The sequence below is a fragment of the Carnobacterium pleistocenium FTR1 genome (assembly GCF_000744285.1).
Lineage (GTDB): Bacteria > Bacillota > Bacilli > Lactobacillales > Carnobacteriaceae > Carnobacterium_B > Carnobacterium_B pleistocenium.
Genome location: NZ_JQLQ01000002.1, coordinates 1,211,101 through 1,268,771, shown reverse-complemented (window position 1 = coordinate 1,268,771; position 57,671 = coordinate 1,211,101). Strand labels below are relative to the sequence as shown.

57 protein-coding genes and 1 tRNA gene (2 of these 58 only partly in view) are annotated in these 57,671 nt (G+C 35.0%); 6 read left to right on the top strand and 52 right to left on the bottom strand.

Going from position 1 to position 57,671, the window contains the following annotated elements:
• The 28 genes from clpX to BP17_RS06035 form a co-directional block, all read right to left on the bottom strand.
• Positions 1 to 358 carry the start of an ATP-dependent protease ATP-binding subunit ClpX gene (gene clpX / locus BP17_RS06170; protein ID WP_035052628.1) on the bottom strand. It extends 890 nt beyond the left edge of the window, so 358 of the gene's 1,248 nt are visible here — the first part of the coding sequence; its start codon is at positions 356 to 358; its stop codon lies beyond the left edge, outside the window.
• A gap of 224 nt (positions 359 to 582) precedes the next feature.
• Positions 583 to 1,863 carry a trigger factor gene (gene tig, locus BP17_RS06165; protein WP_035052627.1) on the bottom strand — a complete coding sequence of 427 codons (1,281 nt, stop codon included), beginning with the start codon at positions 1,861 to 1,863 and terminating at the stop codon, positions 583 to 585.
• A gap of 162 nt (positions 1,864 to 2,025) precedes the next feature.
• Positions 2,026 to 2,985, bottom strand: coding sequence for a hypothetical protein (locus tag BP17_RS06160; protein ID WP_035052626.1), 960 nt, complete (start codon positions 2,983 to 2,985; stop codon positions 2,026 to 2,028).
• A 556-nt stretch (positions 2,986 to 3,541) separates the two neighbouring features.
• The gene (locus tag BP17_RS06155) at positions 3,542 to 4,312 is read right to left on the bottom strand and encodes an acetyl-CoA carboxylase carboxyl transferase subunit alpha (RefSeq protein ID WP_035055191.1); all 771 of its coding nucleotides are present in this window, start codon (positions 4,310 to 4,312) and stop codon (positions 3,542 to 3,544) included.
• A 51-nt stretch (positions 4,313 to 4,363) separates the two neighbouring features.
• Positions 4,364 to 5,212 carry an acetyl-CoA carboxylase, carboxyltransferase subunit beta gene (gene accD / locus BP17_RS06150; RefSeq protein ID WP_035052625.1) on the bottom strand — a complete coding sequence of 283 codons (849 nt, stop codon included), beginning with the start codon at positions 5,210 to 5,212 and terminating at the stop codon, positions 4,364 to 4,366.
• Between the two features lie 62 nt (positions 5,213 to 5,274).
• The gene (locus tag BP17_RS06145) at positions 5,275 to 6,642 is read right to left on the bottom strand and encodes an acetyl-CoA carboxylase biotin carboxylase subunit (RefSeq protein ID WP_035052624.1); all 1,368 of its coding nucleotides are present in this window, start codon (positions 6,640 to 6,642) and stop codon (positions 5,275 to 5,277) included.
• A gap of 4 nt (positions 6,643 to 6,646) precedes the next feature.
• On the bottom strand, positions 6,647 to 7,078 hold the full coding sequence (fabZ, locus tag BP17_RS06140; protein WP_035052623.1) for a 3-hydroxyacyl-ACP dehydratase FabZ: 432 nt from the start codon (positions 7,076 to 7,078) through the stop codon (positions 6,647 to 6,649).
• A gap of 13 nt (positions 7,079 to 7,091) precedes the next feature.
• Positions 7,092 to 7,580: an acetyl-CoA carboxylase biotin carboxyl carrier protein gene (accB, locus tag BP17_RS06135; RefSeq protein WP_035052622.1), complete on the bottom strand. Its 489-nt coding sequence runs from the start codon at positions 7,578 to 7,580 to the stop codon at positions 7,092 to 7,094.
• A 2-nt stretch (positions 7,581 to 7,582) separates the two neighbouring features.
• The gene (fabF, locus tag BP17_RS06130) at positions 7,583 to 8,824 is read right to left on the bottom strand and encodes a beta-ketoacyl-ACP synthase II (RefSeq protein WP_035052620.1); all 1,242 of its coding nucleotides are present in this window, start codon (positions 8,822 to 8,824) and stop codon (positions 7,583 to 7,585) included.
• A gap of 18 nt (positions 8,825 to 8,842) precedes the next feature.
• Positions 8,843 to 9,580 (bottom strand): 3-oxoacyl-[acyl-carrier-protein] reductase, encoded by a 738-nt coding sequence (fabG, locus tag BP17_RS06125; RefSeq protein WP_035052619.1) that lies wholly within the window; start codon positions 9,578 to 9,580, stop codon positions 8,843 to 8,845.
• Between the two features lie 21 nt (positions 9,581 to 9,601).
• Positions 9,602 to 10,546: an ACP S-malonyltransferase gene (fabD, locus tag BP17_RS06120; protein WP_035052617.1), complete on the bottom strand. Its 945-nt coding sequence runs from the start codon at positions 10,544 to 10,546 to the stop codon at positions 9,602 to 9,604.
• Positions 10,547 to 10,698: 152 nt separating this feature from the next.
• Positions 10,699 to 11,658: an enoyl-[acyl-carrier-protein] reductase FabK gene (gene fabK, locus BP17_RS06115; RefSeq protein ID WP_035052615.1), complete on the bottom strand. Its 960-nt coding sequence runs from the start codon at positions 11,656 to 11,658 to the stop codon at positions 10,699 to 10,701.
• A gap of 26 nt (positions 11,659 to 11,684) precedes the next feature.
• Positions 11,685 to 11,915: an acyl carrier protein gene (locus BP17_RS06110; protein ID WP_035052613.1), complete on the bottom strand. Its 231-nt coding sequence runs from the start codon at positions 11,913 to 11,915 to the stop codon at positions 11,685 to 11,687.
• A gap of 84 nt (positions 11,916 to 11,999) precedes the next feature.
• The gene (locus BP17_RS06105; RefSeq protein ID WP_035052611.1) at positions 12,000 to 12,974 is read right to left on the bottom strand and encodes a beta-ketoacyl-ACP synthase III; all 975 of its coding nucleotides are present in this window, start codon (positions 12,972 to 12,974) and stop codon (positions 12,000 to 12,002) included.
• Between the two features lie 17 nt (positions 12,975 to 12,991).
• Positions 12,992 to 13,441, bottom strand: a complete 450-nt coding sequence (gene fabT / locus BP17_RS06100; protein WP_035052609.1) for a fatty acid biosynthesis transcriptional regulator FabT — start codon at positions 13,439 to 13,441, stop codon at positions 12,992 to 12,994.
• Positions 13,442 to 14,045: 604 nt separating this feature from the next.
• On the bottom strand, positions 14,046 to 14,390 hold the full coding sequence (locus BP17_RS06095) for a DUF2187 domain-containing protein (protein WP_035052607.1): 345 nt from the start codon (positions 14,388 to 14,390) through the stop codon (positions 14,046 to 14,048).
• 177 nt (positions 14,391 to 14,567) lie between these two features.
• Positions 14,568 to 15,005, bottom strand: a complete 438-nt coding sequence (locus BP17_RS06090; RefSeq protein ID WP_035052606.1) for a MarR family winged helix-turn-helix transcriptional regulator — start codon at positions 15,003 to 15,005, stop codon at positions 14,568 to 14,570.
• A gap of 1,044 nt (positions 15,006 to 16,049) precedes the next feature.
• A complete protein-coding gene (locus BP17_RS13370) occupies positions 16,050 to 16,187 on the bottom strand; it encodes a hypothetical protein (RefSeq protein WP_156956006.1) in 138 nt (45 codons plus the stop codon).
• A gap of 722 nt (positions 16,188 to 16,909) precedes the next feature.
• Positions 16,910 to 17,476: an NADPH-dependent FMN reductase gene (locus BP17_RS06080; RefSeq protein ID WP_035052602.1), complete on the bottom strand. Its 567-nt coding sequence runs from the start codon at positions 17,474 to 17,476 to the stop codon at positions 16,910 to 16,912.
• A 195-nt stretch (positions 17,477 to 17,671) separates the two neighbouring features.
• A complete protein-coding gene (locus BP17_RS06075) occupies positions 17,672 to 18,349 on the bottom strand; it encodes a CBS domain-containing protein (RefSeq protein ID WP_035052600.1) in 678 nt (225 codons plus the stop codon).
• A 27-nt stretch (positions 18,350 to 18,376) separates the two neighbouring features.
• Positions 18,377 to 18,931, bottom strand: coding sequence for a CDP-alcohol phosphatidyltransferase family protein (locus BP17_RS06070; RefSeq protein ID WP_035052598.1), 555 nt, complete (start codon positions 18,929 to 18,931; stop codon positions 18,377 to 18,379).
• 176 nt (positions 18,932 to 19,107) lie between these two features.
• On the bottom strand, positions 19,108 to 19,776 hold the full coding sequence (locus BP17_RS06065) for a lipoprotein (RefSeq protein ID WP_035052596.1): 669 nt from the start codon (positions 19,774 to 19,776) through the stop codon (positions 19,108 to 19,110).
• A gap of 669 nt (positions 19,777 to 20,445) precedes the next feature.
• Entirely contained in the window at positions 20,446 to 21,348 is a 903-nt protein-coding gene (locus BP17_RS06060) for a DUF975 family protein (RefSeq protein ID WP_035052593.1), read from the bottom strand.
• Between the two features lie 242 nt (positions 21,349 to 21,590).
• The gene (nrdF, locus tag BP17_RS06055; protein WP_035052592.1) at positions 21,591 to 22,553 is read right to left on the bottom strand and encodes a class 1b ribonucleoside-diphosphate reductase subunit beta; all 963 of its coding nucleotides are present in this window, start codon (positions 22,551 to 22,553) and stop codon (positions 21,591 to 21,593) included.
• 15 nt (positions 22,554 to 22,568) lie between these two features.
• The gene (gene nrdE / locus BP17_RS06050) at positions 22,569 to 24,746 is read right to left on the bottom strand and encodes a class 1b ribonucleoside-diphosphate reductase subunit alpha (RefSeq protein WP_035052590.1); all 2,178 of its coding nucleotides are present in this window, start codon (positions 24,744 to 24,746) and stop codon (positions 22,569 to 22,571) included.
• On the bottom strand, positions 24,739 to 25,104 hold the full coding sequence (locus tag BP17_RS06045; RefSeq protein ID WP_035052588.1) for a ribonucleotide reductase stimulatory protein: 366 nt from the start codon (positions 25,102 to 25,104) through the stop codon (positions 24,739 to 24,741). Before BP17_RS06045 ends, nrdE begins: the two co-directional genes overlap by 8 nt.
• Entirely contained in the window at positions 25,101 to 25,331 is a 231-nt protein-coding gene (gene nrdH, locus BP17_RS06040; RefSeq protein WP_035052586.1) for a glutaredoxin-like protein NrdH, read from the bottom strand. The genes BP17_RS06045 and nrdH overlap by 4 nt, the downstream gene beginning before the upstream one ends.
• Before the next feature lie 446 nt (positions 25,332 to 25,777).
• Positions 25,778 to 25,851: transfer RNA gene (locus BP17_RS06035), tRNA-Arg, on the bottom strand.
• A gap of 159 nt (positions 25,852 to 26,010) precedes the next feature.
• Here BP17_RS06035 and BP17_RS06030 point away from each other — a divergent pair.
• Complete coding sequence (locus BP17_RS06030) at positions 26,011 to 26,388, top strand: PH domain-containing protein (RefSeq protein ID WP_035052584.1); 378 nt, start codon at positions 26,011 to 26,013, stop codon at positions 26,386 to 26,388.
• A gap of 55 nt (positions 26,389 to 26,443) precedes the next feature.
• Here BP17_RS06030 and glnA (BP17_RS06025) read toward each other — a convergent pair whose 3' ends face one another.
• From glnA (BP17_RS06025) to BP17_RS05990, 8 genes are all read right to left on the bottom strand, one after another.
• Positions 26,444 to 27,784 carry a type I glutamate--ammonia ligase gene (gene glnA, locus BP17_RS06025; RefSeq protein ID WP_035052583.1) on the bottom strand — a complete coding sequence of 447 codons (1,341 nt, stop codon included), beginning with the start codon at positions 27,782 to 27,784 and terminating at the stop codon, positions 26,444 to 26,446.
• A 48-nt stretch (positions 27,785 to 27,832) separates the two neighbouring features.
• On the bottom strand, positions 27,833 to 28,225 hold the full coding sequence (locus BP17_RS06020; protein WP_035052580.1) for a MerR family transcriptional regulator: 393 nt from the start codon (positions 28,223 to 28,225) through the stop codon (positions 27,833 to 27,835).
• Between the two features lie 502 nt (positions 28,226 to 28,727).
• Positions 28,728 to 30,062 carry a type I glutamate--ammonia ligase gene (glnA, locus tag BP17_RS06015; RefSeq protein WP_035052578.1) on the bottom strand — a complete coding sequence of 445 codons (1,335 nt, stop codon included), beginning with the start codon at positions 30,060 to 30,062 and terminating at the stop codon, positions 28,728 to 28,730.
• An 81-nt stretch (positions 30,063 to 30,143) separates the two neighbouring features.
• The gene (locus tag BP17_RS06010) at positions 30,144 to 30,509 is read right to left on the bottom strand and encodes a MerR family transcriptional regulator (protein WP_035052575.1); all 366 of its coding nucleotides are present in this window, start codon (positions 30,507 to 30,509) and stop codon (positions 30,144 to 30,146) included.
• A 107-nt stretch (positions 30,510 to 30,616) separates the two neighbouring features.
• On the bottom strand, positions 30,617 to 31,870 hold the full coding sequence (locus tag BP17_RS06005; protein WP_035052573.1) for a methionine gamma-lyase family protein: 1,254 nt from the start codon (positions 31,868 to 31,870) through the stop codon (positions 30,617 to 30,619).
• Complete coding sequence (hflX, locus tag BP17_RS06000) at positions 31,867 to 33,129, bottom strand: GTPase HflX (RefSeq protein ID WP_035052571.1); 1,263 nt, start codon at positions 33,127 to 33,129, stop codon at positions 31,867 to 31,869. The genes BP17_RS06005 and hflX overlap by 4 nt, the downstream gene beginning before the upstream one ends.
• 44 nt (positions 33,130 to 33,173) lie before the next feature.
• Positions 33,174 to 34,127 (bottom strand): tRNA (adenosine(37)-N6)-dimethylallyltransferase MiaA, encoded by a 954-nt coding sequence (miaA, locus tag BP17_RS05995; protein ID WP_035052569.1) that lies wholly within the window; start codon positions 34,125 to 34,127, stop codon positions 33,174 to 33,176.
• Complete coding sequence (locus tag BP17_RS05990) at positions 34,114 to 34,860, bottom strand: glycerophosphodiester phosphodiesterase (protein WP_035052567.1); 747 nt, start codon at positions 34,858 to 34,860, stop codon at positions 34,114 to 34,116. The genes miaA and BP17_RS05990 overlap by 14 nt, the downstream gene beginning before the upstream one ends.
• A 147-nt stretch (positions 34,861 to 35,007) precedes the next feature.
• Between BP17_RS05990 and BP17_RS05985 the strand changes: the two genes are divergently transcribed.
• Positions 35,008 to 35,238 (top strand): excisionase family DNA-binding protein, encoded by a 231-nt coding sequence (locus BP17_RS05985; protein WP_035052565.1) that lies wholly within the window; start codon positions 35,008 to 35,010, stop codon positions 35,236 to 35,238.
• A gap of 238 nt (positions 35,239 to 35,476) precedes the next feature.
• Here BP17_RS05985 and BP17_RS05980 read toward each other — a convergent pair whose 3' ends face one another.
• The 10 genes from BP17_RS05980 to BP17_RS05935 all read right to left on the bottom strand — a co-directional run bounded on the left by BP17_RS05980 (position 35,477) and on the right by BP17_RS05935 (position 43,573).
• The gene (locus tag BP17_RS05980) at positions 35,477 to 35,872 is read right to left on the bottom strand and encodes a rhodanese-like domain-containing protein (protein ID WP_035052564.1); all 396 of its coding nucleotides are present in this window, start codon (positions 35,870 to 35,872) and stop codon (positions 35,477 to 35,479) included.
• Positions 35,873 to 35,980: 108 nt separating this feature from the next.
• Entirely contained in the window at positions 35,981 to 37,090 is a 1,110-nt protein-coding gene (locus BP17_RS05975) for a YqgU-like beta propeller domain-containing protein (protein WP_035052562.1), read from the bottom strand.
• Positions 37,091 to 37,339: 249 nt separating this feature from the next.
• Entirely contained in the window at positions 37,340 to 38,314 is a 975-nt protein-coding gene (locus tag BP17_RS05970; protein WP_035055189.1) for an ROK family glucokinase, read from the bottom strand.
• Positions 38,315 to 38,339: 25 nt separating this feature from the next.
• Positions 38,340 to 38,546: a YqgQ family protein gene (locus BP17_RS05965; protein ID WP_035052560.1), complete on the bottom strand. Its 207-nt coding sequence runs from the start codon at positions 38,544 to 38,546 to the stop codon at positions 38,340 to 38,342.
• An 11-nt stretch (positions 38,547 to 38,557) separates the two neighbouring features.
• Positions 38,558 to 39,247, bottom strand: a complete 690-nt coding sequence (locus BP17_RS05960; RefSeq protein WP_035055186.1) for a rhomboid family intramembrane serine protease — start codon at positions 39,245 to 39,247, stop codon at positions 38,558 to 38,560.
• Positions 39,248 to 39,460: 213 nt separating this feature from the next.
• The gene (locus tag BP17_RS05955) at positions 39,461 to 39,763 is read right to left on the bottom strand and encodes a hypothetical protein (RefSeq protein WP_035052558.1); all 303 of its coding nucleotides are present in this window, start codon (positions 39,761 to 39,763) and stop codon (positions 39,461 to 39,463) included.
• A 157-nt stretch (positions 39,764 to 39,920) separates the two neighbouring features.
• A complete protein-coding gene (gene rpmG, locus BP17_RS05950; protein WP_035052556.1) occupies positions 39,921 to 40,070 on the bottom strand; it encodes a 50S ribosomal protein L33 in 150 nt (49 codons plus the stop codon).
• 157 nt (positions 40,071 to 40,227) lie between these two features.
• Positions 40,228 to 40,740, bottom strand: a complete 513-nt coding sequence (locus BP17_RS05945; protein WP_035052553.1) for an MltG/YceG/YrrL family protein — start codon at positions 40,738 to 40,740, stop codon at positions 40,228 to 40,230.
• 29 nt (positions 40,741 to 40,769) lie between these two features.
• Positions 40,770 to 41,117, bottom strand: a complete 348-nt coding sequence (locus BP17_RS05940; protein WP_035052550.1) for a hypothetical protein — start codon at positions 41,115 to 41,117, stop codon at positions 40,770 to 40,772.
• Positions 41,118 to 41,449: 332 nt separating this feature from the next.
• A complete protein-coding gene (locus BP17_RS05935; RefSeq protein ID WP_035052548.1) occupies positions 41,450 to 43,573 on the bottom strand; it encodes a peptidoglycan D,D-transpeptidase FtsI family protein in 2,124 nt (707 codons plus the stop codon).
• Positions 43,574 to 43,727: 154 nt separating this feature from the next.
• Here BP17_RS05935 and BP17_RS05930 point away from each other — a divergent pair, with 154 nt between their 5' ends.
• Together BP17_RS05930 and BP17_RS05925 are read left to right on the top strand one after the other, a co-directional pair.
• The gene (locus BP17_RS05930; protein WP_035052545.1) at positions 43,728 to 46,502 is read left to right on the top strand and encodes a YfhO family protein; all 2,775 of its coding nucleotides are present in this window, start codon (positions 43,728 to 43,730) and stop codon (positions 46,500 to 46,502) included.
• A complete protein-coding gene (locus BP17_RS05925; protein ID WP_035052543.1) occupies positions 46,499 to 47,137 on the top strand; it encodes a pentapeptide repeat-containing protein in 639 nt (212 codons plus the stop codon). The genes BP17_RS05930 and BP17_RS05925 overlap by 4 nt, the downstream gene beginning before the upstream one ends.
• A gap of 291 nt (positions 47,138 to 47,428) precedes the next feature.
• On the opposite strand, the gene BP17_RS05920 is transcribed toward BP17_RS05925, so the two are convergent.
• Positions 47,429 to 47,968 carry a general stress protein gene (locus tag BP17_RS05920; protein ID WP_232219639.1) on the bottom strand — a complete coding sequence of 180 codons (540 nt, stop codon included), beginning with the start codon at positions 47,966 to 47,968 and terminating at the stop codon, positions 47,429 to 47,431.
• A gap of 150 nt (positions 47,969 to 48,118) precedes the next feature.
• Positions 48,119 to 48,727 (bottom strand): superoxide dismutase, encoded by a 609-nt coding sequence (locus tag BP17_RS05915; protein ID WP_035052538.1) that lies wholly within the window; start codon positions 48,725 to 48,727, stop codon positions 48,119 to 48,121.
• Between the two features lie 131 nt (positions 48,728 to 48,858).
• On the opposite strand from BP17_RS05915, the gene BP17_RS05910 reads away from it, so the two are divergent.
• Complete coding sequence (locus BP17_RS05910; protein ID WP_084676306.1) at positions 48,859 to 49,734, top strand: DUF1189 domain-containing protein; 876 nt, start codon at positions 48,859 to 48,861, stop codon at positions 49,732 to 49,734.
• A 66-nt stretch (positions 49,735 to 49,800) separates the two neighbouring features.
• Here BP17_RS05910 and BP17_RS05905 read toward each other — a convergent pair whose 3' ends face one another.
• Complete coding sequence (locus BP17_RS05905) at positions 49,801 to 51,150, bottom strand: DEAD/DEAH box helicase (RefSeq protein ID WP_035052533.1); 1,350 nt, start codon at positions 51,148 to 51,150, stop codon at positions 49,801 to 49,803.
• A gap of 101 nt (positions 51,151 to 51,251) precedes the next feature.
• Positions 51,252 to 53,267: a KUP/HAK/KT family potassium transporter gene (locus tag BP17_RS05900; protein ID WP_035052530.1), complete on the bottom strand. Its 2,016-nt coding sequence runs from the start codon at positions 53,265 to 53,267 to the stop codon at positions 51,252 to 51,254.
• A gap of 500 nt (positions 53,268 to 53,767) precedes the next feature.
• On the opposite strand from BP17_RS05900, the gene zwf reads away from it, so the two are divergent.
• A complete protein-coding gene (gene zwf, locus BP17_RS05895) occupies positions 53,768 to 55,270 on the top strand; it encodes a glucose-6-phosphate dehydrogenase (protein WP_035052528.1) in 1,503 nt (500 codons plus the stop codon).
• A 46-nt stretch (positions 55,271 to 55,316) separates the two neighbouring features.
• On the opposite strand, the gene BP17_RS05890 is transcribed toward zwf, so the two are convergent.
• Positions 55,317 to 56,177, bottom strand: coding sequence for an aldo/keto reductase (locus tag BP17_RS05890; RefSeq protein ID WP_035052526.1), 861 nt, complete (start codon positions 56,175 to 56,177; stop codon positions 55,317 to 55,319).
• A 61-nt stretch (positions 56,178 to 56,238) separates the two neighbouring features.
• Positions 56,239 to 57,671, bottom strand: the 3' portion of a protein-coding gene (locus tag BP17_RS05885) for a phosphohexomutase domain-containing protein (RefSeq protein ID WP_035052524.1). It continues 94 nt past the right edge of the window; only the last 1,433 of its 1,527 coding nucleotides appear in the window; its start codon lies beyond the right edge, outside the window; its stop codon occupies positions 56,239 to 56,241.

Below are 57,671 nucleotides of genomic sequence, written 5' to 3'. Positions count from 1 at the left end.
TTGGACCAATCAAACAAATATTACTTTTTTGTAATTCTATATCATCTTTTTCGTCTCCACCAATTTGATTAACACGCTTATAGTGGTTGTAGACTGCTACAGATAATGATTTTTTGGCTTGTTCTTGTCCGATAACATAATCATTTAATATTCCTCTGATTTCATGAGGTTTAGGTACTTCTAAAAATTCCCCATACCCAGCATCACCAAATTCTTCGTCAATGATTTCCTTACATAAGTCAATACATTCATTACAAATATATACACCTGGACCAGCAACAATTTTTTTAACTTGATCTTGTGACTTCCCACAAAATGAACAGCTCACAGGACCTTTTACTTCTTCATCATTAAACATTTGTGTCCACCTCTACTCTCATTCATACCACTTACAATAGTAGCAGATTTGTCTCTCATAATACAATGAGAATCGTTCAAATCTTAAATAGCATAGCACAATATTTTCCTTAATGCTATGATTTAAACTACTTCTATTTAGCCAAAAGGAAAGAACTTCAAAAGGTATTCCTTTTTGAAGTCCTTTCTTTTTAATATTTCTATTTAGCAGTAGTGAATCAGGAATTATTGTTCTTTAGCTGTTTCAGTGATTAAATCAATGGCTTTTTTCATTGAAATATCATGTTTCAACATTTCTGGAGTCAATGCAGCACGGACAGCTTTTTCGTCCATACCATATTGTTCGCCTAAGTTGTTGATTTCTTCATTTACTTCTTCTTCTGAAGTTTCAAATTTTTCTGCTTCAACGATTGCTTCTAGAACTAAGTTTGTGCGAGTTCTTAAATCAGCATCAGCTTCCATTTGTTTGTGTAGATCTTTTTCTGTAGTACCCGTAATTTGGTAGTACATTTCAGGCTCAACACCTTGACGTTTCATGTCATTTAGGAATGCATCCATTTGACGGTGAACTTCATCATGAACCATAGCCCATGGAAGATCTTCAATTGTTGAATTATCGACTGCTTGACGAATTGCTGCTTCTTCAATTGCTTCATCTGCAGCAGCAGTTTTAGCTTCAGTTAATTGAGTTTTCATTTTTTCTTTTAATGCTGCTAATGTTTCAACTTCTTCATCCACATCTTTAGCAAATTCATCATCTAATGCTGGTAATTCTTTCGCTTTAACTTCGTGAACTTTTACTTTAAAGGTTACAGCAGCACCCTTTAAGTCTTCAGCATGGTAATCTTCAGGGAAAGTTAGATCAACGTCTAATTCATCTTCAGCTTTAACACCAACAAGTTTTTCTTCAAAACCTGGAATGAATGAGTTTGAACCTAATTCTAATGAATGATTTTCGCCTTTGCCGCCTTCGAAAACAACGCCGTCTTTGAATCCTTCATAATCAATAACAACTGTGTCGCCGTTAACTGCAGCATCTTCTTTTAATACTAATTCAGCTTGTGCAGCACGTTTTGCTTCAAGATCTTTTTCAACATCTTCATCTGTTACTTCACGATCTTGCTTTTCAACGGTTAATCCTTTGTATTCACCTAATTTAACTTCAGGTTTCACAGTGACTTCAGCTTCAATAACCCAAGGTTCACCTTTTTCCATTGATTTAACATCGATTTTTGGTTGTGAAACAGGATCAAGTCCAGCTTCTACTACTGCAGCATCATATGCTTCAGGTAATACAGCATTCAAAGCATCTTCATATAAAGCTTCTTCACCATATTGTTTGTTGAAAATTGTACGAGGAACTTTTCCTTTACGGAACCCTGGTACGCTTATAGTAGATTTAACTTTGTTAAAAGCTGTATCTAAGCCTTCTTTAATTTTTTCTTCTGAAATTTCAAATGTTAAGACACCATCGTTAGTACCTTTTTTTTCCCATTTTGCAGTCATATTATATTTCCCTCCGAAACACTCAATTTTTCGCAATAAAAAGCAATTGCATACTAATCAATAGTACACTAAAGGCAGAAATTTGTAAATAAAAAACAACGAATTAAGGGTAAAACAGCTCGACCTCTTATTCTAGTTTCAATCTATCCACCTAAAAACCGATTAATTCAAATCGATTAGCTCTTGATCGATCTTATGCATCCACTCTTCCATCTTTTTAGTATCAGAATTAGATTCACTGTTTACTTGATAAAAATTATCATACCGCTTTTGATACAGTTCAACCCATTTTAGTGGAGAAGTAATAACTTCATCAATGAATGGGTAAAGCATAAAGAAATGGAGAGAAGCTTCTTGAACCATAGCTTGATACAAAGAAGGATCGTTTTGTTCCACCCGTTCAGATAACAAAGACATCACTTTTTGAACGATTTTATGATTTTCAATTGATGTTAATATTGTAGGTTGGATCGTTCTTTTTTCTTTCATCCAATAAATATCAAAACAACCCGCTACATGTTCCACAGCTAGACGCTCTATAGCCGTCGCTTTAATGATGCCATTAACAAAAGGATTTGATAAAATTGGTTTTACCGCTTCAATAAAAGGTTCTAGTGGAATTTCTTCCAATTCTTTCATAATAGCAGACTGTTCCGCAAAAGATTTGTTTCCTAAAGAGTAAGATTCTTTTATTAAATATTGGATTTTTTTTTGTTTTTCGAACGCAATTTTAGTCTGTTCTTCTTCTAACATTTCTTGAACGGCTATCCAGTTTTCTTCAGCAGTATCTTTTGACACATACTTTTTTTTACGCAGTAAAAGGACTTGTTCAGCTTGGAGAAATAAATGGCACTTTATTAAAATGGCGGTATAGAAAATAGCTAGTGATTCTTCCTTTTCATAAAAAGAGTATTTATCATCTGCTATTTCTTTTGCTTTTTGGTAGTCTCCAATTTGGTATAATGCAGTTGTGTAATTTGTATTTAACAACTCATCCTGTTCTAATCGATAGGCTTCCTCAAAGAATGGAACAGCTTCTTCCATTCTCCCTGTTAAAAAACATTCCATTGCCTCTTTTCTATACCATTCATAATTTTTTGGAAAGGGTACTGTTTCTCCCATAGTGTCACTCTCCTGCATTCGTATCGTCAATCGTTGCTTATTGCATTGCATGCTTCAATTAGTTCTATTTTAGCATACAATTCTTTAATTAAGGATAGTAATTATAGGCTAAAGTCTTTTTTATAAATAGAATTTCCCATAAAATGATAGACTTTATAATACTAAATGGCTAACTATTCTATTTAGTGATGCTAAAAAAACGGCTGTATAATTTTTTGTGTAGATAAATGAATGAAATCACTCACCCAAAAATTCTGGCGGAATAGGGTTGCTTGTAGCCGTGTGCTAGATTCACTGCGACTAACAGGGCGTCAACGCTTCAGCAATTATGGCCTGTTGAGGCTTGAAAGCCTTAAGACCATGTTTTTCAGGCTTCATGTGGCCCTCATGGCTTACAAGCTAACCCGTCTATTCCATAAGAATTTTTTTGAAATATTAAACACAAGTTGTTCTATACTCACTTTTGGTAAAACTCGTCCACATAATTTGACGTAGAACCAAAAAGGATAGAAAAGCAGGCAATCTGCTTTTCTATCCTTTTATTAGCAAATAAAAATCAATATTTTCTAAACCGTTGGTAGCGTTCTTCAACGAGTTGTTCTGGTGTTTTTGCAGAAAGTTCTTTCAAAGCCAGACCAATATTCTTTCGCATATTTTTAATAATATGCTCATGAGACAATAAGCCTTTTTTATTGGTTTCCGGTAAAATAAAGTCAATCACATCAAGACCTAATAAATCTTGAGCAGTCAATTTCATCAACTCAGCTGCTTCTTTCGATCTGGATGAATTTTTCCATAATATAGAAGAAAAACCTTCAGGAGAAAGAACGGAATACATCGTATGTTCCATCATCCATACTTGATTCCCCATAGCTAAAGCTAAAGCTCCGCCACTACCACCTTCACCAATAATAATAGACAGGATAGGCACTTTTAATTTACTCATTTCGATTAAATTACGTGCAATAGCTTCTCCTTGCCCACGTTCTTCGGCTTCAACGCCACAGTAAGCTCCAGCAGTATTAATGAAAGTCAAGACAGGTCGATGAAATTTTTCGGCTTGTTTCATTAAACGCAATGCTTTTCGATAACCTTCAGGATGAGGAGATCCAAAATTACGCAAAATATTTTCTTTTATATCATGCCCTTTTTGGTTCCCGATGACAGTCACTGATTGTCCATTTAACGTAGCTATTCCACCTACAATTGCTTTGTCATCATGAAAAGAACGATCGCCATGGAATTCAATAAAATCGCTAAAAACGGATTCCATCATTTCTAAAGCGGTTAATCGTGATGTTTTTCTAGATAAAGCAACGATTTCCATAGCTTCTTTCAACTCGTTCACCTTCTTTATAAAAATACGTACAAGAAAAATCTATTGATGGATGCGTAAAATTTGACTCAAGGTTTCTTTCAAGTCTCTTCTTAACACGATTTTATCAATAAAGCCATTTTCTAAAACCGACTCTGCAAGCTGAAAATCATCAGGCAGTTCTTCTTTTATGGTTTGTTCAATAACACGTCTTCCCGCAAAACCAACTAAAGCTTGAGGTTCAGATAAAATAATATCTCCCTGCATAGCAAAACTGGCCGTTACACCACCAGTTGTCGGATCGGTTAATACAGTGACATATAAAAGCCCAGCATCACTATGTCGTGCAACAGCTCCGCTTATTTTTGCCATTTGCATCAACGATAAGATACTTTCTTGCATTCTGGCTCCACCAGAGGCAGTAAAGATAACAACCGGCAGTTTTTCATCAGTAGCTCTTTCAAATGTTCTTGTAATTTTTTCACCAACTACTTTTCCCATACTTCCCATTATGAAATGAGAATCCATCACACAAATAGCTGTTTCCAATCCATCAATCGATCCTTTTCCGGTTAGTACAGCTTCATGAAGATCAGTATTCATTTGAGCTTTTTTAATTTTTTTATCATAATCCGGAAAATTAAGAGGGTTTTCGAATGGAATATCTTGATTCCATTCTTCAAAACTGCCATCATCGAGCGTTAGTTGGATCCGTTTTTGAGCTCGGATCCTAAAAGTATACCCGCATTCTGGACAAATCTTTTGTGTCCCTAAATCTTTTGTATAAATAGCTTTTTTACAACTAGGACATTGCGCAAACATACCATCCGGTACCATTGGGGCATCCTGTTCTTCATCGATCTGTGTGTGTTTAGTAATTGGAATATACGCTCTTTTTTTAAATAACTGCATATTGTCACCTCTTTTATTTGCTGCTTTTTGAATGAGATTGTTCTTTTTATTCCAAAACAAGTTTATTCAATACGAGGTTCCCATTCTTTCAGAAAGACATCTTGTAAAAAGCTTGTATCATATTCTCCATTAACAAATCTTTGATCCATTAATAGATCTTCTTGGAAAAATTGATTGCTGATAATCCCATCGATGACCATTTCGCCTAAAGCCCGTTGCATCTTAGCGATTGCTTCAGTACGATTTGCACCTTTTGTAATGATTTTTGCAATCATCGCATCGTAATACGGTGGAATATCTGCTCCAGCAAACATTGCACTATCGACTCTCAATCCATTTCCACCACTAGGCATCATTAAGTACTGTATCGTACCAGGTGAAGGCGCAAAATTAAAAGCAGGATTTTCAGCGTTGATGCGACATTCGATCGTGTGACCAGTCAAACGGACATCGCTTTGTTTGATCGATAATTCTGCTCCACTTGCAATCATTAGTTGTTCTTTAACAATATCGATCTCAGTGGCCATTTCCGTTACCGGGTGTTCAACTTGAATCCGCGTGTTCATTTCCATGAAATAGAACTCGCCGTTTTGATCTAGTAAAAATTCAATCGTCCCAGCATTTTTGTAACCAACTGACTTTGCAGCACGTACAGCCGTTTCTCCAAGCTTCTTTCGTTGTTCGTCATTAATCGCAACAGAAGGTGACTCTTCAATCACCTTTTGATTGTTGCGTTGCAAAGAACAATCGCGTTCGCCCAGATGAATGACATTTCCGTAATGGTCACCTAGTAATTGTACCTCAATATGACGTGCATGTTCAATGATTTTTTCCATATACATTTGATCATCGCCAAAAGCAGCTTTAGCTTCGTTTTTGGCATTATTGAAAGCTGTTACTAACTCTTCGCTTCTAAGCACTTTTCGCATACCTTTTCCGCCACCACCAGCAGCAGCTTTCACCATTACGGGGTAACCTAATCGATCTGCCAGTTGTTTAGCTTCATTAGTATCGGTAATAAAACCTTCACTTCCTGGAATAACAGGTACGTTCGCTTCAATCATAAGAGCTCGCGCATTCGCTTTATTTCCCAGTTGGTCAATAGTTTCTGCATCTGGCCCAATGAATGTAACGTTCATTTCTTTACACATGGTCGCAAATGTACTGTTTTCAGATAAGAAACCAAAACCTGGATGAATAGCTTGAGCGTTTGTCACAACAGCAGCACTTAAAATACTTTGCATATTCAAATAAGAATCAGCTGCTTTTGCCGGGCCAATACAAATGGCTTCGTCTGCTAACTGCATGTGCAAAGCATCTCGATCTGCTTCAGAATAAACAGCAACTGTTTGAATTCCCATTTCGCGACAAGCGCGAATAATGCGAACAGCGATTTCTCCTCGATTGGCGATCAATATTTTTTTAAACATAGGCTTATCTTCCAATAATGAACGTTAATTCAGCTTCGCAAACTTTTTTGCCATCTACGTATGCTACAGCTTTTCCGATACCAGCGTATTCTTTTAATTTAATAATGTCGACTTGTAACATCAATTGATCACCAGGAACAACTTTTTTACGGAATTTAACTTTATTCATTCCACCTAAGTAAGCCGTTTGACCTTTGAAGCGGTCTAAGGTCAATAATGGAATCGATCCTGCTTGAGCAAGAGCTTCTAAAATATAGACACCTGGCAATACAGGTTCTCCGGGAAAATGGCCTTGAAAGATTTCTTCATTGATGGTCACATTTTTAAGAGCTAAAACATGTTCTCCGGGAATCATTTCATCCACACGGTCAATAAAATAAATTGGGTAACGATTCGGGATCAAATCTTGGATTTCTTTAATATTCATGGTTGTCATTAGTATTTTCCTCCTAGGCAATTCTGAACAATGGTTGATTGAATTCAACAACTTGTTCATCTTCTATTAGTATCTCAGTAATTGTTCCATCTACTTCGCTTTTGATTTCGTTCATTAATTTCATTGCTTCAATAATGCAAAGGGTCTCACCTATCGTTACCTTATCGCCGACTTTTTTAAAAGCAGGCTGATCTGGTGACGGTGCCGTATAAACGATACCTACGATAGGAGAATAAATCATTTCTCCCTCGGCAACTATTTCAGCAAGGGGTGCTGAAATAGGCGATTCTTCAAAAATAGGAGAAGTGTGTTGGATATTTCTCTTGCGTACTGGGTCATTAAATCGTGTTTCTTGATCAGTAAGAACCGTTTGATTGCTTAATGGATGAGTAGACGTATTTTTACTCATACGTAATGTTACATTATCCATTTGCAAATCAAATTCAGTTAATTCTGATTTATCAACTAATTCGAGAATTTCCTTAACTTGATCAAAATCCATGCTTACTGCCCCTCCCATTTCTTAAAGCAGGTTACAGCGTTGTGTCCGCCAAAGCCTAAAGAATTGTTTAATGTGTATTGAATATCTGCTTTGCGTCCAACGTTAGGAATGTAATCTAAATCGCAAGCTTCATCAGGTACTTGAAGTCCGATTGTTGGTGGTAAAAAACCTTCTTGAAGAGCTTTTATACAAGCTACAGCTTCAATAGCTCCTGCAGCACCTAATAAGTGGCCGGTCATACTCTTTGTACTTGAAATGGCAACATTTTTTGCTTCTTCGCCAAAAGCATATTTGATCGCCATTGTTTCGGCTGAATCGTTAGCCCCTGTACTTGTTCCGTGGGCATTGATGTAACCAACATCCGCTGGTGTAATACCGGCTTCAGCCATTGCATCTTGCATCGCACGTCCAGCTCCGCTTCCGTCTGGTGTTGGAGAAGTCATATGGTACCCGTCTCCAGTTGAACCATATCCTACGATTTCAGCATAAATTGTTGCATTACGATCTAATGCATGATCCAAACTTTCCATCATCAATACGCCAGCACCTTCACCCATTACAAATCCATTACGTTCTTTATCAAAAGGAATCGAAGCACGATCTGGATCGGTACTTGTTGATAGAGCAGTTAAGGCAGCAAAACCAGAAATACCGATTTCATTGATTGTTCCTTCTGATCCCCCTGCTAGAATAACATCTGAGTAACCGTGTTTGATATTGCGGTAAGCTTCACCAATAGAATTATTTCCAGAAGCACAAGCCGTTACAATAGAAGTATTGATTCCTTTCGTGCCTATTGCAATCGAAATATTTCCAGCGGCCATATTTCCAATTGCCATAGGAACAAAGAAAGGTGCAACACGTTGTGGTCCTTTTGTATTCATTTTAATAATTTGGTCTTGCATAGCGTTCAAACCGCCAATACCCGAACCAACAATAACCCCAAAACGATTCATGTCTGTTTTTTCGCGATCAATACCGCTCTCTTCAAATGCTTGAACAGCTGCAGCTACACCATATCTAGAAAATTCATCCATTCTTTTTGAAATTTTACGTTGCATATACTTTGTTGCATCAAAATCTTTCAATTCACCTGCAACTGTAATACCTGTTTCTGATGCATCAAATTTTGTGATAGGAGCAATGCCGTTTTTCCCAGCTTTAAGTCCATCCCAAAATTCATCTACTGTGTTTCCTAAAGGTGTAACAGCACCCATTCCAGTAATTACTACACGATTATTCATAATTATTTTTCCTCCTTATTAACCATTCATAACCATTCCGCCGTCTACATTGATGACTTGTCCAGTAATGTACTTATTCTCGCTTAGAAAGATAGCTGCTCGTGCAACATCTTCTACATTACCTAAGTGTTTCAATGGAATTTGACTAATAGCTTGTTCTTTCATCTTGTCAGACAATACTTCTGTCATTTCTGTATCAATAAAACCAGGAGCAATGGCATTAACAGTGATGCCTCTAGCAGATAATTCTCGCGCTGCGGATTTTGTTAACCCGACAACACCAGCTTTACTTGCAGCATAGTTTGCTTGTCCAACGTTTCCTACAAGGCCAACTACACTAGCCATATTGATGATTGTACCACTTTTTTGTTTAAGCATAACTTTTGATGCGTGACGAATCGTATTAAAGGTTCCCTTTAAATTGATTGAAATCGTTTGGTCAAAATCTTCTTCTGACATCCGCATTAAAAGCATATCATGGGTCACACCGGCATTATTAACTAAAATATCGACGCTTCCAAAAAATGCTTTTGTTTCATCAATCAATTGTTTGGCAAAATCAAAATCACTGACATCTCCTAAAATAGTGTGCGTTTTTACACCATAACTTTCTATTTCAGAAATAAGCTCTTCAGAAATTGGTTTTCTTCCATTTAAGACAACGTTCGCACCCGCTTTAGCAAATTCGACAGCAACTGCTTTTCCAATGCCTCTTGAGCTGCCTGTAACAATAACTGTTTGATTTTTTAAAGTCATGGACTCATTCCTTTTAATGTACTAGGCTAATGTATTTAGTTCAGCCAGTTTCGCTAGTGTTTTCGCTAGCGTTTTTTCATTTTCAACATTCAATATGGTCACGGTTTTATCAATTTTTTTAATGAAACTGCTTAATACTTTTCCCGGTCCAACTTCAATGAATGTATCGACTCCTAAAGCAATCATGGTTTGTACACTATCTTCCCAATACACAGGAGACATCACTTGTTTGACCATCATCTCTTTAATTTGCTCTTTGTCTTCAAAAACTTCAGCAATCGTATTGCTAACAATAGGAAGAGTCGGTTCATTCATTGGAACGGTTGCAACAGCTTTTTCTAACTGGATCGAAGCTGGTTCCAATAGTTGTGTGTGGAAAGGACCACTCACTTGCAAAGGTACGACACGTTTGGCGCCTCTTTCAAGCAACAGTTCACCGGCTTTTTCAACAGCTGCTTTAATACCGCCAATGGCGATTTGGCCAGGCATATTGTAATTAGCTGGCGAAACGATTCCCAACTCGCTGGCTTCAGCACACGCATCTTTAACTGTTTGGCGGTCGAGCCCCATAATAGCACTCATAGCACCTTTACCTAAGGGAACAGCATCGGTCATGTATTGGCCTCTTTTTTTCACCAATTTTACAGCATCGGCAAAAGAAAGAACATTGGCTTTAACAAAAGCACTATATTCTCCTAGACTCAAACCAGCTACAATGGCTGGCTCGATCCCGTTTTCTTTTAATAATGCATCAATAGCTAGACTAGTAGTTAGAATCGCCGGTTGAGTGTAAGTTGTTTGATGCAACAAATCATTTTCTTCAAAACATAATTTTGCTATATCCAAATCTAAACATTCACTGGCTTGATCAAAAACATCTCGGACCACACTGTAGTTTTCATACAGTTCTTGACCCATACCAACATATTGAGCTCCTTGACCACTATATACAAAAGCAATTTTCATAAGGATTTTGTCTCCTTTATACGGTAATTTGTCTATAAAAAAAATCATCCCTTTTTATACAAATCAATAAAAGAAATAATAAAAAAAACTAGAAAACTATTTGAAGCAAAAAGAACTTCTTTTTAGCTTTCTAGTTTTTTCATAAGCTCACCTTAATTTAAGATAAGGTTGGCTTGTTCTTTTATTACTTCTTGATATTCATGCATTAATTCTTGGATGATGTCATGACAACTTTGTTCTTTAAAAACTAACCCAGCACTTTGGCCAGACATAAATGATCCAGTTTCTTTATCTCCATCAACGACAGCACGCCTTAAAGCACCTTTACCAAGTTCTTCTAAGCGACTAAAATCTGGTTTTTCATCACTTGTAATGTCTTTTTCAACTTTTAAATATTTACGTGTTAATTTGTTACGAAGTACTCGTACTGGATGACCAGTAATTTGACCGGTAATCACAGTATCGATATCTTTTGCTTTCAAAATAGCGTCTTTAAAATTTTGATGTACCGTACTTTCATAAGCAACAACAAAACGGGTACCTAATTGAACAGCTGAAGCGCCTAACATAAAAGCAGCTGCAACCCCACGTCCATCAGCAATACCCCCTGCTGCAATGACAGGTACTGAAACAGCATCAACGACTTGCGGTACTAAGTTGATCGTTGTGGTTTTCCCAATGTGTCCGCCAGCTTCCATACCTTCACATATAATCGCATCTGCACCTTCATTTTCCATTCTTCTAGCTAATGCTACTGAAGCAACAACTGGAATAACGACTGTACCAACGCTTTTAAATTGACTCATGTATTTTCCTGGGTTTCCTGCACCGGTAGTCACTACTCTTACTTTTTCTTCACAGACAACTTTTACAACGTCATCAACGTAAGGAGAAGTTAGTAGAACATTGATTCCAAAAGGTTTATCTGTTAAGCTCTTTGTTTCTTTAATTAGGTCACGTACAGTTTCAGCCGAAGCATATCCACAAGCTAGTATTCCTAGCCCGCCAGCATTTGAAACGGCACTCACTAAACTAGGATTAGCAACCCAAGACATTGCGCCTTGTATAATTGGATATTTGATTCCAAGTTTTTTAATCAGTTCAGACTGCATGCAGGTACCTGCTTTCTTTTGAGTATTTATTTTTTCGCTAGTTCAGCTTCAACAAAAGTTACGATGTTTTGAACAGTTACCAAACCTTCTTCAGATTCGATCTTAATATCAAATTCATCTTCGATATCATTGATGATTTGGAATAAGTCTAAGCTGTCAGCTTCTAAGTCTTCGCGGAAATTTGTTTCTAATTTCACTTCTTCTTCCTCTTTGTCTAATTGGTCCATGATGATTGCTTGTATTTTTTCGAATGTCATTTTATATTTCCTCCATTATAGTTGTTTTTTTTGTTTCTTATTTTGCTTATTTTTTTTAAGCTTAAGCAAGCCGTTGTACCTTATTTAAAGTTGGATAAGGATAGATCCCCATGTGAGTCCTCCACCAAATCCGGTCAGAATAACTTTTTTCTTGCTGCCAATAACTAACTCACCATTTGTTAAAAGTTCATCTAACAAAATTGGAATGCTGGCAGCTGAAGTGTTTCCATATTCAGCAATATTGGTTGCAAATTTTTCAACTGGAATTTTCAGTTTTTTTGCAATACCTTTTAGAATACGGTAATTCGCTTGATGAGCAATGATACAATCAATTTGTTCAATACTGCTGCTTGATGTCTCAATGACTGTTCGAATACTTTCAGGTACACTGCGGAGAGCAAAATCAAATATTGCTCTTCCTTCCATTTGAAGAAAATCCGTTTTGCGAGCTTCCTCCAGTTGGAAATTTGAAACTGCGTGTCTTCCAACTGTAAGGGCATCTCCACGGCTTCCGTCAGAATGAATATCTTCTCCTAAAAAGCTGCCCTCTGTTTCTGTCGCTCCCAGCAAAACTCCGCCAGCGCCATCACCGAACAAAACCGCTGTACTGCGATCTTGCCAATCAATGACTTTCGACATGACTTCTCCGCCAAGAACTAATCCATATTGATAAGCGCCGCTTTGAATCAATTTTTCAGCAATCGATAATGCATAGACAAAACCAGAACATGCTGCATTTACATCAAAAGCCATTACAGGTCTTGCTCCAATATAATCTTGTACTAAACAAGCTGTCGTAGGACTTGATCCATCAGGAGTCATTGTCGCTACAATAATAAAATCAATTTCTTTAGCAGAAACGCCTGTTTTTTCAAGAATATCTAGTGCAGCCTTGCCACAAAGAATTGAAGTGTTCTCACCTTCACTAATGTGACGATTTTCTATCCCTGTACGAGTTCTGATCCATTCGTCATTGGTATCCATTATTTCTTCTAGCATAGCATTTGAAACTTTTTTTTGCGGGATGTAGCTTCCGGCACCCATGATTTTTGCATTCATCGAATTCAACCCTGTTCTTATAGATTATTTTTTGTGCGATGTAAGAAAACATGAAGATTTTCTAAGCCTTTAATCAACATTTCCGCTTCTTCTTTATTTAAGCCTTCGAGTGTTTCTTTTACCATATCTCGATGAAACTTATTATGAAGGCGATACAATAGCCGGCCTTTTTTAGTTAATCCCAACCTAACCACTCGTCGATCATGATCATTTCGAATGCGTTCAACGTACCCTTTTTTTACTAAGTTGTTAACGGAGACCGTTAATGTTCCTACCGTAACTGCCAATTTCTTTGAAACTTCTGTAGTTGTATGAACACCATACATCCCAATAGCTTCAATAGTGTGCACTTCTTTTATTGAAATATCCTTAAATGTGCTGTTTTGAAGAGCATTTTCTTCAATCGTCAGGACTTCATTAAAAATCGTTACTAAGTAAGAATTAATTTCAGGAATTAATTCGTCCACACCAACTCCTCCGTTCTTTCAAATTGTCAAGTAGGTCAATTACTTTGAACATCAAATTGTTTGACCATCAAACTATATTATTTTTTAACGGAAGTGTCAAGAATAATTAGCATTATTTTTTTTAATCTTAAATTAAAATCCTTTATTATCAACGGATAACGCAATAAAAAAATTTGAATTATTAAAGTGTTTGCTATAATAATTAGCCGAATATTATTTTTAAATTACCAAAAAAGAATTAAAATTTGGATTTATTTTATAAACTAACGTTTCAATTTATCGGATCTAGGTCAAATGGCGTGGATGCTTCAAAATGAAATTTCTTCTGAATTATACGGGTTTGCTTTTGGAACCATGAAGCACCGGAAGCCTGAAAGGAAGTCTTCAGACTTTCAAGCTTCAAACACAGCTTAATCACTGAAGAGCTAACACTGTATCATTCACATTGAATTCAATGCATATTTACAAGTAACCCCTATTCTTTCAGGAGTTTGGGATAAGTAATTTAATTGATTTATTTATATACATCAAAAAATATACAGCCAATTTAACCACAAAAAAAGAGTTAAGACAAATTAAATTGTCTTAACTCTTTTTTAATTAATTAATTAGCTTCAACAGATATAAACTCTTCAATATCTTTAAAGTTAACAATCGTTTTGCTTTCCATTATATCTTTCATTTTATCAGAAGACTTTTCCCAATAAATTTCAACTACAGCGCTATTATTTAATAATTTGATAATCGTTCCAGCCATTTTTTCATCTCTGAAAGAAAAGATAATTCTATCTCCTACATCAGGTCTAAAAGAAGCTTTTATTTCATCAATAATAACGATCGCTTCATCATATGGTACACCTAAAAGAGTCGCAATTCTTGATTTGCTAGCACCTTTGCGAAGTTCAACTTCAACTAAAGATTGAATTTCTTCGGTAATAATTTTCCCCATGTAAATCCCCTCATCTCTTTGGTTCTTATTTGAGCGTATTCTAATAAATTCTCTTAATACACCCCATTGTACCATATTTAGGCCAGAAAATGAAGCACAACAAAAAAAGAGCCTTTATTAGCACTCTTACACTAAACCGTGTGGAACTTTCCTATGATTCGTTAAATGAGTCATTTTTTATTTAAATGAATGGGCACGATACCCAATTTTTTTTAATAATTCTATCAAAGTAGTTTTTTCCTCTTCATTAAGCACACTAAATAAATCTGAAATCAACTCTTCGTGTTGCGGAAAGGCCTCTTGCATAAAAGCTTTTCCCTTTTCAGAAATCGAGATAGTGGTTACTCGACGGTCTGTAGCTGATGGAGTACGCTTTATAAATTCTTTCTTTTCTAATTTATCTACGACATATGTGATACTGCTGCTGGCTAGTAATATTTTTTTACCAATAAATTGAACGGGCTGATCTCCTTTACTATAAAGAAGCTCTAAAACTGAAAATTCAGTAGGATTTACACCATATTTCAACATATCTCTTTTAATGACATCTTGTACACTTGCAGAAGATTTTAGTAATACTGTCAAAGTCTTTAAAGCTTTAGCTGTGTCATCCATTTTATCTTATCACCTTTCGATTTGAACATATCTAAAACCCTATTACTTTAAATGAATTTATCTTCATTTCGAGGCAAATATACCATTATGAATAGATACCTGTCAACTAATCTGGACTGTTTGAAAAATAGTATTCGTGGCAACAGCCTAATTTTTTTCTAGAATAAACAAATTTATTTGTAGAACTATGGGACACATGTAAATCTGTATTTGTTCCTGTATTAGTTTAGTAGTCTACAAAATACACCGTACTTCTTTCTAAACTAAAAGCAACTTTTTTTCTCCAGAAAGTCTGAGTGAGTAAATTGATTAATATAGCAATATTAAAAATTATATAGCCAAAAAAGAAGGACGCTCTGGAAATCAGAACGACCCTCTTAATTCTAATAGCATGGTCCTAGCGAATTTCTAACACCAATTTTTGAACAGGTTTATTAGAGATTCTTTTATTATCTAGAACAACATGCTACTAAATATATGAGCTCAAACATTTAGTATTTCTGATTGAGTTTCACTAAATTTTTTTAGCAATCATCTAAATGAATGAGCTTGGACAGAATAGCTTTACTCGACTATTCGTCCTAGAAGCCACTTTCACTAGCTTCTATAAAGAGCGTCATGCTCTCTTACTGTGCATGTCTCTCTTTACATACATAATATACCATGTAAGCGTTATTATGTCAATTGTAAATGCTCTATTACTAAAATTTTTTTGATGAATTATAATGGAGAGATGTTTTATGGAATCTTACATGCAAAATTGGACGGACTCAAGCGTGAATGCTTCTCCACCAATAAACAAATGCAGCAAAGCTTGTCCCCGTTTTTGAAAAAATGTCTGATAAATAACCAGTTAGTTTACTATTCGATCGTTGAAGAATAGTGTACAACTCATTTTTAGCTTGCTTGCTTGCGTTCTTGAGTATAAGATTGCCCACGGCGAATGAGAGAACGTAAGTCCATCACTTCAAGTGAAGGAACATAAAAAGAGCGAATGAGATTAAACGAACTTTCGGAAAATATAGTAGCTGTCGGTAACCAATATTAGCCTGTGCTCTCCATAAAAATATCGGTCACATGTTGGTTTTCTAACCAAGTAAGTGCTTCTCTAAGTTCAGGAGTTCGTGTTCCGAATGTCTTTTGTATCTTCTCCGGACGATTTGTATCTAATTGACCGTTCAAAAAATAAGATGTTCATCCAGTTTTCTGGTCAGATGCAGCAAACTACTTTTCGTAAGGATTTATTTTTTTCACCTAAATTAGATAGCAAAATGGTTTTTTGTCATGATTTTGATTGCAAATCAACCCTATTATTTGCTTGAGGAATAGCGTTATTTGTAGCCATATAAAAGGAATTCAACGAAAATTAAAAAACATTGGTGCTTCAGCTATTCCCTTGACTCTCCACGGTCCAAATTGTCCACTCCAGAGAAAGTTTTATCTTAAATCATCCACACCAGTTGACTTAGATCCCCATACATTACCAAGTAAGGAATCTATCTAATTTCCTAACATTAAAAAATTATAGACAAAAAAAAGAGCCTCTTATTCTTAAAAGAAGCTCTCTCTTCATTTTGTAGCTAGTCCCGTTTTTTACTTCTTATTTTCTAGCATTTTTATTTCATCTGCTAGATTGTCACTTTACACATGATTTATATTTCTATCATGTGCATTTTGGATACTTCAATCTCGACTCATTCTATTTCAGGAACTTAGCCACTAATATGAAGTTAAGTTAATAGCCTTAATTCTACTATTAACTTTAGAGTCTATTACGCTGACTCTAGTAAAGAAGACATTGTACCTTGTACTTCTTTACACCATTATAATAACAGTAAACCTCTAAAATTTCAATTTTAAAGATTGGAAATCCTCTTTTTAAATAAGTAACATTAGACTCAGGTTTACCCGTTATTTCTTAACGGTTTCAGTGCTGTTGACCATGCATTGACTTGATTTAAAAGAGTATTGACTGAGGCAATATGCAAGTCAGCAGGGTTAAATTCATTCATATTTACAAAATCAGTGAATAAAGACATTGCAGGATGTGTGCGAACACTTGCAACTTGTAATTCAGCTAAAACAACACGTAAAGCTTCTGCGGCTCTTACCCCACCAGATGACCCATAACTCACGATACCTGCTGCTTTATTGTTCCACTCAGGATAAAGGTAATCAATTGCATTTTTTAATGCTGATGTAATACCATGATTGTATTCGGGAGTAATAAAGACATAGCCATCTAATTCAGCTATTTTTTTAGACCATGGAATAGCTTCTGGCGTAATATAGTCTTGACTATACGCTGCTGAGATTGGCTCATTATATAAAGGCAGATTGAATTCTACAAGATCAATAATTTCATATTCTGCATCTCCACGTTCGTCAGCTAATTTTTTTACCCATTGTGCTACTTGCAAGCTATTGCGTCCTTGACGCGTACTTCCTGTGATTATTCCAATTTTCATCATTTATTTTTTCCTCCTCATCATGTTTCAGCTATCAACTGAATAAGTAATTTAGCAAAGAATGAGCGCGCTATATTTACTAATTCAAAGCAACTATAGCGCACTTAATTTTAAGTTGCAACTGATACCCATCAACTGAAAAAATTATTCTTACCTATAGTTATTTATTCGTTTTACATAGTAAGTAATTGAGTTACCTTATAAATCTGAAGGAGTAATAATACCGAGAGGAGTTTCTGATACTGTTCCATTCTCAGTTATCAATAAAGCATCCAATCGACGATCATTTTTCAATAAATCTGCAGCAATTTCAACGGACATGCTTTTTTTAATAAATAGATAGTTACTCCGATTTTTATCTTGTAAAATGATTTCTTCCACCGCTGTTTTCTTTAAGTAAATAGTTTCATCTTTCAACTGATTAGCTAACCAAACTGCGATCCCTTTTTCGGTTAATAAACCAATCAGTTCCTTGTTCTTGTAAATAGGGAAATGGGTGAACTTTTTTTCACTGATCGTTCGTAATACTTCTATGAATAGATCATCTGAATTGAAACGGACGACATTTCTTTTGAATAATGGGTAGACTTTTTGAGGGTTTTTTATTTCTTCTTCCATTTGTTCAATATGTTCGACTACTTTATCTGTCGGTTGTGCAATATAGGTATTAGGGATTAGCTTTTTGTGGACCATTACATTTCTAAGATCTGCAAAAATTTGTAAATCATTTTTGTATTTTTTTACTGCAGGATTACGGTGTTCATTTTCGTCTAATAAGCGATAGAAAGGTTTTTTATGTTCATTTTCATTCTCCGAAAAGCTTAAATGATTGTGAATGCGATTAAAACTAGCAATAAAGCGTTCTGCATTATTCATTATAGTCCCCTTTCCTAATGTAACATCTTATTTTTGATACATTCTAAAAAACTCTCGTCCATACAGTAGAAGAGATAAAGCTAAGAAAAAGGCCGTAATAATCATCAAACCAACTGCGCTAGTTGGTTGAATAGAAGGAAACGCCACTAAAAAAGTCATACACGCATAAAAAACCGCGGTAGATATTTTGCCAAACCATTTGGCTCCATCTAGTTTTTTACCTTGTCGGTAAAGAACAATAGCATTTATTGTCATGAATAATTCTTTGGCTATAAATAATAAAATAACAATCCACATTTTTTCATATCGTGACATCAAGCAAATAATAACGGCAATTTGAGTGAGTTTATCAGCAACAGGATCAAGCAGTTTACCCACCTCAGTTATTTGATTCAACTTGCGAGCAATAAGTCCATCTAATAAATCTGTCAGACCTGAAAAGACAACGATCATACCGGCTATATAATAATCTTTGATTTCTACTGCTGTAAGGTACTGGACCATAAAAACCGGAATAAGGAGTAAACGGATATAAGATAAACTATTTGGAATAGTAAAGAAATCTCTTGCAGGAATTTTCAATTTACATCACCTCTCAAATAGAATTATCGTTTACAATAGCATTCCACCATTGTTACGGTCGGCTTAGACTCATTCTTCAATTTAGTTATCTATTTTATTTTCAATGAAAAACAAACCTTTAAATACTTTTTCCCTGCATTTAAAAGCTTGTTCTTTCATCTTGATCAAAGTTATGTTTATCTTTCTTCAAAATCAAATTCATCAATTTTATAAATCAGCTCTTCCATATTTGATGTGCTGAAGAACGCTTCTTCGTTTTCGGGCTGAATTTTCAAGTACATTGGCATGGCAGTATCCGGTTCTAATACGCCAAAAGATTCTTCTGTCAGATAGAACGGTGCTTCTTCTAGGATAGTGGCTCCATCAATCGTACTAAAGCTGACTGTAATATTTATATTTGTCATTGCCACATCCATTCTGTTCACAATAATAAAGATTGCTTGCATACTTCCTTCTTCACCTAAATACATGCCTGTAAAATGAATCGCCACGTCATTTTCAATTCCTAGTTCTTCTGCTTGTTTCATTCTTGTTTCTATTTCTTGTAACACAGAATCATTTTCTAATGTCAGATTTTGATCTAACTCCATTTTTTGCGGCACAAGTGAGATTTCCATGTCTGAAGTTAATTCATTCGTAGCATTTGAACTTGTTATTGCTTCTTCCGCATTACTCATGATTGATTCAGAGGCAACAACCGCTGACGATTCAGCAGCCAATTCTGAACTTATCATTGTCTCGCTCGACATAGGTGCTGAACTTGATTCCGTAGAAGATTCTCCTCCAATTGAATTACAACCCGCCAATGTAGCAACTGCGCCTAAAAGAGTTAAGATTTTTTTCATTTCAATCACCCTTTCTCTTTTTTATTAAAAATAAACCCCTATAGCTAATAGATCAACTTTTGTGATAACTATTTTTACACTCCTTCATCTGCTGATTACCTAACTACCCTAACCGATCATTGAGGTAACGTTCTCAATTTCCCACAGTAGAATCACTTAAGCGGTCAATTGTTTCTTCAATAGAAAATTACATCATTCTAATCGACTGATCTTCCGTCCATTTCAAATTTTTGGCCTATAATTTTTAGTATTGGTAAATTAGGTAAGTCACCTAATTTACCTCTTTGGATAAAGAAGTTGTTTGTAGGAACGGCAAGAGCCAATGTGTATGAGTGGACGCCAGTGCTCTAACGATTAGTTTTTTTGAGAGGAGTGGACGGTGATTATGCTTTTTTTTGGAATAAGCGCTAGAATAGTTTTAAAAGCATTTTTTAACACCCTACTACTATCTTTTCAGTGACCGACAGTTTAAAACGGATAACTACAACTGTTATAAATAGATATTTGCAACTCTAATATACTTACTTTCATTGTAGCGTATTACCTAATGATATTAAAAAGATACCGCCTTAAATAGTGTTAATTTATTTTAAAAAAAAGGACTAGAGAACAATATCCGTGTTTTACCACGATTATTATTCTCTAGTCCTTGTCACCTTGATAGTACTTTCAAAAAGTAGTATCGTCTAATTGGTTATCTTTATCTTCATACTGATTGTTGCCTTTAGTATGATCAATTGGTTGCTCAGGGTTATACTCAGCTCCATCCGTTAACATACGGTAAAATAGTTGCTGAGCTGTTGTGCGATAGGGTTCTACATAAAAAGAAATTAAAAATACAAATAACATAACTACTAAGAACAATAAAGCAAAGCCTATAATAATCGCAAAACCTTCGTTAGATCCCGCTTCCAAACTGGCAACAATAGTTCGAACACTTGCTGATAGAAGGAGAGCAAAAAGCACAATAGGTGCAATATACCACCAGATAAATGAAAGTTGCAATAGAAAATAGTTCCATTTTTCCCCTTTCATTAATTTACGACTTTGGTTTAGTGCCTCCATGATACTGATTGAAGGATCATCCTTCATTAAATTTAACGCTTGGCTATAACTATAAGTTTTGATAATTCCAGGTATGACCAATAACAGAGACCATAGTGTAACTAAAATAGCTGTTACAATAACCAATCCTGCTGTTTTAAAAATACGGGCTCTGCTAAAGGTTTGAAACATCCCTTCTATCGATAGCTTGGCGCCGTCAATCATATCTAAAATATTCCAAGCATATCCAGCATACAACAACCCCGAAATGAAACCTACAAAGATGCTGACAAGCGTAGTAATTAAATTAGCTGCAATTGATGACTCAGTTGCAATTTGTTGCTCGCTTAGAGTCCCTTGAATAGCTGATTCGATTAGTGTAAAAGAATTCCCTGTTCCTAACACCGTTAATATAATTTGACTAATTGCCCCTGTTAAAATGGAAATAATAATTAAATTTAAAATAGCAACTTTCCAATTCCCTTTTAACATTTTTTTTGCGGTGCGTTTTATTTCGCGTCTCTTCATTGTATTTCCTCCTTTTCATCCAACTGGATTCTTGCTTAATCATAACCGAAACAGTATAGCTAAACAATTGTTATTTTTTCAATAACATTCTTTTTTTAAACTCTACTAAAAAGATCATTAACTAGTCAAATTAATTCCTGTTGGCTGTAGTCATGCATCAGAAATAGCTGAAATTCATAAAAAAAGAAGCGCTTAGATTGGAAAAATATCCAACTAGCCTCTCCTTTTCTTTGTTTGACTATTTAAACGGTCCATTTTTCGTAATCATCGTTTTCCATCGACTCAACCATACCAAGCAGATACCCATTTCCTACTTGTGAGAAAAAGTCGTGATTAGAAGTACCTGTAGAGATTCCATTCATCACTACAGGATCCACATCATCAGCTGTATCTGGAAATAAAGGATCAAATCCTAGATTTTGTAGGGCTTTATTTGCATTGTAACGAAGAAAGACTTTGACGCGTTCAGTCCAACCAATTTCATCATACAAATACTCTGCATATTTCACTTCATTTTGATACAATTTAAAAAGTAAATCATATGCCCAATTCTTAGTTTCTTCTTGTTCGTCAATAGGCAATTGATTGTACGCAATTTGAAATTTATACCCAATATAGGTCCCATGAACAGATTCATCCCTTAAAATCAATTTAATGATTTCTGCTACATTTGGCAGTTTATTATTGCCTAAATAATGCAGCGGAGCAAAAAAACCTGAGTAGAATAAGAAAGATTCCAACATTACGCTGGCTATTTTACGCTGTAGCTCTGTTCCATTGTGGTAAATTTCATTGATCGTTGATGCTTTCATTTGCAACAATTCATTTGTATTCGTCCATTGAAAAATTTCATCAATTTCAACTTTGCTATTTAAGGTACTAAAAATAGCACTGTAGCTTTTTGCATGCATCGATTCCATAAATTGGATATTGTTGTACACAGCTTCTTCGTGTTGTGTAAGAATAGAAGGTTTTAAAGCTGGAACTCCATCTTGTGATTGAAGGGTATCTAATAAAGTTAAGCCTCCAAAAACCTTTCCTACCATATCTTTTTCAACTTTTGGAAGACGTGCCCAATCGTCTAAATCATTTGATACTGGGATACGCGTATCTGTCCAAAATTGTTCAACTAATTTTTCCCAAGTCAGCTTATCGATCATGTCTTCGATATTGTTCCAATTGATGGCTGTATAGTTCGTCGTCATTCGAATTCTCTCCTTTTAAATGGTGCAGCTTTCACAGTCATTTGAACCAATTTCTTCTGAATTTTCAGTAAATGTGCGAACATAATAAATCGATTTAACGCCTTTTTTCCAAGCATAATGGCGCAAAATATTTAAATCACGTGTTGTTTGTTTCGTAGTACGCCCATTTTTCCATTCATAAAGCCCCTCAGGAATTTCAGAACGTAAAAAGAGCGTTAAGCTCATACCTTGATCGATATGTTTTTGAGCTGCTGCATAAACATCAATAACTTTTCGCATATCCAGATCGTAAGCAGAAGTATAATAAGGCAAAGTCTCATTTGATAAGAAAGGTGCGGGATAATAAGTCTTACCAGTCTTCTTCTCTTGGCGCTCTTCAATCAAACGTGTGATGGGGTGTAAACTAGAAGATGTTTCATTGACGTAACTGATTGAACCCGTAGGCGCTACAGCTAAACGATTTTGATGATACAGTCCATCTTTACTAACGGCTTGTTTCAAAGCTTTCCAATCCTCTTGAGTCGGGATATGAATTCCTTCAAATAACTGTTGAACCCTTTCACTGTTTAAGGCAGAAGTCTCATTGATGTATCGATCAAAGTAAGTTCCGTCAGCGTAAGTGGATTTTTCAAAATTGTAAAAAGTTGTTTTTCTTTCACGAGCCACCTTGTTGCTAGAGACCAATGTGTAATAATTCAATAGTTTAAAATAAACATCTGTAAATTCAACCGATTCTGGTGAACCATAATGAATTTGGTTCAATGCGAGGAAAGTATGCAAACCCATTGCGCCTAAACCAATCGTATGGAATTTGTCATTTCCATTCTTAATTGATGGGACTGCATCAATGCTTGATTGATCTGTAACCATCGTTAATGCTCTTACCATTGTATCAATCGATTGTCCAAAATCAGATGAATTCAATAAATTCACGATATTTGTTGAACCCAGGTTGCAACTGATATCGGTTCCTAAATGCTCATAGGTTTGATCATTATTGATTGATGAAGGTTCTTGAATTTGTAAAATTTCGCTACATAAATTACTCATTGTGATCGTACCGTATACCGGATTTTCGCGGTTGGCGGTATCAATATTGATAATATAAGGATAACCAGATTCTTGTTGCAATTTAGAAATTTCATTTTCTAACTCGCGAGCACTAATTTTTGATTTACGTATCTCTTCATTGTTCACCATATTATCGTACTCTTTAGTGATATCTATATAAGCAAATGGCTCTCCATAGATACGTTCTACGTCATAAGGACTAAATAAATACATCTGTTCATCGTGAGCGGCTAATTCATAAAACTTATCTGGTACCACTAAACCAAGTGAAAGTGTTTTGACACGGATTTTTTCATCTGCATTTTCTTTTTTCGTCGATAGGAATGAAACGATATCCGGATGAAAAACATTCAAATAAACCGCACCTGCTCCATTACGTTGACCAAGCTGATTTGAATAACTAAAGCTGTCTTCTAGTAATTTCATTACTGGAACGACTCCGCTTGATGCATTTTCGATTTTTTTGATTGGATCACCAGCAGCTCGTAAATTCGATAAATTCACTCCTACTCCACCACCGATACGAGACAGTTGTAAAGCACTATTCACGACGCGACCAATACTGTTCATGTCATCTGTTGCTTGGATCAAGAAACAAGAAACTAATTCTCCTCGTCTTTTGCGACCCGCATTCAAAAACGTCGGTGTAGCAGGTTGGTAACGTTGATTAACGATCTCATCCGCAATTCTACTAGCTAGTTCCGCATCTCCATCTGCTAAATATAGTGCATTAAAAACGATTCGGTCTTCGTAGCGTTCTAAGAAACGTTCTCCATCATCCGTTTTCAAAGCATATTGGGTGTAAAATTTAAAGGCCGACATAAATGAACGAAATCTAAATTTCCGATTATAAATATCATCGAATAATGAACGAATAAAGGCTTTATCATATTTCAGTAAAAATTCTTCTTCTAGGTACTCTTCTTTGATCATATAATTTAATTTTTCTTCAAGTGTATAGAAAAAAACGGTATTCGGATTAACATGTTCTAAAAAATAAGCCCGCACAGCTTCACGGTCTTTATTTAAAGGGATTTTTCCATCCACAGGTCTATTTAATTCATTATTCAACTTGAAATACGTGACCTCTTTTACTTTTGGTGCTAATTTAGGTTTATCCAATATCTTTCACCGCTTTCTTTAATTTTGCAACATCTTCGTCATTACCTTGAAATTCAAAAGTATGCAATAACGGAACTTTGTAATCGTACGCTAAATCTTTTGCTGTAAAGGCAAAAAGTTTACCGAAATTCAAATTCCCACCACCGGCTACCCCTTTAAAATACTTTTTATTATCAGCCGTTTCAATAAAGTCATTCAATAAATCAGTTGCTTGTTTGTCATAGGTAGGCGTAACGATGATAAAGGGTTCCCCTAAAGCAATATATGGATTCGTTGGAGTTAATTCCAATGAATCCATACTTAGTTTTTTGATAAACTTTCGTGTTTGACCGGTTAGGCTGATATAAACTACTTTCATGCTAGTTGATCAAGGAGATCCGGACGGAATCCATTGAATGCTTCATGTCCTTCAATAGTAATAACTGGAACAGAGCTAAATCCAAGTTCTTTCACTTCATTTAAAGCTTCTTCTGATTCAAAAATATCCTTAACTTCATAAGGAATCCCTTTATCCTCTAAATATTTTTTTGTGAAATTGCATTGCATACAGTTTGGTTTAGAATAAACAATGATGTTTTTTTTCATAAGACATTCTCCTTTTGAGCTACTTTTTAATGTATTTTTCTTTATTTCTATTTTTATATTCTACATCAATTCTCTTCAACTGGCAAATAAAAAAACCACTAGATATAGTGGCTTTTTCTCTTGACATATCTATTTCTTTCTATATGTAGTGTGTAAGAATAATAGCTTGTGAACAATAAAACGCAAAGAATCCTACTGATATTTGTATCGAAAATTAATTATGTGTACTTTTCACATTAAAAAAAATTTCAAACTCTAAACTAGTTGTTTATATAACGATAAAAGAATATTTTTACATTTTTTTGAATAAATCTTTAAATTATTTTTCAACTATTAAAGTAATGATTTATTTTACTTTGTTTAAATTAAAAAAACAATTTATTTTCAATAATCCATAAAAAAAGTTGAAAAAGCTAGTTATTCGGCTTTTTCAACTTTTTAATTGATGCCTCAGGGGAGATTCGAACTCTCGACCGTCCGCTTAGAAGGCGGATGCTCTATCCAGCTGAGCTACTGAGACATGTTCTAGCAACAAAATTAATTATAGGCAATAATGAATAAAAAGTCAACACTTTTTAGGAACAAATTTTTTTTAAAACAAAAAGTGTTATTTTTATCGATTGTAATAAGAAAAATATCGGTTTACAATAAGCAGCAGAATAGTTAAGGAGGCTTTGCTATGGGATTAATTAGTGGTCTTTTAGGAAATGCAGGAAACATTAGCGAAAATGAAGCTCGAAAAAAATTATCGGACGTTATTTTAGAGACTGAAGTGATTGACCTAGCTTTCAAGTTGGTCCGTGATTTAATTATTTTCACAGATAAACGGTTAATTGTTATTGATAAACAAGGAATCACCGGTAAAAAAACAACTTATCATTCGGTGCCTTATAAGTCAATCAGCCGATTTTTAGTGGAAACGACTGGTCATTTTGATTTAGATGCTGAATTGAAAATTTTTATTTCTAGTGCTAATGAACCAGCTATCACATTACAGTTTACGAATGATAAACACATTTCTGCCATTCAACAAGCTCTGGCATTAGCAGTCCTTTAATAAAAGTAAAAAAAGAAATCCGACTACAAAAATGTAGTCGGATTTCTTTTTTGCATTAATATAGTTTCAAGTATTGTTTTCTTTCCCACTCAGTAACTTGTTCACGGAAAGCAGCCCATTCAATATTCTTAGCATTGACAAAATTTTCGTAGATGTGTTCTCCTAAGCCATCTTTGATTGTACTGTCATTTTCTAGGTAGCCTAATGCTTCTTTCAGTGTGCCTGGCAAATCATAGATACCATTTTCATTACGATCTTTTTCACTCATCACATAGATATTCCGATTGATAGGTTCCGGTGCTTTCATTTCATTCTTAATACCGTCTAATCCTGCTTTCAATAGAACGGCCATAGCTAAGTATGGATTTGCGCTAGGATCAACGCTACGCAATTCTACGCGTGTAGACATTCCTCTTGATTGTGGTACTCGAATCAATGGCGAACGGTTACGACCGCTCCAAGCGATGTATACGGGTGCTTCATAGCCAGGTACAAGTCGTTTATATGAATTCACGGTAGGATTCACAATTGCTGTGAAAGCTTTAGCGTGATTTAAAATCCCTGCTAAAAATTGACGAGCTGTATCGCTTAATTCCATATCTCCATCTTTATCGTAAAACGCATTTCCTTCTTTAGTAAACAAGGACAAGTTAAAGTGCATACCAGATCCGTTTACGCCATATAAAGGTTTAGGCATGAAAGTAGCATGTAAGCCATATTTACGAGCGACTGTCTTCACGATCAATTTAAAGGTTTGAATATTGTCACACGCTTCTATTGCACTAGCGTACTTCCAATCGATCTCATGTTGTCCAGGTGCAACCTCATGGTGACTAGCTTCAATCTCAAAACCAAGATCTTCTAATTGTAATACGATATCACGACGACAATTTTCACCTAAATCTGTTGGAGCCAAATCAAAATAGCCGCCATCATCATTCAGTTCTAATGTGGGTTCATTTTTTTCATCAAGTTTGAAAAGGAAAAATTCAGGTTCAGGTCCTAAGTTAAAATCAGTAAAACCTAATTCCGTCATTTCTTTTAATGTACGCTTTAAGTTAGAACGAGGGTCGCCAGCAAAAGGAGTTCCATCTGGATTGTAAACATCACAGATCAAGCGAGCGATTTTACCGGATTCTTTAGACGTTTCCCATGGAAAAATCAACCATGTATCCAAATCAGGTCTTAAATACATATCACTTTCTTCGATTCTGACAAATCCTTCAATGGAAGATCCATCAAACATCAATTGATTATCCAGTACTTTTTTCAATTGACTAATAGGTACCTCGACATTTTTAATGACCCCTAAAATATCAGTAAACATTAATCTTAAGAATCGGATATTCCCTTTTTTTGATGCATCTTCTATTTCTTCTCTCGTAAACTTAGCCATATATTTTTTCTCCCCTTATAGTCATAGTCGTAATTCTGCTATCTATTTTTATCCTATTCGATTTTGATCAAAAAATGAGAGTGGTTTCTTTGCGCCTAAACCACTTACCGCTAAAAATTCATCATGCAGTATTTTACGCACATCATCGTCAGTCAATACTTTAATTATTTCTTGCTCACGATTCTTTTCTTTGGTTTCTTGTAACTTGTAAATTTGTTTTATACCAGCCATATTAATTCCATCAGATAAATAATCTTTAATTTCGAGAAGAACATCAATATTATTTAAAGAATACATTCGCCGGTTTCCTTCGTTCCGCATTGGAACAATCAAATCTTGCTCCTCATAATAACGAATCTGTCGAGCAGATAAATCGGTTAATTTCATAACTGTACCAATCGGAAAAACTGATCTCGACCGTCTAAGTTCTTTCTCGCTCATTCAAGTCCTCCCTTCGATTACTTTTATAGAATATCAGTCTTTTTTTTAGATGTCAACAGAAAACTACTCAGATGTAAGGAAACCTAACATATAAAAACGAATGATTTGTTTTTATATACTATTTTTGTTCCGATTTTAAAATCATAATTGAACTATACCAATTTTTTAAATCAAAAAAAAGAACCAGTGATTTTTTTCACTGGTTCTTTGGTTGTATAATTTTTAGTGTAGATGAAGAAATTAATTAAACTACACATCCAAAAATTTTTGGAGGAATAAGGGTTGCTTGTAGCCAGGCATTGAGTTCAATGTGAATTACACATCCTTAGCGCTTCAGTGATCAGGCTGTGTTTGAAGCTTGAAAGTCTGAAGACTTCCTTTCAGGCTTTAGGCGCTTCCATGGCTCCACAAGCAAACCCGTACATTCCAGAAAAAATTATATTTTGAAATATCCATACTATTTGACCTAGAGCCTCTTTTAATCAATTTTAAATACTAATTTTTAATACAATGTTAAATATTTTTCTTTTTCCCACTCAGAAACTTGTTCACGGTAAGCCGCCCATTCGATATGCTTGGCACTTACAAAACTTTTATAAATATGATTTCCCAATGCTTCCTGTACGACTTGATCTTCTTGCAGATATTTAACGGCATTGTGCAGCGTAGCAGGAAGATCGTTGATTCCTCTTTTATATCTTTCTTCTGAAGACATACGGTAAATATTTCGATCGATTGGTTGAGGAGCTACACTTTCTTTGTTCACTCCATCTAATCCTGATTTTAACAATACTGCTACTGCTAAATAAGGATTTGCACTAGGATCGACACTGCGCAATTCAATTCGAGTAGAAACACCTCTTGAACTTGGTATGCGTACTAAAGGAGAACGGTTACGGGCACTCCACGCTATATAAACTGGAGCTTCATATCCTGGGATCAATCGTTTATATGAGTTTACAGTTGGGTTGCAAACCGCTGTGTACCCTAAAGCATGATCCAATATACCCGCTAAGAAATGATAGGCTGTCTTGCTTAAGCCAAGTTCATTTTCTTCATCGTAAAAGACATTTCCCTCTTTGTTAAATAATGACATGTTAAAGTGCATCCCAGAGCCACCTACTCCATAGACTGGTTTAGGCATAAAGGTTGCATGTAGACCATGTTTACGGGCAACTGTTTTAACAATCAATTTGAATGTTTGGATATTATCGCATGCTTCAACCGCACCGGCGTATTTCCAATCAATTTCATGTTGGCCAGGTGCCGTTTCGTGATGGCTGGCTTCAATTTCAAAGCCTAACTCTTCAAGTTGCAACACAATATCACGACGACAATTTTCACCTAAGTCTGTTGGTGCAAAATCAAAATAGCCGCCATTGTCATTTACTTCAGTTGTTGGTTTGCCATTTTCATCTAATTTAAATAAGAAAAATTCCGGTTCGGGTCCTAAGTTGAATTCTGTATACCCTTGCTCTTCCATTTCTTTTAGAACCAGTTTCAAATTATTTCTAGGGTCTCCAGCAAAAGGTGTCCCATCCGGATTATAAATATCACAAATCAAACGAGCGACTTTTCCATTTACTTCTTCCCAAGGAAATATTAACCAAGTTGATAAATCGGGGCGTAAAATCATGTCGCTTTCTTCAATTCTTACGAATCCATCAATAGATGATCCGTCAAACATCATTTTATTTTCCATAACTTTTTCTAGTTGACTGATTGGAACTTCAACATTTTTTATCGTTCCATCTATATCCGTAAACATCAATCTCAAGTAACGAACATGTTGTTCTTTTACACTAGTCTCGATTTCTTCTCTTGTAAAATTAGTCATTTTGTGTGTATTTTCTCCTTTTATTAAAAAAATTTGTCTACCTTATTAGCTCAACTTTGAACTTCTTATTATAAAAACCTGTTAAAAGAAACGTGAAGTCCCTTTTCGATCTATACCTCGTAGACTTAAAAATTCATCTTGTAAGATTCGACGAACATCTTCATCCGTTAACGTAGATTTCTCTTCATGCTCCACATTTTTTTCTTTCAACTCATAGATACGCTTAATACCGGCCATATTGATTCCATCTGCTAAATAATCTTTTATTTCAAGAAGCACATCTATATCATTTAAAGAATACATTCTTCGGTTTCCTTCATTACGTTCAGGACAAATTAAACCTTGTTCTTCGTAATAGCGGATTTGACGCGCAGATAAATCTGCCAATGTCATCACAGTCCCAATTGGAAATACAGACATGGAACGCCGTAGCTCTTTCTCGTTCATGAGATCCTCCTATCTAGCATAGTACTACAGTAACAATGTCTTTTTAAAATGTCAAAAATTTTTATATCTAAGCTACTATTTTTGCACCGACTTCTGAAAGTTTTTTACTACTGGAAAAATAATTCTTCCACAGCTGAGCTGACAGCTAATTTGACATGTTCATAGGTTAAACCACCTTGAACATAAAGCGTATAAGGTGCGCGGATCGGTCCATCTGCGGTTAGTTCCATACTAGAACCTTGAATAAATGTTCCTGCTGCCATAATGACATCATCTTCATATCCCGGCATATATGCTCCAATAGGAGAGACATGCGCGTTGATTGGAGAATATTTTTGAATAGTCTGTGCAAATGAGACCATCTTTTCTTTATCATTCAATGAGATCATTTGAATGAGATCGGTTCGCTTTTCATTCCACTTAGGCGTACTCTCAATGCCACAAGCATCTAAAAGCGCAGCCGTATAAACGGCCCCTTTCACGGCTTCTCCAACTGTATGAGGAGCCATAAAAAAGCCCTGATACATTTCTTGCAAGCTGTATAAAGAAGCCCCCGCTTCTCTTCCTATACCAGGTGTAGTCAAACGATACCCACAAGCTTCAATCAGCTCTTTTTTTCCAACAATGTACCCGCCGGTCTTAGCCAATCCACCACCTGGATTTTTGATCAATGATCCAGCCATCAAATCCGCGCCAACTTCAACGGGTTCTTTTTCTTCAACAAATTCGCCATAGCAATTATCGACAAATACAATAACTTCCGGATCGATCCCTTTAACAAACCGAATCATCTCTTCGATTTGGCTTACGGTGAACGAAGGTCTGCTTGCATACCCTCTAGAGCGTTGAATAGCGACCATTTTTGTTTTTGAAGTCATTTTTTTCTTTACCGTTTCAAAATCAACTGTTCCATCCGACAATAAATCAACTTGATCAAAACCCATTTGGTATTCTTTAAAGGATCCAATACCATTTCCTGTAACACCAACGATTTCAAGCAATGTGTCATAAGGGGTTCCAGAAATATACAACAAGTCATCTCCAGGACGCAGTACACCAAATAAAGCTGTTGAAATGGCATGCGTACCTGAAATGATCTGCGGCCGAACTAAACCAGCTTCAGCTCCAAAAACTTCAGCATAAACTTCTTCTAAAGTATCTCTTCCAAAGTCATCGTATCCGTAACCGGTTGTTGGATTAAAATGTTGTTCAGTAACTTTTTTGTTCCTAAAACTTTGCAAGACTTTCTGTTGATTTGTTAAAGCCACTTCATGAATCTGATCATGGATTGGTTTGATTTTTTCTTCTACTAGTTTAATTTTTTCAATTAGTTCAGGTGCATAATGATCGTTCCAACTCATGTCGTTTGATTCTCTCCATTCCATTTAGACTCTGCCTTCGCATAGCCTTCTACCACATAAACATTTTTTTCTTCATCGTATTCCTCAGTCACAACAAGTGTTTCTCTTTTTAGACGAACCAATTTTTCCCCTTGACTAACTTCAATTTCGATTCGGTAAGGGACCAGCAATTCTTTCATCTTATTCATGATTTCTGCCAACAATTGTTCGATATCTTCAGAATCATTAGCCGAAATAACCACATTTGGGAAAAGAGATGGGTAAAAGGGTTCTTCCACTAAATCTTTCTTATTATAAATAGTGATCATCGGAATCATTTCCATGCCTAATTCTTTTAATAGTTGGATAACGGTTTTTTCATGTCCAGCCATATTCTCAGCGGAAGCATCAACGACATGTAACAATAAATCAACACCTTTTGTTTCTTCTAAAGTTGATTTAAAAGACTCGATCAATTGCGTCGGTAAATCTTGGATAAAACCAACCGTATCAGTAAGTGTGACTGCCATACCACTTGGTAAGAGCAATTTACGTGTCAAAGGATCCAATGTCGCAAATAATTGATTTTCTTCATACGTATCTGCTTGAGTCAATTTATTTAACAACGTCGATTTCCCAGCATTTGTATAACCCATCAGACCAATTTGAAACGTTCCGCTTTCCTTGCGTTGTTCTCGGGCACGGCTACGGTGTTTTTCCGTTTCAGCTAAATCGCGTTTAATGTCAGTAATTTGGTCGCGAATGTGTCGGCGATCAGTTTCTAACTTTGTTTCCCCTGGTCCACGTGTCCCAATTCCTCCACCTAATCGTGACAGATTGACGCCTTGGCCAGCTAAGCGAGGCATTAAGTATTGCAGTTGAGCTAACTCAACTTGTAATTTACCTTCTCTGCTTTTAGCTCGCATAGCAAAAATATCTAAAATCAATTGAATTCGGTCAATGACTTTCACTTCATCCAATAAAATCTTTTGGATATTCTTCGTTTGGCCAGGTGTCAACCCTTGATTAAAGATAACGGTATCTACTTCTAGTTCATCTACTAAAGAGACCAATTCTTCCATTTTTCCTTTGCCTAAGAACGTACGCGAATCTGCTCGGTCTCTTTTTTGTGTGAGTTCGCCCACTACTTCCCCATGAGCTGTCTCCGTCAATTGCGCTAATTCCTTCAAAGAATATTGGAAATCTTGATTATTCTCTTTTGTTTGTACTCCTACAATAATGACGCGTTCAATTGTTTCAGCAGTTTCTTTTGTTTTCATTCCATTCACCTTCAATTCTAATATTTTAAACAAAGTATCCTTACTTATTTTGTCAGAAATCTTGCTACTTCATGTTTCAATTTTTTTTCACTTTCAGGAAAAGCCACTAAATCCCACCATTCAACATTTTCTAAACGATTCCTAAACCAAGTTAATTGGCGCTTAGCATATCTTCTCGAGTTTTGTTGAATCGCTTCTTTGGCCTCTTGCAAAGTTGTCTTTTTTTCAAAATAAGGAATCAATTCTTTGTAGCCGATTCCTCTTGAAGCTTGCGCGTCTGGTAAATTCTGCTGGTAAAGCCACTTGGCTTCTTCAATCAGGCCTGCTTCGAACATTTGCTCTACCCGAAGATTGATACGCTCATACAGTACTTCACGCTCGGTTGTTAAACCAATAATTTTAGCCTCATAAAGAAGTTCTTTTTCTTTCCGCTCATTTTGATAGCTCGAAAAAAGCTGTCCCGTTACATGATGCACTTCAAGTGCACGAATGATCCGTCGCCGATTGTTAAAATGGATCGATTCAGCAGCAGTCACATCTATTTTAGCTAATTGTTCCCATAAATAAAGATTTCCTTTTTCGATTGCGCTAGCTTCTTGAGCTTCTCGAAAAGCCAGATCATTTTTACCACTTCCACCAAAAGATACATCATACAGCAAAGATTCAATATATAATCCCGTACCACCGACAATAATTGGTACCTTTCCTCTGGCAGAAATATCTTCAATTAAAAAGCGAGCTCTTTTTTGAAAATCCGATACAGCATAACTTGTTGTAACATCCACTTCATCAATCAAATAATGCGGGATACCTTTTTGTTCATCCTTTGTTACTTTAGCTGTTCCAATAGACAGGTCACGATAGATTTGCATAGAATCTCCACTGATAATCTCCCCGTTGACTGCCTCAGCTAGCGATACACTTAAACTTGTTTTCCCAACAGCCGTTGGACCTACAATGATAATAATTTTTTTATTTTCCACGCTATACTCCTTCATATTGCCATTTATTTCTTAGTTCAAGAGCTTTCTGCGGATAATCTGTAATAACTCCTGCCACTTGTTTGCGGAAGCAAAACTGAAGGTCCTCACTTTTATTGACCGTCCAGACACGTACTGGTTTCTCAAGCACGCGAAATAGACTGTTCCTTCTAAACCAACTTAACTTAGGGTGCCACATATTTATGGGAATATCTGGGCTTAAAAAAGCAACATTTCCGCCAGTTTTTTCAAATAACAGCGCTATTTTGCAAGAGTCATCAAGCGCTTTTAATTGAATTAAAGTTTGGTAATTAAAGCTGGAATATTCGATAGTGAACGGCCAGTTTTTTTCGGCTACAAATGCAACTACTTTTTCTTCGATCCCTGGATAAGAAAACTTATCAGTTTTCAATTCAATATTAACTAATCCTTCGTAGTCAACTTCTTCAAGAAAACAAAAAATTTCCTGTAGCGTTGGGATCCGGCAATGACTATATTCATAAGAATACCAGCTGCCCGCATCAAATTGTTTTAGTTCAGCTAACGTTAAGTGTTGAACACGACCGTTTCCATTTGTGGTACGGTCGATCGTTTCATCATGAATAACGATCAATTCTTTATCTAAACTTAAGTGAATATCTAGTTCGATACCGTCGCTTCCAACTCGAACAGCTTCTTTGATCGCTTCTAAGGTATTCTCAGGATGCGTTCCTTTACTTCCTCGATGAGCAATAATGTTTGTTTGATTCATGATTAATGCCCTCCATTGCAACGTTCTTAGTAATTATAGCATAATTCTATTCTATGCCCTATAGATAGCTTTTTTTCCATAATTTGAGATGGTCGTTTTTTTCTCTAAATTAACGTACAATAGAATCTGAACTAAGGGGGCAGAAATATGTATTTAACAATCGAAGAAACAGCTGATTACCTAAATCTTTCCATAACCGATATTATGCGTCTTATTCGTGAGAAACAAATTCGTACCTTATCGGATGGAGAAACTATTTTGATTTACAAGGAACAATTCAATTTGTATCTACAAGAAATCGAAAAGTATAAAAAAGAAATACAAGATTATTTAGATGAACCCATTCCAGAAGATATTGATATAAAAGATGAAGATTAAAGCATCAGCACCGCAAAGGGACTAAACAGTCTACTTTATGGTGCTGCTTTATTTCTCTTACAGAACGTACCTACGGCAGAATCATCCCTAATATTTATTTTGTAGCTAAGCTCTGGTTGTTATAGCTCTAGGCTAAATAATGTGGATGCTTCAAGACAAATCATTCAGATGAACCAAAAAGACACACCCAAATTGAGGCATGTCTTTTTTTAAGGCTTTCTATAGCTCATTCAAGTTATTAATAAGAAGTTTTCGTTTTTCCAGTCCAATCGCGGTAACCGCCTTTAAGATGGTGAATATTTGTATGTTTTTGTTTACGTAAACGAAGAGCTGCTCGTAAACTTAAAGCCTTATTATTATCATAAAGATAAACCGGTTGATCTGTTCTTATTTCAATGCTACGTGTTTTAAACGTTGAATAAGGAATGTTTCTAGCTCCTAATATATGTCCCACGTCAAAATCTTTTTTCTCACGAATATCGATCAATTGAACTTTTCGCATATCTTTTTTGAATTCTTCTTCTGTTAACTCAATAGATGCTTTTTTTCGTTGGAAATAACTATAGACTTCATAACCCATCCATACTATAACAATGATCCATAAACCTATATTAATAATTTGACCTATATCCAATTTTTGTATACCCCTTTCAACTCGTTCTACAGAGATAATTGTACACAAGAATAGGGTATTTTACTAGCTTTTTTATTACAATTATTTTTTTGGAACTTTCGATTGCATTTAATTTGGACTATTGATAAATGAATAAATCGTTTTTTGTTCAATGTCTATGATGCTTTCATAGCGCCAGCCATACAAGCTGTATTTGCCATTTTCTGCCATCGAAATAGGAGCATTGTCCGGTAAGTCTAGAATAGGATCAATGGTTTTATTATCAAAATCCAATTGCCCAAATTCAAAATCCCCTGTTCCAAGTTCCAATTCTACCGCTTCTTTTGCAAACACGCCATAAACAGGCGTATTTCTTCCAGCTTGACTTAAGTAAGGAAAAACAAGACGATCGTTCATTGTTACTTTGGGGATAGCCATGAATGATTTATCAACCATAAAAGGGTATTGGTAATTTAATAATAATTCTTCATCTGTAAAATCTGAGGGTGTGTAGGTGATAAATGTATCTTCATGTACAAAAAAATCTGAAACCTGGCTTTTCAATCTCAGCATATCATTTGTACGAATATCTCCCATATAAAGATTGCCCGTTTCAAGTGAAAAATCATCTTCATTATCTACATATAAATATAGATTAGCAGAATACCATACCGGAGCCATTGAAGCTGAAGGTACAGGTATAATTTCATTGGTTTCAAGATTCCAATTGTCTACAACTATTTCTGTATCTGATTGATAATAAGAAATAAAAATATGATTTTGATTTGCAGGATTCCAATTTACGTTAACAAACCCAGTTGTTTCTAATGGTAAATTTTGAGTAATAGATCCATTTCTATCAATCACTCTTAATTCTCCACCCTCTTCACCGACAACTTGGATCAATATTTGTTGTTTATCTTCTGAAATAATCGCTGTTAAAATAATTGAATTTGCTTCGTAAATAGGCTCTATTTCTCCAGTGAAAATATTAAATGAGGATAAGGTATCATTGTTTATTTCACCAGTATGGACCAGAACTTCTTCATTAGATATCCAACCGATCACTTTTCTAAAATTTTCGTAGTTAATTGGAATTTCTTTATAAGATAATACTATTTCTTCTGGATCAGAGGTTTCAGTTGGTTGTTTTTCAGTGCAACTTATTAAAAATAAGGTCGCGGAAAAAAGTAAAATAGCTAATCTGAAAATGACATATTTTTTCTTTTTTCTTTTCATTACTAATCACCTTATTTTTTGATTTATTTGTTTACTGTTATTGGCTATTTTTTTCCAAAAGATTTACCACTAAATTATAACACATGCGTTGATTTTCCACACTTTAATTAGGTCAGCTTATAAACTAAAGATAATTAAAACCACTAGTTAAGCTATCCTAAAAAATCAAGGAGATGACTTCGGTAGTTCCCCGAACTCAATCTCCTCAAAATAACAATAGTTTGTCTTTTATTACCTAGAACGATTGGTTTATAAGGTACCGTTCTTGTGTTTTTTGATTAATGAACTTGCTCCGATTACTCCAGCACTGTTTCCTAATTCAGCTAATCGAATTTTTGTTGTCTTACGAATAGTTGGGTAAGTAAATTGATCGAAATACGTTTTGATTTGATCTATTAAAAATGCTCCTGCTTGAGAAACTCCTCCACCGATCACAATAGTCGATGGATTTAAAACATTTGCCACGTTCCCACAGGCTAGACCTAAGTAAAAAGCAACTTTGTCTATCACTCGAACAGCTAATTCATCATTTTCTTTGGCAAATTCAAAAACATCTTTAGCTGTTATCAGTTGACCGTCATCAATAGCTGTTTTTAATTTTGAATCACCAGCATATACCTCTGAAAAATCTCTAGCTAAACGGACGACTCCTGTTGCACTAGCAACTGTCTCAAGACATCCGATATTGCCACATGTACACTTGTAACCATTTGGATCCACTGTGATATGACCTATTTCTCCTGCCGCACCAGCAACACCATGAATCAGCCGTCCACCAGCAATGATTCCACCACCAACGCCTGTTCCTAAAGTTACAAACACGATATCTTCTTCGTTTTCACCAGCACCCTTCCAGCGTTCCCCTAGAGCTGCAACATTTGCATCATTGTCGATAGCGAAAGAAATACCCGTTCCTTCTTCAATTAGTTGTTTAACCGGTTGACTCTTATCCCAGTTCAAATTATAAGCGCCAATAACGGTCCCTTCCGTACGATCGACTGTACCGGGAGATCCCATTCCAATACCAATAAAGTCATTAGGTGATAGGTGATATCTTTCAAGTTGTTCATTGATCGACTCAATAATAGCTGGCACAATATGTGAACCCTCATCTGTTATATCTGTTAAAACACTCCATTTTTGTTGAATTTCTCCTTCATTTGTTAAGATAGCAAATTTTACAGTTGTGCCGCCTAAGTCAATTCCAATAATTTTATTACTCACAATAATTCCTCCTAATTGAACTCTTTTAGTCATTTGATTTTTCTTCTTCTTTACGGTGCTCTTGTTTTAGGATGAGTAGAGCAGGTAGGTATTCGTCATCTTGAATTAACCCACTCTCATGTAATTTTTTCAACTCAACCATCATTATTTCAATATCCCACAATCGTTTTCCAATATAAATGTAAATACCAAAGCGTTTCAATATTTGCTGAACATCATATAAATTTATCATTTACTCACTTCCTAAATTCCGGAAAATGGAATAGGTGTATTAAGGTAGCCTAAATAGGCTAGAACAATAACCATGACCCCAAAGAGACCACCATAGAGCAAACGCGTATTTCTCCATTGGCTCACGGGATTAGGTACACTGATGGCCGTTGAAATCAAGAATCCTCCTAATAGGCCCCCTAGATGTCCTGCCAAATCGATTGAAGAACTAAATAAACCAAAAACTATATTAAGAATGATCAATACACTAAAGCTTTTAGCCATCTGTTGGACTGCTGGGTTGTATTTAAAAGTTTGACCAAGCATGACAGTAGATCCAAATAATCCAAACAAAGCCGTACTAGCACCTGCTGAGAGCGCGTCACTAAAAGCAAAACTTGCAAGATTTCCAGCTATACCGCTTAATAAATAGATACTTGCAAAACGCAAGTGGCCAAACATACCCTCTAACTGTTCACCTAAATAATAGAGGATCACTGAGTTCATTAATAAATGAATAAATCCGATATGCAAGAACATAGGTGTGATCAATCTCCACCATTCACCTAACACAATATAAGGATTAAATTTTGCTCCATACTTTATTAAAGTAGCCACATTAGTACTACCACCATCAAAAGTCATCAAAACAAATAACAAAATTTGAATAGCTAAAAAGGTATATGTCACGACTGGTTTTCTAAAAAAACGTTTTAATTTCATTTGAGTTCTATATTCCAAACTTTCAACTCCATTCAATTGATTTTATTCATTAAACAATCTTTACTAGTTATTATAGCATAAAGAGTTTTACTCTTGGCGAAAATGCGCAAGTTGCTCATTTAAGATTGTACATTAAAAAATACTATGGAAATTCAGATCATCCACCTAAATTTCTATAGTATTTTCTTGTTTTAAACGAATAATAAAAATTTTTTATTCCATGTTTTCAATATCTTTGCTTAAATTTTTTATAGCATCTAGATTTCCCTTTGCGTGTTCTCCCTCTTGAGTAGCTTTAATTTCGTTCGTAGCTTTTCCTGCATCATTTTTAGATACTGAAACGGTTACAATTTGATATGGATTCAAATAACAAGGAGTTCCGGTTTCATCTTCTACTAAAATAAAGCTTTCTAGCAGCTCTCCATCTTTATCTGTTGCTTTATTTAGTAATTGTTCAGCAGTACTATTTACTACCAGGGATTTTCCATTACTTAAATAAAATTCACATTTATCCATCCATAAAACCACCTTTTCTTTTAGTGTTATTAGTATAACAAATACAAATCAGTGAATCTAATCTTATGCTTTTTTAGACACATAAAAAGACTGAAAGAAATTCTTCCAGTCTTTTCTATAGATAACTTATTTTTTGCGAATTAAAATAACAAAAATGTTATTTTGTTTCACGATGCAAAGTTACAACACGTTCGCGCGGGCAGTATTTTTTAAACTCAACACGGTCAGGGCTGTTACGTTTATTTTTCTTTGAGATGTAGTTACGTTCTTTACATTCTGTACATTGCAATGTGATGTTTACACGCATGATTTTCCCTCCAAGCATTAAACAATATTTATTTGAAGACATATTTCGTTATCTTCTGACTTAAATATCATATCACTTTTTGCATAAACATGCTAGTATTTTTTTAGAGGTTGTAAAGTTTTTTTACTTTACGCTCTAGTTTTGTTTCTTGGCTAGCCTAATTATTATCCATCAATACCTTAGCTAATTGCTCGTAATCCATATCGCTGGATACTTCATAAGAACCTGGACGAATGAGCGAAGCATAATCATTATCTTCTAGAAATCCATCAAAATCCAAGGCATCTTCGATCAGCCCTTGCTCTTTTAATTGTTGACTGGCAATACTACTTGGATCGCCATCATTAATAACGACGGTCACTTCTTTAACGCTAGGTTCCGAAGAATCTGATTCAGCGTCTTCTACTGGTTCACTCTGTGCTTCTTCATTAACAACTTCAGTTTCACTTGTGGCTGCTTCATTCTCTAAATTGGCAACCTCAGTTTCAGCAAGCAAATTTTCATACATTTCTTTATAAGATGCTTCCTCTTCGTTTAGTGTAGTTTCTTCGATTGAATTTTCTTCAGAAGCCGTAATTTGAACATCATAAAAGAAAAGTCGATATCCTGCTAGAACAATAGCAGAGACCAAAAATCCTAAAGCTAAGTAACGCAATGCGGGTTTATTCATTCTGTTAGTACTCCTTTATCAGGGATCAATTATTTTTTTACATACTCATCGATGACAACTTTTATCGTTGCTTCCGACAAACGCGTTTGCATCACGATATCTTCCAACGCAACACCTTGAGTATACAAGCTAATCACATGTTTCTTCAAAACATTATGAATTTTAGCTGAAGTGGGCGTTTCTTTTGTTTCAATGTTTAATTGTTCTTCTATAGTTGAAATACGTTTTTTCAAGCTATAAATATCTTGCATCAGCTGTAAAGATAATTCTTCAAATTCTTCTTTAATTTTTTCGCCATTATCTTTTCTGTAAAATGACCAGCCTATTAATGCAATTGCAATGACTAATAAGACAATCACTATTACCCATAAGTCCATCAAATTCACCTCTTCTTTCTATATCCTAAAATCTATTTTAACATACCTCTCTTTGAAAAAGTACTTTGTAAAATAAACTTAATAATACAAGATGAATTTTAATTTCTGTAAACAAAGACTGTATAATTTTTGGTATGGATAAACAAATTAATTAAACTACATATTTAAAAATATCTGTAAGATTGGGCTGCTTGTACATATATTGAAGCTACCCAGCAAACTCGTCTATTCTAGAAGAAATTTTAATTTGAAGCATCCACACCTTTTTACTAAGAACCTACACAAAAAAAGATTCTGCCTGATAGATGGCAAAATCTTTCCTCGAGTGTTTCTTATTCTTCTGTTGTAGCTTCATTTTCTTCAGCGATTTCATCTGAAAGATTCGCATAATCTCCCACTTGGAAATAAGCGTCAAGAACCTTACGACCTATGATGGTATTTTCATGGTTACTATTAGTATTTGGCAAGTAAGGAATAATCACAAATACCGCAATTTCCGGATTTTCAAAAGGTGCATACCCTATAAAAGTTCGATTGGTTACACTTTCTCCTTTACTGCTTTCGTTTTCCCCATCATAAAAAGCTTCAGCCGTTCCTGTTTTACCAGCAACTGTGTATTCAGTCCCTCCAAAGTAACTTGTAGCCGAACCGTTAGCTCCATTCGTTACTTCGTACATCCCTTGTTGGACACGGCCTATTTCTTCTTCTCCAACGTCAATGATATTCAGCACATCCGATTCCATTTGCGTTTGGATAGCACCTAAATTTCCTTCAGCATTAGTTTCTCGAATCTCATCAACTAAACGAGGTGCGATTCGTTTTCCGCCATTTGCAATCGTAGACACGTATTGTAACATTTGAATAGGTGTGTAGGTATCATATTGACCAAATGCAAAAGTCAATGCTAACCCAGGATTATCAGCTGTTCCGATAAAACCAGAACCTTCACCTGGTAAATCGATCCCGGTTTTTATACCTAATCCAAATTGAGCATAGTAGCTTCTTAATTTTTTAATTACATTTTTGTAATCAATATTTAGTGCCATGTTTTGATAGTAATCGTATTCTCCGCCCATTCGCATGGCAAGTTTTGCCATATAGACATTTGAAGAACGTTCTAATGCGGTAATATCATTTACTGAAACACTGCCTGACCTGTTGAACACAGAGCTGATTTTTTGACCGGCAAGAGTTAGTGGTTCATCGACTAGCGTGTTATCTGCCAACGTGATAGCCCCATCCATATACCCTGCCAACACCGTTGCTGGTTTAACAACGGAACCCATTTGGTAGGTGTTATTGATAATACCTAATGTATCATCTTCAATTTCTCCAGTTTTAAAATTTCTCTTTTGACCTGTCATCGCTAGAATTTCACCATTGTTCGGGTCAGCTGCGACAACATATACCCTGTCATTTAATCCTTCGCTTTTATTGGCTAAGGATTCCTTCGCAATATCTTGAACGATTGTTTGAAAATCCATATCGATCGTCAAAACCAGATTATCGCCTTTTTCACCGGCATAACTTTGGATCGTATTGACAATATCGCCATTTTGATTTGTTTCGGTTTCTGATTTTGATTTTGAACCATTCAAAACTTGTTCATATTTCAATTCTAAATAATCTTTCCCTACTCTGTCATTTCGGGCATAGCCTTGTGCTAAATAAGTGGCTGCTTTGTTTTCCGGCAGTCCTTCAGACTCACTTGTGACGTTACCTAAAATACTTTTCAACATATCTCCTTCTGGATAAGTTCTGACCCAGTCTGTCCCAGTATCGATTCCTGGGAGCTGTAAAAGATTTTCACTTACTTTCGCGATTTCATCATTGGTCACATCTTCACCTTTGATATTGATCGTTGATAACGCATAAGCACCATTCATTCGTTTATAGATAGCTGCTGCTTCTTGTTCTTCTTCTTCGAACTGGATATCTTCTTCAGTCACGCTGTCGACTTGAACCTGGTAAATTTCTGATCCATCTAATGACTCTTTTTGTTCGTCACTTATCCGTTTATTAACAGCAGCTTCATTCAGAGCAATCCAAAAATCTTTTAAGTCTCTTTCAGATAGATCAAAATCAGTCTCTTGTTCAAATTCAGTAATATTCGGCATCTCGATATACTTTGCTAAATTTAAAGCAATAGTTGCCATATCTTTACTAGAAACCCCTGTCCCTCTTGTGTACGTGATTGCTTGAAGTGCATCATTACCAACTAATTTTCGTTGCTGACTATCGTAAATTTCGCCTCGAGGAACCGTTCCGGTTGCTAAAGTCGTTTCTGTCCGTTGAACTTCTATTTCGAACTCTTCCCCTTGGACAATTTGTAGGTAGCCTAATCTAAGGATCAGCATAGCAAATAGTAGGAAGACCGTAAAGAATAGAAAATTCAATCGAAAAGGAATATGGGATTTTTTCTTCTTACTATTATATTTTTTTTTATTTGTTTTCAAATACGGCACCATCCTGTTCAAATTCATTCGTTTCATTGTATCAAATTTAATTTAAATTAACCACTGATTAAAGAAAAAATTAATCATTTCACCCCATTCTATGCTATTCTAATAATTGTAAGAATTACAATTTTGTTAATGGAGTTGAACCCCTATGCAAAAAAGAATGCAGACCTTTACCCAAAAACAATGGCCCTTATTGTTAGCTTTTTTCGTCCCATTCCTTACTTTATTGACTATTTATATTTTCCAAGGTGTCTATCCCTTCGGGAATGATTCACTTTTAACCGTTGACCTAGGCCAACAATACATTGATTTTTTTTCGTATTATAGACAAACTTTTTTTGAAAACCCCAGTACGTTTTTTTATTCTTTTTCTAAAGCGATAGGCGGGGATATGGTGGGATTATGGGCCTATTATCTGACTAGCCCTTTTAATCTATTGTTTTTATTATTTCCACATACTCAAATCACTCTAGCTGTAACTTGTTTAACGATATTGAAAATTAGTTTAGCAGGACTCAGTTTTGGTTACTTATTAAAAAAAGCTTTCGATGGAACAGGTTTTATCTTAGCTGCTTTTTCCATAAGTTATGCTTTAATGGGCTATACGATCGTCAATCAATTAAATATTATGTGGCTGGATGGACTCATTTTTCTACCGCTTATCATCTTAGGTCTTGAACGGTTAATTGACAAAAAAGCTGGATTTCTCTACTCCGTTTTCTTGGGTATTATGCTATTTGCAAATTATTACATTGCCTATATGATTTGTTTATTTTTAATTTGTTACTTTATTTTTCGCTTAGTCAGCGTCTCTTATCCAGATGGGACCCAATGGAGAATAAAATTAAACGAAACACTTACCTCAATTGGTTTATTCATCTGGCATTCTTTACTAGGAGCCGGATTAGCCGGCATTTTATTGCTGCCAACTTTTTATTCACTGATGGAAAGTAAAGCTAGTTATATGAAATTCGAATTTGATTGGGAATTAGCTTATCCCTTCCCAGAAATGTTATCAAAATTCTTTATTGGTGCTTTTAATTTTGATCAAATGCCTTCAGGTTACCCCAACTTATTTATTGGCAGTTTGGCACTTGTTTCTTTCTTATGTTATTTTTTCAACCAATCTTTTTCAAAGAGAGAACGATTGGCAGCCTTAGCTGTTATGATTCTTTTTATTACTTCACTTAATTTAGAAGCCTTCAACAAAATCTGGCACGCTATGCAGTACCCAATTTGGTATCCATATCGCTTTTCCTTTGTAATATGTTTCTTTATGTTAGTAAACGGTTTTCGCAGTTTCATGCATTACGAAGGTATGAGACCTATCAGTACTTTTGTCAGTATGGTCTTGACCGCTCTTGTTAGTTTCTATGTTTACAACGGTGACTTTGATTTTATTTATACAGAACAAATTATTTTGACAGTCTTATTCACCTTTTTGGTTATCTTTTTACTCATCATCAAACCACAAAGATATCCTTGGTTACCTGCTGCATTTTTTATTCTGACTATGATAGAAATGGGTTTAAATGCTCAAATTGATTTATCACGTTTAAGCTACGTCGACCAAGACAGCTTTACCGTTTACCAAACAGAACTAGACGACCATGTTGATGCTCTTCAAGACATGGATGATAGCTTTTACCGCGTTGAAAAAACTTTTTTACGCACAAAAAATGATAGCTTCCAAGCTGATTACGCAAGTGTCACTCATTTTAGTTCAACATTTGAACGCACTATACCAGCTCTTTTCGGCAGTCTTGGCTTTCCGGTAGGTGATGGTTTTCTAGCTTATTCTAATGGAACGTTATTAACAGATGCCTTATTCAATATTCGATACTATATGAGCGAAAAAGACCCTTTATATATTATGGAAAATGACGATTCTCAAGTGATTAATAATGGCCAATTTAACCAAGCATTTGATCGTACTAATCAGTCTTCTTCGTTGATGGATTCACTATTGACCCCATCTGTTTCAGACGAAAAAAAAGCATCATTTGAATTGAGTATTATGCAGACTAAACCTGACTTGCGGTCTTATGAAAAAATTGGTGAAACTGACAGAGCATTTATTTATGAAAACCAACAAGCCTTAGCCTTTGCTTTTGGCAGTTCGAGCGCTATCTTAGCTGTTTCTTTACTAGAAGATCAGCCTATTCAATTGCAAGAAAACATCTTACAAGCTTTAACCGATAATCAACTCGCAGATGAATTTTTTATCTCGTCTGATTTTGACAGTACTGTTTATCAAAATGTGACCCTATCTGATGAGATCAATGGAATAACTTATCGAAAACAAGTTTTGAATAACGATGCTTCAATCAGTTTTCAATTTACACCGGAAACAAATGATTCATTCTATTTAACCCTTAGCCCAAATATCAAAGATGAAGATGTTGAGTTATTTTTAAATGGTGAACCTTTTACACAGTATCAAACCTATCGTGATCAGCTGATTTTAAATCTTGCCAGTCAAAATAAAGGAGATACGATCACTTTTAAAATTGGCTTAAAAGAATCATCTATTCGTTTAAAAGATTTCCAACTCTATCGTCTAGATTCAACTGCATTTGACCAAGCGATTCAATCGTTAAAAACTGGTGGTATGATCATTGAAGAATACGACAGCACCTCATTTAAAGGCACCGTAGATATTCAAAAAGGACAAGATCTCTTAATGACTACTATTCCTTATAGCGAAGGATGGACAGTCAAAATTGATGGTGTGCCGGTACAAACAAAGCAAGCCTTAGAAAGTCTATTAGTTGTTCCAATCGATGAAGGAAAACATATCATCGAATTTGACTATACCGCACCCTTATTTATCAAAGGAATGATTTTAACAGGTCTTTCAGCATTATTGCTATTCTTAACAACTCTTTTCTTTAAAAAAAATAGTAAAGGTGGACGGCTATGAATGCGTCAATAAAAATTGCTCAGCCCAGAATACCTAGTCGATTAACAACAGGTAATTTTGATGAAATTGATCATGAATCTTATTATACGAATTGTCAATTCAAGGACTGTACCCTCTCCAATATGCGATTAGAAAGTATTTGTTTTCAACATGTTTCTTTTGTTAATGTTACATTTGACCAGTGCCAATTTACTCGTTTTGAATGTTTAGATGTTACTTTTGAAGGATGCAACATTAGTAATAACGAGTGGATTGGAGGGACTTTCCATCGCATCTCTTTTAAAGATACAAAATTTTTAGGAACCAACTTTGCTGAGGCTTCAATTGTTGACGCACACTTTGATCATTGCATTGGAAACTATAGTTCTTTCAATTATGCTTCAATAAAACAAGTTCGTTTTCAAGATTGTTCCCTTATTGAAAGTGAATTATTTGAAGTGAATTGGAAAAAACTAGACTTTGTAACCTGTCAATTGGATCGAATGTCCATTATGCAAACGAACCTTAATGGTTTAGATTTAAGTGATTCTGATTTTGAAGATCTAGCAGTATCCATCGACTTAATAAAAGGATGCAAATTAAACGCCACTCAAGCATTAATTATTGCAAATAGGTTAGGTATTCTCATTGTATAACGCAGATTTATTTGGTCATAAACATAGTATGGATATTTCAAAATAAAATTTCTTCATAAAATTACTAACTAACACACGTCTTATAAACCTGATACTATTCTCTTAAAGAAGAATAGTGTTAGGTTTATTTTTTATGTGAAACGGAGTTACATTAGATGTTGTCCCCATTTAAGTTTCTTTTTAGCTGCGCTAAGATAAACAATCTGATTCAAAAATAAGCACAGCAAAAATAAACTCCCACTTGTGTCACTAATTACTCTGGGTGGGAATCTATTTTTTTGGTATGTCATATTAACGCCTAGTTGCATTTCTATCTGAATCTGGATCTATCCAAGGCTGATTAGTGGATGTGCCATTAAACCTCGGAATGCTGATATCACTATTCGCTGAACCAGAATCAATAAAATCAGATTGCTGATTAAACTCTCTATTTCCTTCAACATCTGTAATTGGTTGGCCTAATCGTTTTTTTGGGTACCAATAAGCATGGTCGGTAGTCTCACCTAGCAGTAAAACATAGTTTAGTTCAGCCATAGCCTGATTATACTGGTCTCTTTCCTCTATTTTGGTCAATCCGTATTTTTCTAAAGAGAAAATATCATCAGAAGCCGTATGGCGAATTACCCAAATTATTTTTTCTAACAGAATTGAATCATTTTTATAAAGTGAAACAATGATTTTAAATTCACGCAGAATGGTTTCTTTATCTTTATTTGTAACAATTGTTATCTGATCGACCATTTGACCGTCTTTTAACAACTGTGCAACTTTTTCTACAAGTGTTTCTATAGATTGATAGACACCTTCAAATCGTTTATCCAACTTAACCACTCCTAACTTGATTAACATACTTATACTCTACAAGCTAATTTTACCATAAAAGAAATCGTTTACAAAATATAGCGATGTACTATTTTTTTAATTTAAAGGACAAAAAAAGCAACCCTAAAAATAGGATTGCTTTTTTTATTACTAGTAAGATTATTTAGCTGATTCGTAACGTTTTGCTACTTCTGCCCAGTTAACAATATTCCATATTGCTTTTAAATAAGCTGGACGTTTGTTTTGGTAGTTTAAGTAGTAAGCATGTTCCCAGACATCTACTCCAAAAATCGGTGTTTTTCCGTCAGTTAATGGAGAATCTTGGTTAGCTGTTGAAGTTACTTCTAATTTACCATTATTAAGAACTAACCAAGCCCAACCTGAACCAAATTGGCCAGCTCCTGCTGTTTCAATTGCTTCTTTAAATTTATCTAAGCTACCAAAAGTAGCATTGATATCTTCTTTTAAAGCGCCAGTTGGTTCTGCTTCGCCATTTGGTGAAAGAATTTCCCAGAAAAAGCTGTGGTTAGCGTGTCCGCCACCATTGTTACGGATAGCTGCACGAATTTCTTCAGGAACTGTATTTAGATCCGTTACCAATTCTTCAATTGATTTTTTAGCTAACTCTGGATATTTTTCAAGAGCAGCATTTGTTTTTTCAACGTATGTTGCATGATGTTTGTCATGATGTAATTCCATAGTTGCTTGATCGATATGTGGTTCTAATGCATCATAAGCATATGGTAATTTTGGTAATTCGTATGTCATAATTAATTCCTCCATTTAACTTTTTTAAGTTCTAGATAATAAATGTAACACCATTTAATAAAAAATACAAAGTATTCGGCTATCTTTATTTATAAAAAATAACCTATTTTTTTTAATATCTAACTTAACCTATTGAGTTTATTAAATTTAACCGCTACAATAAAATAAACTCATTTCTATTTAACTATTTATTTCAAGAATTTTTTATCAAGTCAGGAGAGATCATTATCAACATAATCCATCTATTTAAAGACTCATTACTCCACCCAGAAAACCTCGTTCGAGCAATCAATTTGAAAAAAGGTAAAGTATTCCTTTATTTTTTATTTATTGCTTTTATTGCTGCCATCCCACTTTGGATCCAAAGCAGCCAGACAATAGATGATTTTAGTCGAGATGGACAAATAATCGCAGAAAGCATCCCGGCCTTTCAAATAGAAAATGATCAGATTGTTACAAATGAACCTGTAGATAGCTATATCTATCAAACTGACTCTATTATTTTCACATTTGATCCTAATGGGGAAAGAACCATTGAGGATGTAGAGCGAGACTTGATTGGGAACTTAATAGGCATTGCTTTTTTAGAAGACGGCCTTTATTTTAGTCTTCCCAATTATCCTATCCAATTTCCATATGCTCAATTAAATGGCTTAACAAGTGATTCTTTTATCGATCTTATCCTAAGTGTTGAATCATTTGGTGGGGTTTTGCAGACTCTCACTTTTATCTTACTTTTGTTGATTGCTCTTCTTCTCACCTTTATATATACTGTCTTGTCTACTTTATTTGCGAACATTATTTCAATAATATTTGGGAAACAGTTGAAATTCCGCGAAAGCTTCAAAATTGTTTTATTCGCCTCTACTTTGCCAACTTTATTTATTGCTTTCTTAAATAGCTTTGGTCTGATTCCTTCTTTTCAAATGGAAATCAAAATAGCACTGACACTGTTCATCTATTATCTAGCTATTCGAACTATTCCTAAACCTAAGAAGCAATCTTAAAAAAAACAAAATAAAAAAGAGTTGGGAAATTTTCCAACTCTTTTTTCATACTAATTTTTTAATTAATTATTTTTTCTTGTTTGCTTTTTTTATCACATTAGCTTGACTACGACGTTCAACTCGACGTTGTTTCAAACCACTTTCTTTAATAGCACGTGACATTTTTTTCTTATAACCTGGTTTAACTTTTTTCTTAGTTTTATTAATCATACTTTTTAATTTAGGATCAATTTTATCAGTAGCACTATTTTCACGAGTCGTACGGCGTTTACGGTCATACGTATCGACTATTTCACCCTTTTGAATCGATTTTGGTTCAAAAGTAATGCCTAATTTTTCAATATCGACAATTAGACTTTCATCGCTTGGAGCGTAAAGAGTGATAGCTGTTCCTTTAAGATTGTTTCTTCCTGTTCTACCGACACGGTGAATAAAGAAACTAAGGTCTCTTGGGATTTCAGCATTAATTACATGTGATACACCTTCAATATCGATACCGCGTGCAGCTAGATCAGTTGCAACAACAAATTGATATTCAAGATTTTGGACTTGTTTCATCACACGTTTTCTTTCACGTGGTGGGATATCTCCGTGAATCTTAGCAACTTTTATTCCTCTAGATTTAAGACCATCAGCTAATTCATCAACCTTAGTTTTCGTGTTCGCAAAAATCATCACTAAATAAGGTTGGCCAATTGTTAATAGTTCATAAATGACATCAATTCGATCTTTCCCTTTTGTAGAAATAAGCCAATTTTCAATCGTTGAAGAAATAATTTCTTTAGGTTGAATGTGTTCAAATAATGGATTAGACATATACTTTTTCAAAAATGGTTGTAATTTGATAGGTATAGTAGCTGAAAAAACTAACATTTGTAATTTTTCAGGTAATTTACTTGCAATTTGATCAACATCTGTTAAAAATCCCATATCCAAAGTCATATCAGCTTCATCAATAACCAATACTGGAGCTGTATAAATCAATAAAGATTTTTCAGAGACCAAATCTAAAATTCTACCTGGCGTTCCAATAACAATATGCGGTTGTGTTCCTACTAATTTAGCCATTTGTCTTTTTTTATCTGTTCCACCTACAAAATTTTGTACAATGATCTTAGTAGGAGCTTTTTCAACGAGTTGTAACGCTGCTTGATAAATTTGTTCTGCTAATTCTCTACTTGGTGTAGTAATCACCACTTGCACTTCATTACGTGATGGATCAATTTTATTTATTAATGGAAGTAAAAATGTATGAGTCTTTCCTGAACCCGTTTGTGATTGACCAATAACACTCTTTCCGTTTTGGATAGCCGGTATAAGTTTTTGTTGTACTTCAGTTGGTTGTGTAAAACCAATTTCATTTATTGCGTCAATTAAAAAAGGTTGTAACCCAAACTTTTCAAAGGTATGTTCCATTTTATCGCCTCATTTCTCTTGATACTCTTTTGCATCTTTTGTATTATACCACAAAATAGAGGGATTCGTTACTTAAATATATTTCCCCCCTTTGTTTGATTTCATACTTTTTTTGTAGCTACTCGCTTCAAGTTTGTTTTCTTACGACTTCCAAGCAGTAAAGGAACATGTTCAATTTTCACATCTGTATATTCAAGACCAAACCATTTTATTGGTGAAACAGATACTTTTTTAATTGCTAATTTTACAGACATAATAAAACGACTCATTTTGGAAAGTTCAGAATCTACTGATAGTTCTTCACGAACTAAAACAAAGCAAAAATCACCAATGTTTTGATTAAATTTATTTGTGGACCATTTTTGAGGTTGTTTTTTTATGGCTCCTTCTTTCATCAAATCTATGACGATTTGCCTTAAATAGGTACTCACTTGTTGAGGAACTCTAAAACCAAGACGCAATTGTATCTTAACAATATAGTCCGTACCAAAAGTATCTACAGTATACTCCATTGTTCTTGGTTCATCTGTTACCAGAATATTAACAAACCAATAAACTTCCGCCCGCTTTGGTTGTTTATCAAAGATTGAGTAAATAATTTCATTATCAACCATACCAGAGGTTTCTTTGCTAGTTAGATAGACTAAGTTAGTAGCATATTGTGGAATAGATGTTTCAGCCTTGATATTTTTCAAATGATCTTTATAGTCTTCAATGCTCACTTCTCTGACAAAATCTCGTTCTATGTTACTTGCTTTATACCATACAACCATCACAATCATAATAGTTGCTGCAATAATAATCGTTACAAATCCCCCATGGAAAAATTTTGAAATACTAGAAATAAAGAATGTGATCTCTAATAAACCAAAGAATATGATCATCATCCCTGCTATCACTTTTGGAACTTTTTTTATAATCAAGTAGTTGAATAAAAGAATGGTCGTCATTAACATCGTAATGGTAATGGCTAGTCCATATGCTGATTCCATATGCTCAGAATTTTTAAAATACAGTACAACTCCTAGACAGGATATCCATAAAATAGTATTTACAACTGGAATATACAATTGACCTTTAGAAGTTGAAGGATAAATAGTTTTCAATCGTGGCAATAGCTTTAATTTGATAGCTTCAGATACTAGTGTATATGAACCTGATATTAAAGCTTGCGAAGCAATTATAGCGGCTAAAGTAGCGGCTACTACTCCTATCATTCGGAATTGATCTGGCATCATTTCAAAAAATGGATTAAAGCCAGATATAACTTGTAGTTCCTCATTATCTTTCACTTTTAAAAGCCATGCCCCTTGTCCTAGATAGCTTAGCAATAAACAAATTTTAACGTATGGCCACGTTAAATAAATATTTTTACGGCCAACATGACCTAAATCGGAATACAAAGCTTCCGCTCCGGTAGTTGCCAAGAAAACACTCCCCAATATTAAGAAGCCAGCTTTATTAGTTTCACTAAACAAAAATTGAATGCCATATATTGGCGATAATGAATGAAAAATATCAAAATTGCCCCATACATTCACTAGACCTATTGATCCAATCATTAAAAACCAAAGAAACATTAGCGGACCAAAAAATTTCCCGATAACTTCTGTTCCAAATCTTTGAATCAAAAATAAAAAAGTAATAATGATAAGTGTGATAAAGATAACCGTATCTTGACCGGTTCCAAAAAAAGAAACATAGGCAGGAATGGTTCTCAAACCTTCAACTGCAGTTGTAACTGTGACCGCGGGAGTTAAGATCCCATCTGCTAAAAGAGCTGCTCCTCCGATCATTGCAGGAATAATAAGCCAACCCGCTTTTTTCCTAATCAAGGCATAAAGCGAAAAAATGCCTCCTTCTCCGTGATTGTCTGCTCTTAAAGCAATCAGTACGTACTTAATGGTCGTCAACAACGTCAGCGTCCAAATTACCAAAGAAAGAGCTCCATAAATAAATTCATTTGTAACGGAAGCTAATCCTCCGTTTCCCTCTATTAAAGCCTTCATTACATAGAGTGGAGAAGTCCCGATATCTCCGTAAACAACACCTAGTGTTACTAACAATCCAGCAACCGAAATACTTTTTTTTTGTTTTTGTGTTAACTTGTTTTCCAATTAGATATTCCTCCCATTTCACCTATTTACACCCTATGAAACGCAAAAAAAAAGCAAGACCTATGCATAATTTTACACATTACACATAGGTCTTGCTTTTTAAGTTTAAACCAGTGTTTGATTAACACTTATTAGTTGATTTAAACACATAAAAATATGTTAGCTACTCCCCTATTTTAAAGGCTGATTTATTTTTTTCATTTGATGAACATATTTTATTATAAGAATTTAAAAACATTTGTCAATAACTATTTTTAATAAGATACATCAGCCTATTAATTGCAACGGTCAAGGTTGTTATTGAAAGAATCCAAGCTAGATGATAGGTATATTTAAGGTTCCATTGTATACTGTAATTCAAGCAAATTAGAAAAAAGAATTTAAGTCTCTTACTTTCTAATAGAAAGAATTAATGAATGATTGATTCTAAAAGCAGAAACCAGTACAATAGTTTTAGAAAAGATGAACATCTGTGTTCTAGAAGAGGGGTATCAAAATAGATGATAACTGAACAAAATGTTTTATTTACAATCTTTGGTGGAACTGGAGATTTAGCGAAGAGGAAATTGTATCCATCTCTTTATCGCTTATATAAAAAAGGACTTTTAAAAGAACAATTTGCTGTAATTGGAACCGCTAGAAGAGAATGGACCGACAATCATTATCGTGAAATAGTAATTGAAACAATCAAAGATTTGGCCGTTTCAGAAGAGCATGCTATCGAATTTGCTAGTCATTTTTACTATCAATCACACAATGTGAATGATTCAGAACACTATATTAGTTTAAAGAATCTTGCTGAAAAATTGGATGCCCGCTATAATATAAATGGGAATCGTTTGCATTATTTAGCCATGTCTCCTGATTTTTTTGGCACGATCACTCAACAATTGAAGCAACAAGGATTGGTATCAAAAACTGGGTTTAACCGTTTAATCATCGAGAAACCTTTTGGTCATGACTTTGAAAGTGCTACTATCTTAAATGAGCAAATTCGAGAAGTATTTGATGAAGACCAAATTTTCCGAATTGATCATTACCTTGGAAAAGAAATGGTACAAAATATTTCTACTGTACGTTTTGCCAATAATATGATTGAATCGATGTGGAATAACCGCTACATTGATAATATTCAAATTACGTTAAGTGAAGCCCTTGGAGTAGAAGAACGTGGCGGTTACTATGATAAAAGTGGTGCTTTAAGGGATATGGTGCAAAATCATATTTTACAAGTTGTGTCTCTTTTAGCAATGGAGCCTCCTGCAAAACTAACAGATATAGACATTCGCAATGAAAAAATAAAAGCTTTACGCGCTGTTCGGATTTTCAACCCTGAAGAAGTGAAAGAAAATTTTGTTCGTGCTCAATATGATGTTGGCTCTAACAATGATGTTTCATTGAACAAGTATCAAAATGAACTGAATGTTGCAGAAGACTCACAAACAGAAACGTTTGTAGCAGGAAAAGTTTTAATTGACACATTCCGTTGGAAAGGTGTTCCTTTTTATATTCGTACTGGTAAACGGATGGCCGAGAAAGGGACACAAATCAATGTTGTCTTTAAGAATGTTCCGTTGAATTTATTCAGTGAGGATGTTGAAGAAAAACTTCCTTCAAATGTACTGACTATTTTTATTCAGCCAACTGAAGGTATTTCTCTTCAAATCAATACAAAGAAAACAGGAATCGGTTTAGAAACAGAAACATTTGATCTTAAACACCAGCATTCAGCTGAAACGCTCGCAAATAGTCCAGAGGCCTATGAAAAACTAATCTTTGACTGTTTGAATGGAGATGCAACAAACTTTACCCATTGGGATGAAGTAGCTTCTTCTTGGAAATTCGTTGATGCTATCCGCAAGGAATGGGATCAAGATAAAACGAGTCCTCCTAGTTATCCAAGTGGTTCTATGGGACCAACGGAAAGTGATGATTTATTGGCTAAAGATGGTTTTTACTGGCATTGGAATCCAACTACTACTGATGAAAAAAGGGTAAAATAAAAAAAGAGAGAAAAAGCATGAATTTGCTTTTTCTCTCTTTTTATTTTTATACGGGTCTAATTAACGTTTTTTGCAATCTTTCTTGATCATCCGGATCGCCACCGTATCTTGTTCCGGTTTCTAATGAATCAATTTGTTGAATTTCCTCATCTGTTAAAGAAAAGTTGAAAACACTGCTATTTTCTAAAATACGGTTTTCATGAGTTGATTTAGGAATAACCACTTCTCCTCTTTCTAGATGCCAACGAATAATGACTTGTGCAGGAGTTTTAAAGTATTTTTTTCCAATTTCAATTAATATTGGATGGTTCAACAACTCAGATTTACCTTGACCTAAAGGACCCCACGCTTCATGAATAATACCATTTTCTTTCATATATTCATGCAATTCATTTTGCGGAAATTCAGGATGAGTTTCAATTTGATTGATCATTGGCTGCATCAATCCTTGATTTTTAAGCTCCTCAAGATGATGGATCTGGAAATTTGAAACACCGATTGCTTTAATTTTTCCTTCTTCATATAATTCTACAATGGCTTTCCATGTTTCAACATATTTTGGAGTAGCCCAATGAATTAAATATAAATCTAGATAATCAGTTTCTAACAGATTTAAACTTTCTTGAAAGGCTGCTTTTGTTGGTTCATATCCTTCGTCGTAATTCCAAACTTTTGATGTAATAAAGACATCTTCTCTTTTAATTCCTGCTTCTTTTAGACCACGAGCTAAATATGCTTCATTTCCATAAATTTTAGCTGTATCAAAATGACGGTACCCTACTTCAACTGCATATTTAACCGCATTTACTAATTCAGCTTCATCTTTCATCAGAAATAATCCAAGACCTAATTTAGGTATCTTAACTCCATTATACAATTCAATACTTTCGACTAACGGTTTACCCATTTTCAAACACTTCCTTTAATTCATTTTGACACTTTTTAGTCTAAACTATTTGCTTTAGTTTTTACAAGCGAGACGAATCTAACTCGGTTTGATTGTAGAAAAAATCTTTAAGTTTTTCTCTTAATATTTTTATAGAACCTTCTTGGTCACTCTCAAGATTCAGAACAAGCAAAGGCTCATGCAAACTCATTCGCAGCAACATCCATCCTATACCATACTGTCCAGTGGTATTTACACGTACACCTTCTAGATTAGTCGGCTCAATGGATAGATCAGCTTCTTTTTCAATATATTTCTTGAATGATTCCATCACTTTCTCGCCCGTTGCTTGAACGTCCTCAGGCAAGATTTTAAAACGAACCTCGTCCGTTTCTACTGGTTGATTTAAAGAAGTGATCAAATCAGAAAAACTTTTCCCTTCTTTTCGCAGATCAGCGTCAGCAATAAGGATTTTTGCTACTAGGTAAGCTCCATCATCTAAGAAATAATTTTCTTCTAACGCTGCATGGCCACTTGTTTCGATGGCTAAACTAGTTGGAGTACCTTCTTTATTTAGTTGGATCGCACGATTGATCACATTTCGGTACCCAGTAATGTATCGATCTTGCTTACCTCCTAGAGAGGAGATAAATGTTTTCAAATGTTCAGAAGTTGCTGAACTCGTAACGATCGTTGTTCCTGGATTATCTTTGATCAAGATAGACGAAATAACACCAATCAAATTATTTCGATTCAGCGTATCTCCATTATTGTCTACTAACGCAGAGCGGTCTACATCGGTATCAAAAATAACGCCAATATCGGCTTTATTTCTTAAAACGGCTTCTTGAATGCTCTTCATTGCTTCTTTATTATCGGGATTTGGAATATGATTTGGGAAATTTCCATCTGGGTCTAAATATTGACTTCCTCTAGTATCCGCACCTAATGGAATCAATACCTTTTCAGCAAAAAAGCCTCCTGCACCATTACCTGCATCAACAACAATATGGCGACCTGTTAAGGGTTTTTCATATTGATCTTTGTCATTGATTCCGATCCGAATCTTATCGACTAAATCTTTTGCATATTCATTCAATAATGAACGAACGGTAACATTTCCTTGTTTATTTTCCCACGTGATTTTTTCTCGATCTGCGTGCTGTAGAATAAAATCAATATCTTCATGTTCTGCTCCACCGTCTTTTGTAAAAAACTTTAATCCATTGTACTCAAATGGCAAGTGACTCGCGGTTATCATAACTGCTCCATCACTTGCATAAGAATCATATATAGTGGACATAAACATAGCTGGAGTAGTCGAAAGACCCACATCTATCACATCTATTCCTGCATGAGTCAACCCTTTTGTAAAGACCTTTTTTATACGCTCAGCTGATAATCGGCTATCATGTCCTACAGAAACTTTCAGTGGCTTACTTTCATTTTGTATATCTAGCTGTTTTACTTCTTTTAACCAGATGGCAAACCCATAAGCAATTTTTTCTACCCGTT

Coding starts and splice junctions, on each gene's coding strand:
- fabK (WP_035052615.1), bottom strand. CDS start 11,658: ATGCAGTCTGAACTGATTAAAAAACTTGGAATCAAATATCCAATTATA.
- hflX (WP_035052571.1), bottom strand. CDS start 33,129: ATGAAAACAAAAGAAACTGCTGAAACAATTGAACGCGTCATTATTGTA.
- BP17_RS06110 (WP_035052613.1), bottom strand. CDS start 11,915: ATGACATTCGAAAAAATACAAGCAATCATCATGGACCAATTAGACAAA.
- accD (WP_035052625.1), bottom strand. CDS start 5,212: ATGCAGTTATTTAAAAAAAGAGCGTATATTCCAATTACTAAACACACA.
- fabF (WP_035052620.1), bottom strand. CDS start 8,824: ATGAATAATCGTGTAGTAATTACTGGAATGGGTGCTGTTACACCTTTA.
- BP17_RS05945 (WP_035052553.1), bottom strand. CDS start 40,740: ATGAATAAACCCGCATTGCGTTACTTAGCTTTAGGATTTTTGGTCTCT.
- BP17_RS06095 (WP_035052607.1), bottom strand. CDS start 14,390: ATGGGGAAAATTATTACCGAAGAAATTCAATCTTTAGTTGAAGTTGAA.
- nrdH (WP_035052586.1), bottom strand. CDS start 25,331: ATGAAAAAAAACATCATTGTTTATTCTAAACCAAACTGTATGCAATGC.
- BP17_RS06160 (WP_035052626.1), bottom strand. CDS start 2,985: ATGGGAGAAACAGTACCCTTTCCAAAAAATTATGAATGGTATAGAAAA.
- BP17_RS05915 (WP_035052538.1), bottom strand. CDS start 48,727: ATGACATACGAATTACCAAAATTACCATATGCTTATGATGCATTAGAA.
- BP17_RS05940 (WP_035052550.1), bottom strand. CDS start 41,117: ATGGACTTATGGGTAATAGTGATTGTCTTATTAGTCATTGCAATTGCA.
- BP17_RS06060 (WP_035052593.1), bottom strand. CDS start 21,348: ATGAAGAGACGCGAAATAAAACGCACCGCAAAAAAAATGTTAAAAGGG.
- nrdF (WP_035052592.1), bottom strand. CDS start 22,553: ATGACGACGAACTATACAGCCATCAATTGGAACAATATCGAAGACATG.
- BP17_RS06030 (WP_035052584.1), top strand. CDS start 26,011: ATGGGATTAATTAGTGGTCTTTTAGGAAATGCAGGAAACATTAGCGAA.
- tig (WP_035052627.1), bottom strand. CDS start 1,863: ATGACTGCAAAATGGGAAAAAAAAGGTACTAACGATGGTGTCTTAACA.
- BP17_RS05905 (WP_035052533.1), bottom strand. CDS start 51,150: ATGGAACATACCTTTGAAAAGTTTGGGTTACAACCTTTTTTAATTGAC.
- zwf (WP_035052528.1), top strand. CDS start 53,768: ATGATAACTGAACAAAATGTTTTATTTACAATCTTTGGTGGAACTGGA.
- BP17_RS06005 (WP_035052573.1), bottom strand. CDS start 31,870: ATGAGTTGGAACGATCATTATGCACCTGAACTAATTGAAAAAATTAAA.
- fabD (WP_035052617.1), bottom strand. CDS start 10,546: ATGAAAATTGCTTTTGTATATAGTGGTCAAGGAGCTCAATATGTTGGT.
- BP17_RS05965 (WP_035052560.1), bottom strand. CDS start 38,546: ATGATAAATTTATATGATGTTCAGCAAATATTGAAACGCTTTGGTATT.
- fabZ (WP_035052623.1), bottom strand. CDS start 7,078: ATGACAACCATGAATATTAAAGAAATCCAAGATTTGATCCCGAATCGT.
- BP17_RS05985 (WP_035052565.1), top strand. CDS start 35,008: ATGTATTTAACAATCGAAGAAACAGCTGATTACCTAAATCTTTCCATA.
- glnA (WP_035052578.1), bottom strand. CDS start 30,062: ATGACTAATTTTACAAGAGAAGAAATCGAGACTAGTGTAAAAGAACAA.
- BP17_RS05925 (WP_035052543.1), top strand. CDS start 46,499: ATGAATGCGTCAATAAAAATTGCTCAGCCCAGAATACCTAGTCGATTA.
- BP17_RS05990 (WP_035052567.1), bottom strand. CDS start 34,860: ATGAATCAAACAAACATTATTGCTCATCGAGGAAGTAAAGGAACGCAT.
- rpmG (WP_035052556.1), bottom strand. CDS start 40,070: ATGCGTGTAAACATCACATTGCAATGTACAGAATGTAAAGAACGTAAC.
- miaA (WP_035052569.1), bottom strand. CDS start 34,127: ATGAAGGAGTATAGCGTGGAAAATAAAAAAATTATTATCATTGTAGGT.
- BP17_RS06065 (WP_035052596.1), bottom strand. CDS start 19,776: ATGAAAAAAATCTTAACTCTTTTAGGCGCAGTTGCTACATTGGCGGGT.
- BP17_RS05890 (WP_035052526.1), bottom strand. CDS start 56,177: ATGGGTAAACCGTTAGTCGAAAGTATTGAATTGTATAATGGAGTTAAG.
- BP17_RS06045 (WP_035052588.1), bottom strand. CDS start 25,104: ATGAAAGTAGTTTATATCAGCCTAACCGGTCAAACACGAAAGTTTATC.
- BP17_RS05975 (WP_035052562.1), bottom strand. CDS start 37,090: ATGAAAAGAAAAAAGAAAAAATATGTCATTTTCAGATTAGCTATTTTA.
- BP17_RS06105 (WP_035052611.1), bottom strand. CDS start 12,974: ATGAATGCAAAAATCATGGGTGCCGGAAGCTACATCCCGCAAAAAAAA.
- BP17_RS05955 (WP_035052558.1), bottom strand. CDS start 39,763: ATGGATAAATGTGAATTTTATTTAAGTAATGGAAAATCCCTGGTAGTA.
- BP17_RS06020 (WP_035052580.1), bottom strand. CDS start 28,225: ATGAGCGAGAAAGAACTTAGACGGTCGAGATCAGTTTTTCCGATTGGT.
- BP17_RS06090 (WP_035052606.1), bottom strand. CDS start 15,005: ATGGATGACACAGCTAAAGCTTTAAAGACTTTGACAGTATTACTAAAA.
- glnA (WP_035052583.1), bottom strand. CDS start 27,784: ATGGCTAAGTTTACGAGAGAAGAAATAGAAGATGCATCAAAAAAAGGG.
- BP17_RS06075 (WP_035052600.1), bottom strand. CDS start 18,349: ATGAATAATGCAGAACGCTTTATTGCTAGTTTTAATCGCATTCACAAT.
- BP17_RS06080 (WP_035052602.1), bottom strand. CDS start 17,476: ATGATGAAAATTGGAATAATCACAGGAAGTACGCGTCAAGGACGCAAT.
- accB (WP_035052622.1), bottom strand. CDS start 7,580: ATGGATTTTGATCAAGTTAAGGAAATTCTCGAATTAGTTGATAAATCA.
- BP17_RS05930 (WP_035052545.1), top strand. CDS start 43,728: ATGCAAAAAAGAATGCAGACCTTTACCCAAAAACAATGGCCCTTATTG.
- BP17_RS06010 (WP_035052575.1), bottom strand. CDS start 30,509: ATGAACGAGAAAGAGCTACGGCGTTCCATGTCTGTATTTCCAATTGGG.
- BP17_RS06155 (WP_035055191.1), bottom strand. CDS start 4,312: ATGGAAATCGTTGCTTTATCTAGAAAAACATCACGATTAACCGCTTTA.
- fabG (WP_035052619.1), bottom strand. CDS start 9,580: ATGACTTTAAAAAATCAAACAGTTATTGTTACAGGCAGCTCAAGAGGC.
- BP17_RS05960 (WP_035055186.1), bottom strand. CDS start 39,247: ATGAAATTAAAACGTTTTTTTAGAAAACCAGTCGTGACATATACCTTT.
- BP17_RS06145 (WP_035052624.1), bottom strand. CDS start 6,642: ATGTTTAAAAAAATATTGATCGCCAATCGAGGAGAAATCGCTGTTCGC.